This window comes from Pseudomonas moraviensis (assembly GCF_900105805.1).
Taxonomy (GTDB): Bacteria; Pseudomonadota; Gammaproteobacteria; order Pseudomonadales; family Pseudomonadaceae; genus Aquipseudomonas; species Aquipseudomonas moraviensis_A.
Genome location: NZ_LT629788.1, coordinates 6,039,350 through 6,092,441, shown reverse-complemented (window position 1 = coordinate 6,092,441; position 53,092 = coordinate 6,039,350). Strand labels below are relative to the sequence as shown.

42 protein-coding genes and 2 pseudogenes (1 of these 44 only partly in view) are annotated in these 53,092 nt (G+C 60.7%); 13 read left to right on the top strand and 31 right to left on the bottom strand.

Annotated features, from left to right (window positions below; genetic code table 11):
• Positions 1-187 precede the first annotated feature (187 nt).
• The 3 genes and pseudogenes from BLU71_RS27175 to BLU71_RS27165 form a co-directional block, all read right to left on the bottom strand.
• Entirely contained in the window at positions 188-1,270 is a 1,083-nt protein-coding gene (locus BLU71_RS27175; protein WP_083354284.1) for an NADH:flavin oxidoreductase/NADH oxidase, read from the bottom strand.
• Positions 1,271-1,536: 266 nt separating this feature from the next.
• Positions 1,537-3,242 (bottom strand): annotated as a pseudogene (gene recJ / locus BLU71_RS27170) (single-stranded-DNA-specific exonuclease RecJ).
• A 54-nt stretch (positions 3,243-3,296) separates the two neighbouring features.
• Positions 3,297-3,838, bottom strand: a pseudogene (locus BLU71_RS27165) (YaeQ family protein).
• A gap of 146 nt (positions 3,839-3,984) precedes the next feature.
• Here BLU71_RS27165 and BLU71_RS27160 point away from each other — a divergent pair.
• Positions 3,985-5,184, top strand: coding sequence for a CaiB/BaiF CoA transferase family protein (locus tag BLU71_RS27160; RefSeq protein WP_065615861.1), 1,200 nt, complete (start codon positions 3,985-3,987; stop codon positions 5,182-5,184).
• Positions 5,185-5,406: 222 nt separating this feature from the next.
• On the opposite strand, the gene BLU71_RS27155 is transcribed toward BLU71_RS27160, so the two are convergent.
• The 12 genes from BLU71_RS27155 to ffh all read right to left on the bottom strand — a co-directional run bounded on the left by BLU71_RS27155 (position 5,407) and on the right by ffh (position 16,528).
• Positions 5,407-5,688: a DUF3509 domain-containing protein gene (locus BLU71_RS27155; RefSeq protein WP_016771530.1), complete on the bottom strand. Its 282-nt coding sequence runs from the start codon at positions 5,686-5,688 to the stop codon at positions 5,407-5,409.
• Positions 5,689-5,851: 163 nt separating this feature from the next.
• Positions 5,852-6,259, bottom strand: coding sequence for a response regulator (locus BLU71_RS27150; RefSeq protein WP_042606921.1), 408 nt, complete (start codon positions 6,257-6,259; stop codon positions 5,852-5,854).
• Positions 6,260-6,376: 117 nt separating this feature from the next.
• Positions 6,377-7,750, bottom strand: coding sequence for a transporter substrate-binding domain-containing protein (locus tag BLU71_RS27145; protein ID WP_064364380.1), 1,374 nt, complete (start codon positions 7,748-7,750; stop codon positions 6,377-6,379).
• 120 nt (positions 7,751-7,870) lie between these two features.
• Positions 7,871-9,280, bottom strand: coding sequence for a threonine synthase (gene thrC, locus BLU71_RS27140; RefSeq protein ID WP_083354283.1), 1,410 nt, complete (start codon positions 9,278-9,280; stop codon positions 7,871-7,873).
• Positions 9,281-9,386: 106 nt separating this feature from the next.
• Positions 9,387-10,691 (bottom strand): homoserine dehydrogenase, encoded by a 1,305-nt coding sequence (locus BLU71_RS27135; RefSeq protein ID WP_024011722.1) that lies wholly within the window; start codon positions 10,689-10,691, stop codon positions 9,387-9,389.
• A 131-nt stretch (positions 10,692-10,822) separates the two neighbouring features.
• Positions 10,823-11,554 carry a bifunctional protein-disulfide isomerase/oxidoreductase DsbC gene (gene dsbC, locus BLU71_RS27130; protein WP_042606918.1) on the bottom strand — a complete coding sequence of 244 codons (732 nt, stop codon included), beginning with the start codon at positions 11,552-11,554 and terminating at the stop codon, positions 10,823-10,825.
• 258 nt (positions 11,555-11,812) lie between these two features.
• Positions 11,813-12,709 (bottom strand): site-specific tyrosine recombinase XerD, encoded by an 897-nt coding sequence (gene xerD / locus BLU71_RS27125; protein WP_064364382.1) that lies wholly within the window; start codon positions 12,707-12,709, stop codon positions 11,813-11,815.
• Positions 12,710-12,896: 187 nt separating this feature from the next.
• Positions 12,897-13,247: a 50S ribosomal protein L19 gene (rplS, locus tag BLU71_RS27120; protein WP_003175895.1), complete on the bottom strand. Its 351-nt coding sequence runs from the start codon at positions 13,245-13,247 to the stop codon at positions 12,897-12,899.
• A gap of 45 nt (positions 13,248-13,292) precedes the next feature.
• Positions 13,293-14,045, bottom strand: coding sequence for a tRNA (guanosine(37)-N1)-methyltransferase TrmD (gene trmD / locus BLU71_RS27115; protein ID WP_038860625.1), 753 nt, complete (start codon positions 14,043-14,045; stop codon positions 13,293-13,295).
• Between the two features lie 2 nt (positions 14,046-14,047).
• Entirely contained in the window at positions 14,048-14,584 is a 537-nt protein-coding gene (gene rimM, locus BLU71_RS27110) for a ribosome maturation factor RimM (protein WP_016771538.1), read from the bottom strand.
• A gap of 5 nt (positions 14,585-14,589) precedes the next feature.
• Positions 14,590-14,841 (bottom strand): 30S ribosomal protein S16, encoded by a 252-nt coding sequence (gene rpsP, locus BLU71_RS27105; RefSeq protein WP_003185073.1) that lies wholly within the window; start codon positions 14,839-14,841, stop codon positions 14,590-14,592.
• 310 nt (positions 14,842-15,151) lie between these two features.
• On the bottom strand, positions 15,152-16,528 hold the full coding sequence (gene ffh / locus BLU71_RS27100) for a signal recognition particle protein (RefSeq protein ID WP_007967791.1): 1,377 nt from the start codon (positions 16,526-16,528) through the stop codon (positions 15,152-15,154).
• A 210-nt stretch (positions 16,529-16,738) separates the two neighbouring features.
• Here ffh and BLU71_RS27095 point away from each other — a divergent pair, with 210 nt between their 5' ends.
• The 3 genes from BLU71_RS27095 to BLU71_RS27085 all read left to right on the top strand — a co-directional run bounded on the left by BLU71_RS27095 (position 16,739) and on the right by BLU71_RS27085 (position 20,396).
• Entirely contained in the window at positions 16,739-17,551 is an 813-nt protein-coding gene (locus BLU71_RS27095) for a cytochrome C assembly family protein (RefSeq protein ID WP_016771539.1), read from the top strand.
• A gap of 12 nt (positions 17,552-17,563) precedes the next feature.
• Complete coding sequence (locus BLU71_RS27090; RefSeq protein WP_064364383.1) at positions 17,564-18,805, top strand: transporter associated domain-containing protein; 1,242 nt, start codon at positions 17,564-17,566, stop codon at positions 18,803-18,805.
• Positions 18,806-19,079: 274 nt separating this feature from the next.
• Positions 19,080-20,396: an MFS transporter gene (locus tag BLU71_RS27085; RefSeq protein WP_083354282.1), complete on the top strand. Its 1,317-nt coding sequence runs from the start codon at positions 19,080-19,082 to the stop codon at positions 20,394-20,396.
• 88 nt (positions 20,397-20,484) lie between these two features.
• Here BLU71_RS27085 and purT read toward each other — a convergent pair whose 3' ends face one another.
• From purT to BLU71_RS27060, 5 genes are all read right to left on the bottom strand, one after another.
• Entirely contained in the window at positions 20,485-21,666 is a 1,182-nt protein-coding gene (gene purT / locus BLU71_RS27080) for a formate-dependent phosphoribosylglycinamide formyltransferase (protein ID WP_083354281.1), read from the bottom strand.
• 100 nt (positions 21,667-21,766) lie between these two features.
• Positions 21,767-22,234 (bottom strand): VUT family protein, encoded by a 468-nt coding sequence (locus BLU71_RS27075; RefSeq protein ID WP_016771544.1) that lies wholly within the window; start codon positions 22,232-22,234, stop codon positions 21,767-21,769.
• Between the two features lie 133 nt (positions 22,235-22,367).
• Complete coding sequence (locus BLU71_RS27070) at positions 22,368-22,583, bottom strand: DUF1289 domain-containing protein (RefSeq protein WP_083354280.1); 216 nt, start codon at positions 22,581-22,583, stop codon at positions 22,368-22,370.
• The gene (locus BLU71_RS27065) at positions 22,580-23,104 is read right to left on the bottom strand and encodes a gamma carbonic anhydrase family protein (protein WP_042606912.1); all 525 of its coding nucleotides are present in this window, start codon (positions 23,102-23,104) and stop codon (positions 22,580-22,582) included. The genes BLU71_RS27070 and BLU71_RS27065 overlap by 4 nt, the downstream gene beginning before the upstream one ends.
• A 39-nt stretch (positions 23,105-23,143) precedes the next feature.
• Positions 23,144-23,743: a CoA pyrophosphatase gene (locus BLU71_RS27060; protein ID WP_064364386.1), complete on the bottom strand. Its 600-nt coding sequence runs from the start codon at positions 23,741-23,743 to the stop codon at positions 23,144-23,146.
• Between the two features lie 147 nt (positions 23,744-23,890).
• On the opposite strand from BLU71_RS27060, the gene BLU71_RS27055 reads away from it, so the two are divergent.
• The 8 genes from BLU71_RS27055 (at position 23,891) to BLU71_RS27020 (ending at position 38,350) form a co-directional block, all read left to right on the top strand.
• Positions 23,891-24,445 (top strand): NUDIX hydrolase, encoded by a 555-nt coding sequence (locus BLU71_RS27055; RefSeq protein WP_042606910.1) that lies wholly within the window; start codon positions 23,891-23,893, stop codon positions 24,443-24,445.
• Between the two features lie 74 nt (positions 24,446-24,519).
• Entirely contained in the window at positions 24,520-25,035 is a 516-nt protein-coding gene (locus tag BLU71_RS27050) for a L,D-transpeptidase family protein (protein ID WP_083354279.1), read from the top strand.
• A gap of 282 nt (positions 25,036-25,317) precedes the next feature.
• Complete coding sequence (locus BLU71_RS27045; RefSeq protein WP_042606908.1) at positions 25,318-26,049, top strand: GntR family transcriptional regulator; 732 nt, start codon at positions 25,318-25,320, stop codon at positions 26,047-26,049.
• A 24-nt stretch (positions 26,050-26,073) separates the two neighbouring features.
• The gene (gene nagA / locus BLU71_RS27040; protein ID WP_083354278.1) at positions 26,074-27,180 is read left to right on the top strand and encodes an N-acetylglucosamine-6-phosphate deacetylase; all 1,107 of its coding nucleotides are present in this window, start codon (positions 26,074-26,076) and stop codon (positions 27,178-27,180) included.
• Positions 27,161-28,183: an SIS domain-containing protein gene (locus tag BLU71_RS27035; RefSeq protein ID WP_116657767.1), complete on the top strand. Its 1,023-nt coding sequence runs from the start codon at positions 27,161-27,163 to the stop codon at positions 28,181-28,183. The genes nagA and BLU71_RS27035 overlap by 20 nt, the downstream gene beginning before the upstream one ends.
• 34 nt (positions 28,184-28,217) lie before the next feature.
• Entirely contained in the window at positions 28,218-30,731 is a 2,514-nt protein-coding gene (gene ptsP, locus BLU71_RS27030; RefSeq protein WP_083354276.1) for a phosphoenolpyruvate--protein phosphotransferase, read from the top strand.
• Positions 30,732-30,754: 23 nt separating this feature from the next.
• Positions 30,755-32,470 carry an N-acetylglucosamine-specific PTS transporter subunit IIBC gene (nagE, locus tag BLU71_RS27025; protein WP_083354275.1) on the top strand — a complete coding sequence of 572 codons (1,716 nt, stop codon included), beginning with the start codon at positions 30,755-30,757 and terminating at the stop codon, positions 32,468-32,470.
• A 156-nt stretch (positions 32,471-32,626) separates the two neighbouring features.
• Positions 32,627-38,350, top strand: coding sequence for a membrane-targeted effector domain-containing toxin (locus BLU71_RS27020; protein WP_083354274.1), 5,724 nt, complete (start codon positions 32,627-32,629; stop codon positions 38,348-38,350).
• Positions 38,351-38,446: 96 nt separating this feature from the next.
• Here BLU71_RS27020 and BLU71_RS27015 read toward each other — a convergent pair whose 3' ends face one another.
• From BLU71_RS27015 to purL, 3 genes are all read right to left on the bottom strand, one after another.
• Entirely contained in the window at positions 38,447-38,809 is a 363-nt protein-coding gene (locus BLU71_RS27015; protein WP_042607741.1) for a DUF6124 family protein, read from the bottom strand.
• A 942-nt stretch (positions 38,810-39,751) separates the two neighbouring features.
• On the bottom strand, positions 39,752-40,063 hold the full coding sequence (locus BLU71_RS27005) for a YqfO family protein (protein ID WP_042607740.1): 312 nt from the start codon (positions 40,061-40,063) through the stop codon (positions 39,752-39,754).
• A gap of 5 nt (positions 40,064-40,068) precedes the next feature.
• The gene (gene purL, locus BLU71_RS27000) at positions 40,069-43,965 is read right to left on the bottom strand and encodes a phosphoribosylformylglycinamidine synthase (protein WP_083354273.1); all 3,897 of its coding nucleotides are present in this window, start codon (positions 43,963-43,965) and stop codon (positions 40,069-40,071) included.
• A gap of 285 nt (positions 43,966-44,250) precedes the next feature.
• On the opposite strand from purL, the gene mltF reads away from it, so the two are divergent.
• Positions 44,251-45,711 (top strand): membrane-bound lytic murein transglycosylase MltF, encoded by a 1,461-nt coding sequence (gene mltF, locus BLU71_RS26995; RefSeq protein WP_080902468.1) that lies wholly within the window; start codon positions 44,251-44,253, stop codon positions 45,709-45,711.
• A 125-nt stretch (positions 45,712-45,836) separates the two neighbouring features.
• On the opposite strand, the gene pdxJ is transcribed toward mltF, so the two are convergent.
• The 8 genes from pdxJ to lptF all read right to left on the bottom strand — a co-directional run.
• Positions 45,837-46,580, bottom strand: coding sequence for a pyridoxine 5'-phosphate synthase (gene pdxJ / locus BLU71_RS26990; protein ID WP_042607738.1), 744 nt, complete (start codon positions 46,578-46,580; stop codon positions 45,837-45,839).
• A 39-nt stretch (positions 46,581-46,619) separates the two neighbouring features.
• Positions 46,620-47,309 (bottom strand): DNA repair protein RecO, encoded by a 690-nt coding sequence (gene recO, locus BLU71_RS26985; protein ID WP_064364395.1) that lies wholly within the window; start codon positions 47,307-47,309, stop codon positions 46,620-46,622.
• A 118-nt stretch (positions 47,310-47,427) separates the two neighbouring features.
• Entirely contained in the window at positions 47,428-48,330 is a 903-nt protein-coding gene (gene era, locus BLU71_RS26980; RefSeq protein WP_007909024.1) for a GTPase Era, read from the bottom strand.
• On the bottom strand, positions 48,323-49,012 hold the full coding sequence (rnc, locus tag BLU71_RS26975; RefSeq protein ID WP_042607736.1) for a ribonuclease III: 690 nt from the start codon (positions 49,010-49,012) through the stop codon (positions 48,323-48,325). The genes era and rnc overlap by 8 nt, the downstream gene beginning before the upstream one ends.
• Positions 49,013-49,181: 169 nt before the next feature.
• Positions 49,182-50,036 (bottom strand): signal peptidase I, encoded by an 855-nt coding sequence (gene lepB / locus BLU71_RS26970; protein ID WP_042607735.1) that lies wholly within the window; start codon positions 50,034-50,036, stop codon positions 49,182-49,184.
• 9 nt (positions 50,037-50,045) lie between these two features.
• Positions 50,046-51,842, bottom strand: a complete 1,797-nt coding sequence (lepA, locus tag BLU71_RS26965; protein ID WP_016771564.1) for a translation elongation factor 4 — start codon at positions 51,840-51,842, stop codon at positions 50,046-50,048.
• A 173-nt stretch (positions 51,843-52,015) separates the two neighbouring features.
• Positions 52,016-53,077 (bottom strand): LPS export ABC transporter permease LptG, encoded by a 1,062-nt coding sequence (gene lptG, locus BLU71_RS26960; RefSeq protein ID WP_042607734.1) that lies wholly within the window; start codon positions 53,075-53,077, stop codon positions 52,016-52,018.
• Positions 53,070-53,092, bottom strand: partial view of an LPS export ABC transporter permease LptF gene (gene lptF / locus BLU71_RS26955; protein WP_042607733.1) — the end only. It continues 1,099 nt past the right edge of the window; only the last 23 of its 1,122 coding nucleotides appear in the window; the start codon falls outside the window, past its right edge; its stop codon occupies positions 53,070-53,072. The genes lptG and lptF overlap by 8 nt, the downstream gene beginning before the upstream one ends.

Genomic DNA, 53,092 nt, shown 5'->3' with positions numbered 1-53,092 from the left:
GCGGCTGTTCTGGCGTCATTCGCGAGCAGGCTCGCTCCCACAGGGGTCCGCATTCCTATTGTGGGAGCGAGCCTGCTCGCGAAGAGGTCCGCCTGACAACGCAAACTTGTGCCGAATAGAAAAGCCCCGACCACCACCGGCTCGGGGCTTTTGCTTTCCAGCCTTCAATCAATCACGCAAATCAGACTCATGAATCGGCTGATCGCGATGGGTCGCGCGTTGGTATTGCGCCGGCCACACCGCCTTGCGCCGCCCAGATCATCATCGGCGTGTAGCGGCCAGTACGGATCACGCAGCAGCTCGCGGCGAGGAAAATGATATCGGCCTGGCAGGTGCGCAGAATGTGCTCAGCCTGCGCAGGCTCGGTAATCATTCCGACAGTGCAGTGGCAATGCCTGACTCCTTGCGTACACGCTCGGCGAAGCGTGTCTGATAACCCGGCCCGACCGGAATCTCCGCGTTGGCCGCAGTCCCGCCCGACGACACGTCGATCAGATCCGCCAAGGGTGTGCAGACGCCGCGCCAGCTCCACGGTCTCATCCGGATTCCAGCCATCTTCAACCCAATCGGTCGCCGAAACGCGGACGAATACCGGCAGTTCTTCAGGCCACACCGCCCTCACCGCTTCTGTGACCTGCAGCACCAGACGGATGCGATTCTCGAACGAACCACCGTACTGATCGCGGCGTTGATTGCTCAGCGGCGACAGAAACTGATGCAGCAGATAGCCATGCGCGGCATGTACCTCAACCACGCTGAAACCGGCCGTCAGCGCGCGTTTGGCCGCGTCGACGAAGGCCTGGATCACTTCAGCGATCTGCCCTTCATCCAGCTGTTTCGGCTGCGTATGCTGCGGATCGAAAGCAATCGGCGATGGCCCGACCGGGGTCCAGCCGCCATCTTCGGGTTTGACGCTGCCATGCTTGCCGATCCACGGCCGGTGAGTGCTGGCCTTGCGCCCGGCATGGGCCAGTTGAATACCGGCGACCGCGCCCTGGGCGGTGATGAAGCGGGTGATGCGTTGCAGCGGAGCGATCTGTTCGTCATTCCACAGGCCGAGGTCTTCGGCGGTAATGCGCCCGTCGGCAGTGACCGCCGTGGCTTCGGTGAAAACCAGCCCGGCACCGCCCACCGCGCGGCTGCCCAAGTGCACCAGATGCCAGTCGTTGGCCAGGCCGTCGACGCTGGAGTACTGGCACATCGGCGACACGGCAATGCGGTTGGGCAGGGTCAGTTGGCGAAGGGTAAAGGGTTCAAGCAGCAGACTCATGGGGCACCTCTCGAATCAGTGGGCAGGCTCCAGGGTTCTGTTTGAAAAGTCGACGAGTGACAGAAAAAGGGTGCAGCACCCGCCCCGCGGGCAAAAAATTCGACAAGACGTCACAAGGCCAATCAAGCAGTGCTTAGAGCCTAGTCGACAACCGGGAATGACGGAGGGTTCAGAGTAATTCAGTGTGTGAAAGGACACTTTCGCGAGCAGGCTCGCTCCCACAAAACTGCACCGTACCTGTGGGAGCGAGCCTGCTCGCGAATGGCTTAACGCGGTTCGATGTGAGCAATCATCAACTGCACAGTCTCGTTGCCACGAAACTCGTTAACGTCAGTTTGTAGGCCAACTCGACCCATTGAATCGTCGGGTTCGGCCAGATATCCCGATCGATCCCAAACGCGATGCCATCGAGTTTCACCGAGCCGCATTCGCTTTTCAGCACCACTTTCAAATGCCGTTCGCCAACCACGCGCTGCTCGACCAGCTGAAACACGCCGTGAACAGCGGTCGGGAAAATGCTGACCCCACGGCCCGGCGTGGCGCAAGGCGCGGGCCAGTTCGAGGTGGAACTCTTCGACGGCCAGCGTGCCGTCCGACAACATGCGCCCGGTGAGGTCTTCCTCGCGAAGTTGCCTACGCACTTCGGCGTCGAATGCCTCGGCGAACAGCGGAAAATTCTCCTGCGGCAAGGTCAGACCAGCGGCCATCGCGTGACCACCATATTTGGCGATCAGGTTTGGATGCTGCGCCGCGACCACGCTCAGCGCATCACGTATATGGAAGCCTGCACCGAACGCCCGGAGCCCTTGAGCAACCCATCACCAGCATCGGCGAAGGCAATGGTCGGGCGGAAATAGCGCTCTTTCATGCGCGAAGCGAGAATGCCGATCACACCCTGGTGCCACTCCGGATCGAACAGGCACAGACCAAACGGCATCGATTCGACCGGCAGATCCTTGAGCTGCGCCAGGGCTTCACGCTGCATGCCCTGCTCGATGGATTTGCGATCCTGGTTCATGCCGTCCAGTTGTGCAGCCATTTCCCGGGCCAGATTGGCGTCGCCGGTGAGCAGGCATTCGATGCCCAGGCTCATGTCGTCCAGACGTCCTGCGGCGTTGAGGCGCGGGCCGACGATAAAGCCAAGATCGGTGGAAGTGATCCGCGCCGCCTCGCGCTTGGCGACTTCGAGGATCGCCTTGATCCCCGGCCGCGCCCGCCCGGCGCGAATCCGCTCCAGACCTTGATGCACGAGGATACGGTTGTTGGCATCCAGCGGCACCACGTCCGCGACGCTGCCCAGCGCCACCAGATCCAGCAGCTCGCCAATGTTCGGTTGCGGTTTGCTCTCGTACCAGCCGAGGCTGCGCAGGCGCGCGCGCAAGGCCATCAATACATAGAAAATCACCCCGACGCCGGCCAGTGCCTTGCTCGGAAACTCGCAGCCTGGCTGGTTCGGATTGACCAACGCGTCGGCCTGCGGCAGTTCATCGCCGGGCAAGTGGTGGTCGGTGATCAGCACTTTCAGCCCGGCGCGCCTGGCCGCCGCGACGCCTTCGACACTGGAAATGCCGTTGTCGACGGTGATCAACAATTGCGGTTCGCGGGTCAACGCAACTTCGACGATTTCCGGAGTCAGGCCATAGCCGTATTCGAAACGGTTCGGCACCAGATAATCGACATGCGCCGCGCCCAACAGGCGCAAACCGAGCACACCGACGGTGCTGGCGGTGGCGCCGTCCGCGTCGAAGTCGCCGACGATCAGAATGCGCTGGCGTTGCTCCAGTGCCGTCACCAGCAGGTCTACCGCCGCATCAATGCCTTTGAGCTGCTGAAACGGGATCAAGCGCGCCAGACTTTTGTCCAGCTCCGCCTCCGACTGCACGCCCCGCGCCGCGTAAAGCCGGGTCAGCAGTGGCGGCAGATCACCGAGAAAAGGCAGTGTGGCAGGCAGTTGGCGAGGTTCGATACGCATGGGGTGACGGAGGCTTCTCTTTGATTCGTGGGAAATATCGGCGGTGTCGCGACTTTAGCCGCGCTCACCTTGCAGCCATTGCAACTGGACTTCGTGCTGACCGGATCGTCGGTGACGAAGATCGTGCCTTCGCTGATCATCACGTCCCACTTGATGACGCGCGGCATGTCCTTGGCCAGGGTTTCCAGCACTTCCTGCGGGACGGCAGCGATGTTGACGTTTTTCAGATTCTTGATCGCCGGGATCACCTTGGTCTCCCACACGCGCAGGCTGCCGTAGGCCAACAGGCTGGTGCGTTCGGTACGGCGCGAGCACCAGGTCAGGCGGTCGGCATCCGGCTGGCCGACTTCGATCCAGTGCAGGACGCGGTCGTCCAGGCTTTTTTCCCACAAGGCCGGTTCATCCACGTCTGACAGACCACGGCCGAACGACAGCTGCTCGTTATACCAGAGCGCGTAGGCCAGCAGCCGCACAGTCATGCGTTCTTCGGTCTCCGAAGGATGACGGGCGATGGTCTGCTTGACGCTCTCGTAGACGCTGCGGTCGAGGTCGGTGAGGTTCAGTTCGAATTTGTAGGTTGTGGACGGCTGGGCCATGAACGGGCTTCTTGATACGAGGAAAGTCGGCAAGTCTAACCGATGCCACAGGCAATCATCGAATTGATGGCACTCAAGCTGCGGCGTCGGACAGCCGGCTATGTTAAAACCCTCTATCCGCTCAGCCTTGTCCTACAGGATTTCGCATGCCGTTCACCAGCAAACCGCTCTCGGGTCTGAAAGTCATTGAATTGGGTACGCTGATCGCCGGGCCTTTTGCCTCGCGCATCTGCGGCGAGTTCGGCGCCGAAGTGATCAAGATCGAATCGCCGGACGGCGGTGATCCCCTGCGCAAATGGCGCAAGTTGTACGAAGGCACCTCCCTGTGGTGGTTCGTCCAGGCGCGCAACAAGAAGTCGCTGACCCTCAATCTGAAACACCCCGACGGCTTGGCGATCCTGAAACAGCTGCTTGGCGAAGCCGACATCCTCATCGAAAACTTCCGCCCCGGCGTGCTGGAAAAACTCGGCCTGAGCTGGGAAACCTTGCATGCGCTGAACCCGAAACTGGTGATGGTGCGCCTGTCCGGTTTTGGCCAGACCGGGCCGATGAAGGATCAGCCAGGCTTCGGCGCGGTTGGCGAATCCATGGGCGGCCTGCGGTACATCACCGGTTTCGAGGATCGGCCGCCGGTGCGCACCGGGATTTCCATCGGCGATTCGATTGCCGCGCTGTGGGGCGTGATTGGTGCGTTGATGGCTTTGCGTCATCGTGAGGTCAAGGGCGGACTTGGCCAAGTGGTCGACGTCGCCCTGTATGAGGCGATTTTCGCGATGATGGAAAGCATGGTGCCGGAGTTCGACGTCTTCGGTTTCATCCGCGAACGCAGTGGCAACATCATGCCGGGCATCACGCCCTCTTCGATCCACACCAGCGCCGACGGCAAGCATGTGCAGATCGGCGCCAATGGCGATGCAATCTTCAAACGGTTCATGCAGGTCATCGGGCGCGACGACCTGGCGAACGACCCGGCACTGGCCAGCAATGACGGCCGCGACAGTCGTCGCGACGAGTTGTATGGCGTGATTGATCGCTGGGTCAATTCGTTGCCCCTGCAAAGCGTACTTGACCTGCTCAACCAGGCCGACGTCCCGGCCAGCCGGATCTTCAGCGCCGAAGACATGTTCAACGACCCGCAATATCTGGCACGGGAAATGTTCCTGCATGCCAAGCTGCCGGACGGCAAGGATTTCAAGATGCCCGGCATCGTGCCGAAACTCTCCGAAACGCCGGGTTCGTCGGAGTGGGTCGGACCACAGCTTGGCGAACACACCGCGCAGGTGCTTGGCGAACTGGGCTACGACGCGGCGCAGATCGCCAGGTTGCGTGAAGACGGAGCCATTTAAGCACCGCTGAGCATTCTGGTTTTCGAGCAACCCAATGCGCAGTGAGCAAACGCCAGGCAAAAAGAAACCCCGAGAAGTGGGGAGACGACTCGGGGTTAAACGTGGTCTGCTTCGAGACCCGTAGCAGCAAGCGACAAGCACCGGAGCACAATGCTTGATCCTGCTGTTATGGGGTCTGACTGACAGGGATGCAGGAAGGTTCCCACAAAAAATATTTCATCTTTACAGGGCCGGACGCTTGTCCAGTGCCGCATTGCGCAACGCCGCGATGACGCAGGGTTCCAGCCGTCCTTCGGCGATCATCACGTCGCGGTGCAGGCCGTCCACCACATCTGTCAGCAAGCGCTTGTCGCTCAACTGGGCCTGATTGAATTCGCGTTCCACCACAATGGCGCCGCTGCTGTTCTTCAGCGTCACCAGACATTCACCATGGCTGCCGCGAGGGGTCAGCGTCACCTGATACGGGCTCAGAGCCTCACCGAGCAATAGACTGATACTTTCCATCTCGATCTCCACTCAATAGTCCGAAAACACAGTGCTTGGGGCGTGTTCACATTAAATGACCACCGGCCCGAGAAGAAAGTTCTGCCTCTCACGCCCCAATCTCGTGGGGGCTGCGTCTGACAGAGCATGCACGGCGAAGATGACAGAAAAATAACCGTCCCCTTCAGGCCTCGATGAGTTCCGGCGGCGAGATCAGATAACTGTCCAGCAGGCCCCTCATCAACACTGCCGAGACCGGCGTTTGCAGACGCCCCAGCAGGCGCAGGCGTTGCTGGCGAAGCACCGGTTCCAGGTCAGTCAACAGGCTCTGCGCGACCGAGCCCAGCAGAATCAGCGCCCGTGCCTCATGGTGCGCGGCCAGATGGTGGATCAGGGCCAGGCCATCCCCACCCTTGAGTTGCGGATCGCAAATGGCGATATCGACCGCACCGCGGTGCCCTAGGGAACACAAGGCTGACGCTAACGAGGGCGCGGTCAGGACGTCGTAGATGCCGATGGCATTGAGCATTTGATGCAATGCCATCAGCTGGAACGGATTGGGTTCAAGAATCAGGACTTTAAGCGAGCGCATGGGCGACCTCTGGAGCGATCATCGCGGACTCTCACCGCAGTTGTCGTCCACTCTAGGCTAGGCGTCTTAAGCCTCCCATCAGAAAAGTAGTCGCGTCTTGCAGGACATTTCCCTTCTTCAATGCAGACATCGGCAGCCGCTCTCAGTCCGGCGTTGAGTGATGTCGGTCCAGCCACCCAACAAGCCGCGCAATTTGCCGTCACCGCTGTAAAACGGCACCGTCCACTGATAGACCTCACGTGGGCCGCCATTGAATAGCAGCTCGCGCTTGCTGAAGCGCGACTTGCGAGTCTGCAACTGCGCGATGAACTCATCGTGCAGCATCCGCGCGGTCGTTTCGGGAAACGCATCGACCTCGATCAACAACCGCCCCTGCATCTGGTCCAGGCGCACCGACAGCGCCTCTTCATAACTGCGGTTGCAGATGATCAGACGCCCCTGGAGATCGCGCACGAACACCGGATCCGGCATGGAATCGATCAGGGCATGTTGAAACGCCAACTGATCACCCAACTCCTTCTCCGCCTCACAGCGCAACTTGATCACCGCCGCCAGACGCCTGTTCCACACCAGCGACAGTATCCCGAAAACACCGATCACCCCCATCGCCCAGCATCCCCATTCAACCAACTGCTGCCAGATCGATGGCACGGGCGCCGGTGAAATGCCTTCGAGCCACTTAAGCCGGATCGCTCGCAACTCAGCGGCCGGGAAAGCTTCCAGTGCCTTGTTGAGAATACTCAGCAGCTCGGGCATGCCTTTTCGTACAGCCAGGTGATCGGCTTCCCACTTGCCCTCCACCAAGCCACCGACTTTGAGCATGCCCAGCGGATAGAGCTGCGCGCCGATTTCGTTTTCGATCGTGGCGTAGGCTTCACCACTTTCAACCAGCGCCCGGGCTTCGGCGTAGGTTTTCACTGAGCGTATTTCAATCGAAGGGAAATCACGCCGAATCACATCTTCCAGTGCGTGCCGGGCAGGTAGCACCAACACGCGCTTCGCCAGTTGCTCGAAAGAGTCCACCACTGGCGCATCCGCATGGCCGACAAAAACCCAGCCCGCACCACCGAAAGCGTGGCTGAAATCAAGGAACAGCTTGCGATCATCGCTCATGGCCAGGGTCGTACTGATGTCCGCAACCCCGCTTTGCAGGCGTTCGAGCATGTGGTCGGTGGAAAAGGATTCCTGGTGCTCGAATTGCAGCCCGGTCATCGCGGTGACACGCTTGAGCACATCGTTGTTCAGACCGTTCCACTGCCCGTGCTCGTCCTGAAACAGATACAGCGGGTATTGCACTGATGCCACTGTCACCTTCGGGTTTTCGCGAATCCATTGACGTTCGCGTGCGTCCAGTTCGACAGGCTGCACATTGACGGGCGCATTCGCCTGATCAAGTACCATTTGCGCTGCCATGGCGCTGTGCATCCACCCCAGCACCGCCGACAAAAACAACCAGCCCAGTGCCGGTTTCAAACCTCTGTAAAACAGCATTGCCATTTCCTTCGTGATCGACTCACCCGTCCTTCGTGGGTGAAAACCCGAGCAGTGTGGCAGCAGAAACAAAAAAGCCCGTCAGGAGACGGGCTTCAAAATGTGACAGCTTTTTCAGGCTTAGAGTGGCTTGCCGCGGTTGCCATGCTGGCTGACAAAGGCTTGCACGGCTTTCAGGTCGTTCGGCAGAACCGTGCAGCGCTCGTTTCGCTCAAACAAATCAGAAAGATGTGCAGGTAGTTCGAGCGCTTTTCCTACACCCGCTTTCTCCACTGCCTCGGGAAACTTGACCGGATGGGCAGTGCCCAGAATCACCATCGGGATGTCCAGACTGCGACGGCACTCGCGCGCGGCTTTGACGCCGATGGCGGTGTGCGGATCGAGGACTTCACCGGTCTGCTCGTAGACTTCGGCGATGGTTTCACAGGTCTGGGCGTCATCCACCGCCAGCGAATCGAACAGTTTGCGCGCTTCGGTCCAGCGCTCTTGTTCGACGCTGAAACTGCCGTCCTTTTTGAACGAGCCCATCAGGCCGGCGATTGCCGCACCGTTGCGACCATGCAGGTCGAACAGCAGGCGTTCAAAGTTGGACGAAACCATGATGTCCATCGACGGCGACAAGGTCGCGTGCAGCGTTTCCTTGACGTACTGGTTGCCGCTCATGAAGCGGTGCAGGATGTCGTTGCGGTTGGTTGCGACGATCAACTGGTTGATCGGCAGGCCCATGTTGCGTGCCAGGTAACCGGCGAAGATGTCGCCGAAGTTGCCGGTGGGTACCGAGAACGACACCGAACGCGCCGGACCGCCCAACTGCAGGGCCGCATGGAAGTAGTAAACGATCTGGGCCATGATCCGCGCCCAGTTGATCGAGTTCACCGCCACCAGACGCGTGCCTTTGAGGAAGCTCTGGTCGGCGAAGCTGTTCTTGACCATTTCCTGGCAGTCATCGAAGTTGCCTTCGATGGCGATGTTGTGGATGTTCTCGCCGAAGATCGTCGTCATCTGCCGACGCTGCACCTCAGATACGCGCTGGTGCGGGTGCAGGATGAAGATGTCGACGTTCTCGCAGTGCTTACAGCCTTCGATGGCCGCCGAACCGGTGTCACCGGAAGTGGCACCGACGATCACCACGCGCTCGCCGCGCTTTTCCAGCACGTAATCGAGCAGACGCCCCAGCAGTTGCAGGGCGAAGTCCTTGAACGCCAGGGTCGGACCGTGGAACAGCTCCAGCACCCACTCGTTGCCGTTCAACTGACGCAGTGGCGCAACGGCACTGTGGGCGAACACACCGTAGGTTTCTTCGAGGATCTTCTTGAAATCGGCATCCGGGATACTGCCGGTAACGAACGGGCGCATCACCCGGAAGGCCAGTTCGTGATAGGGCAGGCCGGCCCAGGAGGCGATCTCTTCCTGAGTGAAACGTGGCAGGTTTTCCGGGACGTACAGACCGCCATCGGTCGCCAGACCGGCCAGCAGGACCTCTTCGAAATTCAGGGCCGGGGCCTGGCCGCGAGTACTGATATATCGCATTTTTTTCAAACCTTCGGTTTGAGCTGCAAGCTGCAAGCTGCAAGCTGCAAGTAAAAGCCAGACTGCTTCTCTCTTGCCGCTTGCCGCCCGAAGCCTGCCGCTGCTTTTAGTTCAAGTGTTCGACGCGGATCCGTACAACCGGGCCGTCGACGCCAGCCAGTGCTTCCAGCGCAGTAATCGCATCGTTGATACGTTGCTCGACCACGCGGTGGGTCAGCAGGATCATCGGCACCAGGCCGTCATGCTCTTCGACTTCCTTCTGCATGATCGATTCGATATTGATGCCGCGCTCCGACAGGATGCTCGCCACCTGAGCCAGTACGCCCGGGTGGTCCTTGGCGTGAATGCGCAGGTAGTAAGCGCTTTCGCAGGCTTCGATCGGCAGGATCGGATGTGCCGACAGCGAGTCCGGCTGGAAGGCCAGGTGCGGCACGCGGTTTTCCGGGTCGGAAGTCATCGCGCGAACCACGTCGACCAGATCGGCGATCACCGACGAAGCGGTTGGCTCCATGCCAGCGCCGGCACCATAGAACAGCGTCGAACCGGCGGCGTCACCGTTGACCATCACTGCGTTCATCACCCCGTTGACGTTGGCGATCAGGCGATCGGCCGGGATCAGCGTCGGGTGTACGCGCAACTCGATGCCGGCGTCAGTGCTGCGCGCCACACCGAGGTGCTTGATGCGATAGCCCAGCGCTTCGGCATAGTTGACGTCGGCGGTGGTCAGTTTGGTGATGCCTTCGGTGTATGCCTTGTCGAATTGCAGCGGAATACCGAACGCAATCGACGCCAGAATGGTCAGCTTGTGCGCGGCATCGATGCCTTCGACATCGAAGGTCGGGTCGGCTTCGGCATAACCCAGCGCCTGCGCTTCGGCCAGCACGTCTTCGAACGTACGGCCCTTCTCGCGCATTTCGGTGAGGATGAAGTTGCCGGTGCCATTGATGATCCCGGCGACCCAGTTGATACGGTTGGCGGACAGGCCTTCGCGGATCGCCTTGATCACCGGAATGCCACCGGCCACCGCGGCCTCGAACGCCACGATCACGCCTTTCTCGCGGGCCTTGGCGAAAATTTCATTACCGTGAACGGCAATCAGTGCCTTGTTCGCGGTGACCACATGCTTGCCATTCTCGATGGCCTTGAGTACCAGCTCGCGGGCAACGGTGTAGCCGCCCATCAGCTCTATGACGATGTCGATCTCAGGGTTCGTGGCCACTTCGAAGACATCGTTGGTAATCGCAATACCGGTCGTCTGGAACTGAGGCTTTGGCGTGCGCGTGGCAATTTGTGCCACTTCGATTCCACGCCCGGCACGACGAGCAATTTCCTCGGCGTTGCGCTGAAGTACGTTGAAGGTACCGCCACCGACGGTCCCTAACCCACAGATGCCTACTTTGACCGGATTCACTGTGAACTCCCCATGAAACGGCCGACGCAGGGTCGGCCGGAAAACAACCGCGTGCTCGCGGTTCTCTGTTGATGGCCCGGCGTTGTTGCTGCCGGACCACGATCGTCAACGGCTGCCCGTGACGATGCGAATTACTTCGCGCCCAGCGCCAGTTTGGCGACTTGTGGCGCAGGCTGGTAGCCCGGAATGACCTGGCCGTCAGCCAAAACGATGGCCGGTGTGCCGTTCACGCCGATCGACTGACCGAGGGCGAACTGCCTGGAAACCGGGTTATCGCACTTGGCGGCCTTGATTTCCTTGCCATCGACCATTTTGTCCATGGCAGCTTTCTTGTCTTTCGAACACCACACCGCTTGCAGCTGTTCGTCGCCCGGCGAATTCAGGCCCTGGCGCGGGAACGCCACGTAGCGCACTTCGATGCCGCGCTTGTTCAGCTCGGGCACTTCGGCGTGCAGTTTGTGGCAATACGGGCAGGTGGTGTCGGTGAACACGGTGATGTGCGATTTGGTCTCGCCCACCGCCGGGTACACCACGGTTTCGGCGACCGGAATGGCATTGATCAGTTTGGAAATGCCCAGGCGTTCGGTCTTCTCGGTCAGGTTGACCGGTTTGCCGTTCTCCAACTGGTACAGGTTGCCCTGCACGATGTACTGGCCATCGGCGCTCGCGTAGAGCACGCGGCTGCCTTTGAGTTTGACTTCGTACATGCCGGGCAACGGGCTGGCATTGATGCTTTCGACCGGAACCTCGAGTTCGAGTTTTTCCAGGCTTTGACGAATGGCTTTGTCGGCCGCGTCGTCGGCGACGGCAAAGGTGCTCACCAGCGCAATAGCGGCGGCGGCGAAAATCTGGGTCAGACGCATGAGTACTCCTGAGGGCGGGCCAATGAAACGATCAGAACGCCCGTGCGAAACACCGGGTCATAACCGTCCATCGTGCAAACCGGGAAAGCCTAACACATAAGGCCGCGAGGGCCGAATGCGCCTGTCGCCACACATTTGAACGTCACCGCAGAATCCTTGTAGGAGTGAGCCTGCTCGCGATAGCGGTAGTCCTGCCGACACGGCTTTGACTAACAGACCGCTATCGCGAGCAGGCTCACTCCTACAAGGGTTTGGTGTTCAGCCGCGGGGGTGGTGCTTGGCGTGCAGGTCCTGCAGGCGGGCGCGGGCGACGTGGGTATAAATCTGCGTGGTGGAAAGATCGCTGTGGCCAAGCAGCATCTGCACCACGCGCAAGTCCGCGCCATGGTTGAGCAGGTGCGTGGCAAACGCGTGGCGCAAGGTATGCGGAGACAGCGACTTGTTGATCCCGGCGACCTTGGCCTGGTGCTTGATCCGGTGCCAGAACGTCTGCCGGGTCATCTGCTCGCCGCGCTGGCTGGGGAACAGCACATCGCTGGGGCGGCCACCGAGCAATTCCTGACGGCCATCACGCATATAACGCTCGACCCAGACAATCGCCTCCTCGCCCATCGGCACCAGCCGTTCCTTGCTGCCCTTGCCCATCACCCGCAATACGCCCTGGCGCAGATTGACCTGCTCCAGCGTCAGGCTGATCAGTTCGGTCACGCGCAAACCACAGGCATACAACACTTCCAGCATCGCGCGGTCACGCTGGCCGATGGCGTCACTCAAATCCGGCGCCTTGAGCAGCGCGTCGACATCGGCTTCCGAAAGCGACTTGGGTAACGGCCTGCCCAGTTGTGGCATGTCGACGCGTAACGTCGGATCGACACTGATCAGCTTTTCCCGCAGCAGATAGCGATAAAAGCCACGCACCCCGGAGAGAAATCTGGCGGTCGAGCGCGGCTTGTAGTTCTGCTCCAGACGCCACGCCAGGTGATCGAGGATCAACTCTCGGCCGGCATTGATCAGTTCGAGATTCTTCTCCTGCAACCAGCCGTTGAACAGCGCGAGGTCGCTTCGATAGGCGTCGCGGGTATTGTCCGAAAGGCCTTTTTCCAGCCATAAAGCGTCGAGGAATTGATCAATCAGCGGATGGTCGATGGCAGGCATGGGGGCTCGGGCAGGCTGCTTTTCGCGCGGCGTGCAAATAGTCATTAAAGGGGCGCCAGTCTTTCATAGCCGGCCAGTTCAAGAAACAGGCAGCTTCATTAAGCGAGGGGCGTGCAAGGCGTCCGGTAAATCGCAGGCAACAAAAAAGCAGCCCGTAGGCTGCTTTTTTCTGCATCGGAAGCTGGGCTTAAGCCAGTTTTTCCTTGATGCGGGCTGCTTTACCCGACAGGTCACGCAGGTAGTACAGCTTGGCTTTACGTACGTCACCGCGACGTTTAACAGCCATGCTGTCGATCTGCGGGGAGTAGGTCTGGAAAGTACGTTCTACGCCAACACCGTTGGAGATTTTACGAACGGTGAACGCACTGTTCACGCCGCGGTTACGCTTGGCGATTACAACGCCTTCGAACGCTTGCAGACGGGAACGATCGCCTTCCTTCACTTTCACCTGAACGACAATAGTGTCGCCTGGGGCGAAGGTAGGGATTTCTTTGGTCATCTGCTCTGCTTCGAGTGCAAGGATGATTTTGTTGGTCATGCTGTGCTCCTAAGGTAAATCGTTCGATCTACCATCGATACGTTGTTAACTATCGTCCCGCTCGCGGATGTATTCCTCGAGCAGCTTCTTCTCTTCTCCAGAAAGCGAGCGGCTTTCCAGAAGATCGGCGCGTCGTTCATAGGTCCGACCAAGGGACTGCTGTAAACGCCAACGCCGGATATGCGCGTGATTGCCGCTCAGCAACACGTCGGGAACACGCTGATCCGCATACACCTCCGGTCGGGTGTAGTGCGGGCAATCCAGCAGACCATCCGTAAAGGAATCTTCCTCAGCGGAATCCGCATGCCCTAAAGCTCCAGGCAGCAGTCGTGTAACCGCATCGATCAGGACCATGGCCGGCAGCTCGCCGCCAGACAGTACATAGTCGCCAATCGACCACTCTTCATCGACATGAGCCTCAATAAAGCGCTCGTCAATGCCTTCGTAGCGGCCGGCAATCAGGATCAATGCATCCGATTGTGCCAGCTCGCGTACCGCCGACTGAGTCAGTTGACGGCCTTGGGGGGACAGGTAAATCACCTTCGCCGCCTCCCCGGCTGCTGCCTTGGCCTGGGCCAGAGCATCTTCCAGGGGCTTGATCTTCATCACCATGCCCGGACCACCGCCAAACGGGCGATCGTCCACAGTGTGATGCCGATCCGTCGTGTAATCTCGCGGATTCCAACAGGTCAGCTGCAAGAGCCCCTGTTTGACCGCACGACTGGTGATGCCGTAATCGCCAATGGCGGAAAACATCTCGGGAAACAGACTGATCACTTCTACGCGCAAGTTAGCCACGTTCAGAAATCCGCGTCCCAATCCACCTTCATCTCGCCCGCTTCCAGGTCGACGGCCAACACGCATTGCTCCGTATAGGGCAACAGGCGTTCGCGATCATCCAGGCTGCCAGCGCAAGGCTTGACGACCATTACATCATTGGCGCCGGTTTCCAGAAGATGATCGATTTTCCCGAGCAATTGCCCAAGAGTGTCGATGACCTTCAGACCTTCCAGCTGGTACCAGTAGTACTCGCCTTCGGTCAATTCAGCGAACAGGTTGCGCGGCACGCAGATCTCATAACCGGCCAGAAGACGAGCTTCTTCACGATCATCGAGACCCTTGAGCTTGGCGACCAGGAACTTGTCGCTCCCGCGTCCACTGACCAGCTCGACCTGTTTGACATTGCCTTCGCGCTTGAGCGTCCAGGTTTTGTACTGCAACAGGTTTTCAGTCGGATCAGTAAAGGAATAAACCTTCACTTCGCCGCGAACGCCATGAACAGAATAAATTTTGCCAATAACGATCAAATCATCGGCAGGAGCTGGCGTCGCGTTCATATTGCTCAGGCCGCAGCCTTGGCAGATTCCTTCAACAACTGAGCAACGCGCTCAGAAGGTTGTGCACCAACGCTCAGCCAGTAGGCAACGCGCTCTTGGTTCACGGACAGACGGATTTCCTGACCACGGGCAACAGGGTTGAAGAAACCAACCTGTTCTTTGTGGGAGCCGTCACGCGGGTTACGCGAGTCGGTTACGGTCAGGTGGTAAAACGGGCGCTTTTTGGAGCCGCCAAGGGCAAGACGGATTGTTAGCATGTGAACATCGTTCCTGTAGTCGGTGCTGCAAATCTAAATGCACAGCGGGCATGGGTGCCCGAAAGGCCGCATATTCTAAGGAATATCCGGACTTTTGCAAATGCCTTTTTCCGGCGCCCATGGCATGCCGTGCAGATTTGCATGGAGAGCCGTCGATGAAAACGGCCAGTCAGCTCCCGCCGAGTGCGGGTTTGCTGTGGATCCTGCTTCCTTGCAGGGTCTGCGCCGGTGCGACGACCGGCGCGGATCTTGTGCCCGCCTTACCCATTTCTCTCGCCATATATAAGAAGAATGGATCAGACAGAACGTCTTACATCTTCGGCATGCCGCCGCCGGGCAACATACCGCCCATGCCGCGCATCATTTTTGCCATACCGCCCTTGGCGGTGAATTTCTTCATCATCTTCTGCATTTGCTTGTGCTGCTTGATCAAGCGGCCGATGTCCTGCACCTGAGTGCCGGAACCCATGGCGATCCGACGCTTGCGCGAACCGCTGATCAGCTCAGGGTCGCGGCGCTCGGCCGGGGTCATGGAATTGATGATGGCTTCCATCTGCTTGAACTGCTTCTCTGCGGCGTTCTGGGCATTGCCCATCTGCGACAGGTTGACGCCGCCGATGCTCGGCAGCTTGTCCATGAGCCCGCCGAGGCCGCCCATGTTCTTCATCTGTTGCAGCTGATCGCGGAAGTCTTCGAGGTCGAAGCCCTTGCCCTTCTTCAGCTTCTTGGCCAGTTTGTCGGCCTTGTCCTTGTCGAGGGTCGCTTCGGCTTGTTCGATCAGGCTGAGCACGTCGCCCATGCCGAGGATCCGCGAGGCGATCCGCTCAGGATGGAACGGGTCGAGCGCCTCGCTCTTCTCGCCCATACCGATGAACTTGATCGGCTTGCCGGTGATGGCGCGCACCGACAGCGCGGCACCGCCACGGGCGTCGCCGTCGACCTTGGTCAGGATCACACCGGTCAGCGGCAGCGCATCGCCAAAGGCCTTGGCCGTGTTGGCGGCGTCCTGACCAGTCATGGCGTCGACCACGAACAGGGTTTCCACCGGGTTGATCGCGGCGTGCAACGCCTTGATCTCGCCCATCATCTCTTCATCGATGTGCAGACGACCGGCGGTGTCGACGATGACCACGTCGATGAATTTCAGTTTTGCTTCTTTGATAGCCGCGTTGGCGATGTCGACCGGCTTCTGGCTCAGGTCGGACGGGAAGAACGTCACGCCGATGTCGTTGGCCAGGGTTTCCAGCTGCTTGATCGCGGCCGGACGGTAGATGTCCGCAGACACGACCATGACCGACTTCTTCTTGCGCTCTTTAAGGAAGCGCGCCAGCTTGCCGGCAGTGGTGGTTTTACCCGCACCCTGCAGACCGGCCATCAGAATCACGGCAGGAGGAACAGCGCTCAGGTTCAGATCTTCGTTGGCCGCGCCCATCAGGCTTTCGAGTTCGGCCTGGACGATCTTCACGAACGCCTGGCCCGGCGTCAGGCTGCGCGACACCTCGGTGCCGACAGCGCGCTCCTTGACCGAATTGACGAAGTCCTTGACCACCGGCAATGCGACGTCAGCTTCGAGCAACGCCATGCGCACTTCACGCAGGGTGTCTTTGATATTGTCCTCGGTCAGCTTCGCCTTGCCGGTAACATGGCGCAGCGTCTGCGAGAGACGGTCGGTTAAGTTTTCAAACATTGCGCGATCCTTTCAGGCCCTGTACAGACCGGGATAATGGCGGCCCAGACCGGAATCAACATGTGCTCGGCGAGCCTGCGGCGTGGGCAGGTCGCGGATTATAGCGAAGACTGCGGCCGGCGGACACCTCGCCATCAGCTTGCGGAGTCTTTCGTGCCATGGCGGTTCTATGCCAAACTCAGCGCCTTTCGGGCTCGCCTAACAGGATTTATGCTCCCCTTGTCACCCAGTTTGCTGACCACCCTCGCCGCCGCCCTGCTCTATGCCGCTGCGACCGTCTATCAAAGTACCCGCCTGGCCACCGGCGCCAAGGCGAACAAGCGCCTGCTGGTCAGCCTCGGCGTGTTCGCCGTGCTCGCCCACGGCGCCAGCCTGCTCACTCATCTGTTGACCCCGATCGGCCTGGGCCTGGACTTCTTCAGCGCCTCGAGCCTGATTGCCGCCGCGGTGATTGCCCTGACCCTGCTCGCCTGTTCGCGGATCCCGGTGGAAAACCTGCTGGTGCTGCTGTTCCCGCTGGGCGCGATCACAGTATTGCTGGCGCAGTTCGCGCCGACCGGCACGGTGCAGATCATCGATGAAGAGCCGGGCATCCTCGCCCACATTCTATTGTCCATTCTCGCCTACGGCATGTTCACCATCGCGGTGTTCCAGGCTTTGCTGCTGCTGGTTCAGGATCATCAGCTCAAGCACAAGCACCCGTCCGGGCTGATCAAGAACTTCCCGCCGCTGCAAACCATGGAGAGCCTGCTGTTCGGTTTTCTCTGGGCCGGCTGGACGCTGCTGTCGCTGTCGCTGATCTCCGGCTGGCTGTTCGTCGAGAACCTGTTTGCCCAGCATCTGGTGCACAAGACCCTGCTGGCCTGCCTGGCGTGGATCGTCTTCAGCGTGCTGCTGTGGGGCCGCAACCGTCTGGGCTGGCGTGGCCACAAGGCGATTCGCTGGACCCTCGCCGGTTTCTGCCTGCTGATGCTGGCGTACTTCGGCAGCAAACTGGTTCGTGAATACATTCTGCACATCTGACGGGCGGCATAAATGGACGGTTTGCCCATAGGGCCGATGCTCGCGGTATTTGTCCTGCTGATTTTATGGTCGGGGCTGTTTACCGCCGTCGAAATCGCGCAGCAGTACCTGCTTGCGCAACGTGTCGCCTCGCGCGCCAGCGATAAACCGCTGGCCAGGCTGAGCTTCCCGCTCGACAGCCTGATCCTCTGCAACACCCTGTGCCGCGCCCTTGCGGTGATCATCGCGACGCTGCTGGCGATCTTCCTCTGCGAAGAAAACGGCCCGTGGGCGGCCTGCCTTGGCGCCGGCGCCATCCTGCTGGTGTTCGCCGATTATTTCCCGCGCGCCGTAGCCCGGCGCTATCCCGACGCCGTTTTGGCGTTCGGCAACGCCCTGCTGGCCGTGCCGATGAAAATCGTCTACCCGTTCGCCTGGCTGCTCAGCCGTCTCAGCGTTTTGCTGACGACTCCGTTCACGCGAACGGCTCAGGTGGTGCAGCAGAGCGAAGATGATTTGCCGGCCGATCCTGACGACGCCCCAGAGCACCCGGTTCGCGCCCACCCGGTCGCGGGCATTCACGCGCTGGACAACATTACGGTCAACGACATCCTGGTGCCGCGCAGTGATGTCGACGGCATCAATCTCGACGATTCGATCGAAGAGATCATCGAGCAACTGCGCAACAACACACGCACGCGCCTGCCGGTGTTTCACAGCGACATCAATCAGGTCGAAGCGGTGCTCAACACCCGGCAGATCGGCCATTTGCTGAGCAATGGCGAACTCACCCGCGAAGCGCTGCTGGCCGCCAGTTACGAACCCTACTTCGTCCCGGAAAGCACGCCATTGCAACTGCAATTGCTCAATTTTCACAAGCAGCAGCGCCGCCTGGGCATGGTCGTCGACGAGTATGGCGAAGTCCTCGGCATCGTCACCCTCGAGGACATTCTCGAAGAGATCGTCGGCGAATTCGAAAGCGAACACAGCCTCGACAACCCACATATCCATCCACAAGCCGACGGACGCATGCTGATCGATGGCGCCGCGTCGATCCGCGATGTGAACAAGTGCCTGGGCTGGCATCTGCCAAGCGACGGGCCGAAGACGCTCAATGGCCTGGTCACCGAAGCGCTGGAAACCATTCCGGAAAGCGCGGTGTGCCTGAAGATCGGGCGTTATCGACTGGAAATCCTCGAGACCGAGGAGAACCGGGTGAGCAAGGTGCTGATCTGGCACACCTCTTCTGCTCCTGCTTTGGTGCCCGCCAGATAAAAATCAAAAGATCAAAAGATCGCAGCCTTCGGCAGCTCCTACCCTGCGATCTTTTGCGCTTGTTTGATCGTTAGCCCCCTTCCTATAATCGAGGCGCTTACCCAAGCGCCGTCGATCCCTGTGCCTACCCGGCACTACCCGGATCCTGACTGTTTCCGCTGCAAACCGACGACTGTTCCTACTCGAAACAGCGCTCGCGCCCTACCCCACATCCCTGGGTGTTCGACCATAATAATTCGCTCCACTGGAGCTCATGACTGTCAGGGATCACCGCATGACGACCCATACCGCTTACCGCGAAACCGCGCCTGCCCAGCCGACCAATTCCGCCACCCGCGTGGCCACGGCAAGCTTTATCGGCACCGCTATCGAGTTCTACGACTTCTACGTCTACGCCACTGCTGCGGCGCTGGTAATCGGGCCGGTGTTCTTTCCGCAGACCTCCGGCACGGCGCAGATGCTTTCAGCGTTTCTCACTTTTGGTATCGCCTTTCTCGCCCGACCACTGGGTTCGGCACTGTTTGGCCACTTCGGCGACCGCATCGGTCGTAAATCCACGCTGGTTGCCTCGCTGCTGTTGATGGGGGTTTGCACAACCTTGATTGGCGTCTTGCCGGGCTACGACAGCATCGGTGCCTGGGCGCCGATTCTGTTGTGTGTGCTGCGCTTCGGTCAGGGTCTGGGCCTTGGCGGGGAATGGGGCGGTGCGGCGCTGCTGGCCACGGAAAACGCGCCGAAGGGCAAACGGGCCTGGTTCGGCATGTTCCCGCAGCTTGGGCCATCGATTGGTTTTCTGGCGGCCAACGGCCTGTTCCTGACCTTGGCCATGACCCTGGATGACGAGCAATTCCGCAGTTGGGGCTGGCGCATTCCGTTTCTGCTCAGCGCGGCGCTGGTGATGGTCGGCCTGTACGTGCGCCTCAAGCTGCATGAAACGCCAGTGTTTGCCAATGCCATCGCCCGTCAGGAGCGGGTGAAGGTGCCGCTGGTCGAGTTGTTCAGCCAGTATTGGGCGCCGACACTGCTCGGTGCAGCAGCGATGGTGGTCTGCTATGCGCTGTTTTATATCTCGACGGTGTTTTCGCTCAGCTACGGCGTATCCACGCTGGGTTATAGCCGCGAGACGTTTCTTGGCTTGTTGTGCTTCGCCGTGTTGTTCATGGCGGCGGCTACGCCATTGTCAGCCTGGGCCAGCGACCGTTACGGGCGCAAACCGGTGCTGATCATCGGTGGTGTACTGGCGATTTTGTCCGGATTTCTGATGGAGCCGTTGCTGACTCAGGGCTCGACCTGGGGCGTGGCGCTGTTTTTGTGCATCGAGTTGTTTTTGATGGGCGTGACGTTCGCACCGATGGGCGCACTGCTGCCTGAACTGTTTCCGACCCATGTGCGTTATACCGGCGCGTCGGCGGCGTACAACCTGGGCGGCATCGTCGGGGCCTCGGCGGCGCCGTTCTTTGCGCAGAAACTGGTGGCGATGGGTGGGTTGAGCTATGTCGGCGGGTATGTATCGGCGGCGGCGGTGTTGAGTCTGATTGCGGTGCTGTGTTTGAAGGAGACGCGCGGCAACGACCTGAATCGTGTCGCTTGATAGATAGCTATCGCGAGCAGGCTCACTCCTACAGGGGAACGCATTTCAAATTGTAGGAGTGAGCCTGCTCGCGATCGGCGCGACTCGCTTACAGCTCTACAACAACAGCCTTGGAAGCACGGGTCGCCTTGGCACGCGCCGCCTCGATCGATTCATCCCGCGCGAGCGCCACGCCCATGCGGCGCTGGCCGTTCACTTCCGGCTTGCCGAACAAGCGCAGCGCCGTGTCCGGCTCGCTCAGTGCAGCGCCGAGGTTGGCGAATGCAGTCTGGGTCGACTGGCCTTCCACCAGAATCACCGCCGACGCAGACGGGCCGAACTGACGGATCAGCGGCACCGGCAGGCCGAGAATGGCGCGGGCGTGCAGAGCGAATTGCGACAGGTCCTGGGAAATCAGCGTCACCAGACCGGTGTCATGCGGACGTGGCGAGACTTCGCTGAACCACACCTGGTCGCCCTTGATGAACAGCTCGACGCCGAACAGACCACGGCCACCCAGCGCTTCAGTCACTGCTTTGGCAACGCGCTCGGATTCAGCCAGGGCAATCGGGCTCATCGCTTGTGGCTGCCAGGATTCCTGATAGTCACCTTTCTCCTGACGGTGACCGACCGGCGCGCAGAACGTAGTGCCGCCGATGTGGCGCACGGTCAGCAGGGTGATTTCGTAATCGAAATCGATGAAGCCTTCGATGATCACCCGACCTTTACCGGCGCGACCGCCCTCTTGCGCGTAATCCCAGGCTTTCTGCACGTCTTCGGCGCTGCGCAGCAGGCTCTGGCCCTTGCCCGACGAACTCATGACCGGCTTGACCACGCAAGGGAAACCCAGATCCTGAACGGCTCTGCTGTAGTCCTCGAATGTGTCGGCAAAGTGGTACGGCGAGGTCGGCAGGTCCAGCTCTTCGGCGGCCAGACGACGGATGCCTTCACGATTCATGGTCAGTTGCGCGGCGCGCGCAGTCGGGATCACGGTGAAGCCTTCGGCTTCCAGCTCGACCAGCGTGGCGGTGGCAATGGCCTCGATTTCCGGCACGATGAAATGCGGCTTCTCCGCTTCGATCACTGCACGCAGGGCGGCGCCATCGAGCATGTTGATCACGTGGCTGCGATGGGCGACTTGCATGGCCGGCGCGTTGGCGTAGCGGTCGACGGCAATCACTTCAACGCCCAGGCGCTGCAGTTCGATTACCACTTCCTTGCCCAACTCACCACAGCCACACAGCAATACGCGGGTCGCGGTTGGCGACAATGGAGTTCCGATACGGGTCATCTCAGGTCCTCAAAGGAAGCGGATCATCGAGGAAAGCCACGCAGGTGCGCTTTCCATGGGGAGAAAGCGCGGCATTTTACATGAACCCGAGGGTTTGGCTTCAGCTGGCGACAGCCTGTTTGCGATCACGCCAGGCCATGATCAGCCAGACCGCCGTGACGCCGGCGAACTTGGAGGCCAGCGCAGTGATGATCACCGGTGGCGTCAAGGCGTCGATCATGCCGAAAAAGATGAAGGTATCCAGCGGAATGCTCAGCGCCGAGCTGATCCACAAGCGGTCGCGCAACGGCCGCTTGGTGATGCTGAACACCAGCCAGTCGATGCACTCGGAGACCGCAAACGCCGTGGCGCTGGCCAGTGCGATGGAAGGGTCGGAGGTAATGTAGGAAAGCACCAGCGCCGCCAGCATCGCCACGATCGCACCATGACCGAAGCGCGTTTGCACCATGTCGCGCAGTACGAACACCAGCCCGCCCCAGGCCGACCAGATGATGTCCAGGTGCGGCGCGGTGGAAAAGGCGAAGTTGATCAGCACGACGCTGCTGATGTAAGCGATGAGGAAAATCATGGAGGCGACCTGGCAGATTGGCGCACAGATTACTTCAGCCAAAGTAGAATCAAAAGATCGCAGCCTTCGGCAGCTCCTACAGGGAAAACGCATTTCAAATGTAGGAGCTGCCGAAGGCTGCGATCTTTTGATCTTAATGCCCGGTTGTCTTACCAATCATCCAAACCAACCCACTCGCCTTCGCCCGCTCATGACACAACCCCAGCACCGCCCGACGCTCGTCGTTGCTCATGCGGCCCCAGCGGGTGATCTCCTCGACCGTACGCTGGCAGCCGGTGCAGATATCGTCTTCATCCAACGCGCAGATATTCACGCATGGCGAGGCAACAGGTCGTTCGACGCTGGTCATTCTTCCTGCTCAACCAGATCGCGGGCGTAACGCTGCGAGTTATGCACATAGTGCGCGGCGCTGGCTTCGAGCATCTTTTTCTGCGGCTCGGTGAGTTCGCGCACAACCTTGCCCGGTGAGCCCATCACCAGCGAACCGTCAGGAATTTCCTTGCCTTCGCCGATCAGCGAATTGGCGCCGATGATGCAGTTCTTGCCAATCTTCGCGCCATTGAGAATCACCGCGTTGATACCGATCAGGCTGTAATCGCCGACCGTGCAGCCGTGGAGCATGGCGTTGTGGCCGATGGTCACGCCAGTGCCGATGGTCAGCGGATAACCCATATCGGTGTGCATCACCGTGCCGTCCTGCACATTACTGTTCTTGCCGATGAGGATCAGTTCGTTGTCGCCGCGCAACACGGCGTTGAACCAGACGTTGGCGCCCTCTTCCAGGCGGACCTTGCCGACGAGCACGGCATTGGGCGCGACCCAGCTCTGCGGATGGGTTTCGACACGGGCGTCGCCCAGGCGGTATTTCATCTTGTTTTCCTCGGGGCTCACGGCCGTTCGAACGACGGCTCAGGTATCGATAAAACTTTTCGGCGGTTGGTGCAGGCTGATTTTGGCGTCATAGAGCAGGTTGATCAACTCGACGATCATGATCGCCGTCAGCCCCCAGATCTTGTACCCGCCGAAGCGATAGCTCGGCACATACCAACTGCGGCCCTGATAGTCGATGCGATGGGTGTGCTCACGGGGATCTTTGCGGAAGAATTCCAACGGCACGCTGAAGACGGCGGCGATTTCGGCATCGTTGGGTTGGTATTCGACAAAGTCGGGAATCACCCCGACATACGGCGTTACCTTGATACCGTGCAGGGAAATCAGCGGACTCAGCGGGCCGATGACTTCGACCAGCCCCGGCGGCAGTCCGATTTCTTCTTCGGCTTCACGCAGCGCAGTGAAGATCAGGTCCGGGTCTTCCGGGTCGCGGCGTCCACCAGGGAAGGCGACTTCGCCGCCGTGGGTCGAAAGCCCGCTGGCGCGCAGGGTCAGGACCAGTTCCGGTTCGTCACTGCGGGTGATCGGCACCAGCACGGCGGCCTCGGGGAAACGTGCGTCGGTCTCCAGCGTGCGCGGTGTGTGGTTGCTTACCCTATGCAGTAGCTCGTCCAGCATGAGTGTTCTCGATCGGTGCCTTGCTCCGCATCATGCACCAATCAAAGCGAGCGCCCAAGCCCCCGAAACCCGTCGTGTCGCGAAACGACAACTTGCCGACCGGCCCCGCTGCACGCCAAGATAGGCGCAGCATTCAGGAACCCAAGCATGAAATTTTGCAGCCACTGCGGTAACCCGGTCACCCAGCGCATTCCCGAAGGCGACTCGCGGCTGCGATTTGTCTGCGACAGCTGTCAGACCATTCACTACCAGAATCCCAATATCGTCGCCGGTTGCGTGCCGACCTGGGGCACGCAAGTGTTGCTCTGCCGCCGCGCCATCGAGCCGCGTCTCGGTTACTGGACGCTGCCGGCCGGCTTCATGGAAAACGGAGAGACCATCGAACAGGCGGCCATCCGCGAGACCGCCGAGGAAGCCTGCGCCCGGGTGCGTAACCTGAGCATCTACACGTTGATCGACGTGCCGCACATCAGTCAGGTGCACGTGTTCTTCCGCGCCGAACTGGCCGACCTGGAGTTCGCCGCCGGCCCTGAAAGCCTTGAAGTGCAGTTGTTCGATGAAGCCGACATCCCGTGGGACGAGCTGGCTTTCCGCACGGTCGGGCGTACCTTAGAATGCTTCTTCGCTGATCGGCGCGTCGAGAACTACCCGGTGCGTTCGGAATCGATCCCGCCACTGGTGCAGCCGGTCATTGTTGGCTAGAAGATCAAAAGATCGCAGCCTTCGGCAGCTCCTACCTAAAACCTGATTGCGTCACTCCCTGGGGAATCGTTTCAATGCGCTGGTTGCTTGCCCTGTTCTGCCTGTCGTTCGTCAGCGTTTCGCAAGCGTCATTCGTGACCACCGTGACGCCATCGAATACCCCGCTGATCGAAAAAGTCCTGGTACTCAAATCGGCCCACCAACTGCAGTTGATCGCCGACGGCAAGTCGCTGAAGACCTATCGCATTTCCCTGGGCAAGGGGGCGAAGAAAGGGCCGAAACTGATCGAGGGCGACAAACGCACACCCGAAGGTTTCTATTGGATCGACTGGCGCAAGACCAGCGAGAAATTCAACCTGTCGATGCACATTTCCTACCCGAACATCAGCGACGCCGCCCGCGCACGCCGTGAAGGTGTCGAGCCCGGCGGGATGATCATGATCCACGGCACCCCGGACTCGGAAGACAACCCGGAGCAGCTGTTCCACACTCTCGACTGGACCGATGGCTGCATCGCCATGCGCAACGTCGACATGCGTGAAGTGTGGAACCTGGTGCCGGACGGCACCATGATCGAGATTCGCCCGTAACCTCGACCGCTGGTCACCCGTAAAAAAATAAATCAAAAGATCGCAGCCTTCGGCAGCTCCTACAGGGGTGATACCACTCCGAATTGCAGGAGCTGCCGCAGGCTGCGATCTTTTGCTTTTTATCGCCTATCGTTAATACCACTTGATACCACCGCCCCTGAACACCGCCATTTCACTGGGTTAGAGGCCATTTACCTGCGTTGACATGGTATTCAAGTGGTATTAGTTTCCGCCCCACAAGCGAGCCACAACAATCCTATACTCGCGACGGAAACGACCTACATGAACGACCTCCAATCCCTACGTCCCGACGACGCCCAGCCGACGCCGCTGTACTTGCAGCTGGCGCGCAATCTGGAAGCGGCGATTCATGCCGGACAGTGGAAGGCCGAACAGGCAATGCCGTCCGAACGCAACCTCAGCGACCAGCTCGGCATCTCCCGGGTCACCGCGCGCAAGGCATTGGAAGTCTTGCTCGAGCAAGGTCTGATCCGCCGCCTGCAAGGCTCTGGCACATTCATCACCCCACGTCTGGAACAACCGCTGTCGCGGCTTTCCGGCTTCAGCGAAATGCTGCGTTTGAAAGGCTTCGTACCCAGCTCGAAGTGGCTGGAGCGGGAAATCACTCTGCCGACCCACGAAGAACTGATCCGCCTCGGCCTGTCACCCAACGACAAAGTCGCGCGGATGAAGCGCTTGCGCAAAGCCGATGACACGGTCATGGCGATTGAAATGAGTACCCTGCCCGCGTCGATCATGCCCAAACCGCAAGCGGTGGGTGATTCGCTCTACGAATACCTCGACGGCATCGGCAAACCGATCGTCCGCGCCCTCCAGCACATCCAGGCGATCAACGCCTCTGACGAGTTTGCCGCCCTGGTCGGCATCGCCCCCGGCACCGCCATGCTGCTGATGACTCGGGTCGGCTATCTGGAAGACAACACGCCGATCGAAGTCACCGACACCTATTGCCGCAACGATTACTACGACTTTGTTGCAGAGCTGCGCCGCTGAGCGCGGCCCCAAGCGAGAACGAAAATGTCCGAAGACAACATCCTCACCGCCAGCGGCTGGGTTCGCGGCCGGCTGATTCACGAACACGGCAAGGTCGTGTCGATCAACGGCGTGCCCTGCGATCCGGCCGATAACGATCTGCCTTATCTGCTGCCGGGGTTCATCGACCTGCACGTTCACGGCGGCGGAGGCAAAGACATCATGGAAGGCGCGGATGCCTTCGAAACCATCAGCAAAACCCACGTGCGCTTTGGCACGACCTCGTTGCTGGCCACCACCATGACTGCGCCCAGCGCCGAGATCTCCAGCGTCCTCAAAGCGGTAGGAGAATTCTGCGAACAGCGTCCGAAAGGCGCCGCGCGAGTGCTTGGCGTGCACCTTGAAGGCCCGTACATCAACCCGGGAAAACTCGGCGCCCAACCCAATTTCGCCCACACCGCGTTGATCGCCGAAGTCGAAGAATATCTGGCGCAGGCGCCGATCCGCGTGATTACGATCGCCCCGGAAATCGCCGGCCACGATGCATTGATTCGCGAACTGAGCAGCCGTGGCATCCGCATGCAGATCGGCCACACCCTCGGCAGTTACGAGGAAGGCGTCGCCGCGCTGGCTGCCGGTGCGACCAGCTTCACTCACCTGTACAACGCCATGAGCCCGCTGCATCACCGCGAGCCGGGCATCGTCGGCGCGGCACTCGCCCATGCGCAGTACGCCGAGCTGATCCCCGATCTGCTGCACGTGCACCCCGGCGCCATTCGCGTGGCCCTGCGCTCGATCCCGTGCCTGTATTGCGTGACCGATTCCACCGCCGCCGCCGGTATGCCCGACGGTGAATACAAGCTCGGCAGCCACACCGTGACCAAATGCCTGGGTGGCGTGCGCCTGCCCGACGGCACGCTGGCCGGCAGCACCCTGACCATGGATCAGGCTCTGCGCAATCTGGTGAAGATCGGCTTGCCGATCGCCGAGGCCTCGCAACGTCTGTCGCAATTTCCCGCCGACTACCTCGGCATCACCGAACGCGGGCGCCTGGCCCCGGGTGCCTGGGCCGACTGCGTGCGGCTCGATCGCTCACTCACACTGACCGCCGTCATGGTCGAAGGAGAAGACATTGACTTCAAAAATGCTTGAAGAGGCGCTGTCCTCGTTCGAGGCCGTGCAAGCCCAACTGCAACAGCTCGACGCGCCGATGATCGAAATCGCCGGGCGCCTGCGCCGGCAGCCGCCGCAAGTGGCGATGACCGTCGCTCGTGGCAGCTCCGACCACGCGGCGAGCTACTTCGCCTACCTGACCATGCAGCAACTGGGCGTGCCCGTGGCCTCATTGCCGATGTCCGTAGTGACCATGCAGCAAGCGCCATTGAAAGTCAGCGGTCAGGTCGCCTTCGCGTTTTCGCAGTCGGGGCAGAGCCCGGATCTGGTCAACAGCCTGCGCCTGTTGCGCAAGCGCGGCGCGCTAAGTGTGTCGATGGTCAATGCCGCCGATTCGCCACTGGAAGCAGCCTGTGAATTCAGCCTGCCGCTGCTTGCCGGGACTGAAAGCAGCGTCGCCGCGACCAAGAGTTTTATCGCCACCCTTAGCGCCAGCGCCCGCTTGATCGCGCACTGGAAAGAAGACAGCGAATTGCTCGAGGCCGGCAACGCCCTGCCTGAAGGTTTGCGCGAAGCCGCAAAACAGGACTGGAGCGTCGCCATCGAAACGCTGCGCGATTGTCAGCGCCTGATGGTGATCGGCCGTGGCGCCGGTTTCGCCATCGCCCAGGAAGCGGCGCTGAAATTCAAGGAAACCTCGGCGATTCAGGCCGAAGCGTTCAGCAGCGCCGAAGTCCGTCACGGGCCGATGGCGCTGATCGACGAACACTATCCACTGCTGGTCTTTGCCCCACGCGGCGCCGAGCAGGCTGGCCTGCTGAGCCTCGCGGCAGAAATGCGCCAACGCGGCGCCCGGGTACTGCTCGCCGCCCCGGATGACGTCAGCGAACGCGACCTGACCCTGACTCGCGCCGACCACCCGGCCCTCGACCCGATTCTGGCGATCCAGAGTTTCTACGTGATGGCCGCAGGCCTGGCCGTGGCGCGGGGCATGGACCCGGATCAGCCGCGCCATTTGAGCAAAGTGACCCGCACGCATTAAGTCCGACTGACTGCACACCTGATGAGACCCAGCCATGCCCGACAACAATAAAGAGCTGACCCTCAGCGCCCCGCTCAGCGGCCCCGTGCTGACGCTCGCCAACGTCCCGGACGCGGTGTTCGCCAGTGGCGCGATGGGCGACGGCATCGCCATCGACCCGCTCAACGACACGCTGTATTCGCCCTGCGCCGGCGTGATCATCCACGTCGCGCGCAGCAGCCACGCGGTGACCGTGCGCGCCGACAACGGCGCCGAAATCCTTCTGCATCTGGGCCTCGACACTGTTGAGCTGAACGGTGAAGGTTTCGCCATGCTGGTCAAGGAAAGCGACCGCGTCAGCCTCGGTCAGCCGCTGTTGCGTTATGACCTGGACAAGGTCGGACAGCAGTGCAAAAGCCTGGTCAGCCTGCTGATTCTGACCAACAGCGCGGATTTTCAGGTGCGACCGATCACCGTCAAAACGGTGAAGGTCGGCGAGCCACTGCTGCACATCATCGCGCGCCAGGTGGTGGCAGCGAATGCCGATACAAGCGGCGGCCCCGAGGCTCGGGGCCAGGTGCGGGTCGCTCATCGCGGCGGCCTGCATGCGCGCCCCGCTGCACTGATCCGGCAAACCGCCCAGGGTTTCAACAGCCAGGCACAGCTGCACTTCAACGGCAAATCAGCGCCGTGCAACAGCCTGATCGGCTTGATGGGGCTGGCGATCGCTGAACAGGATGAAGTGCAGGTCAGTTGTCAGGGGCCGGACGCCGATGCCGCATTGCAAGCGCTGCTCAGCGCATTGGCCACGGCGCTGCCGGACGATCATCACGGGCAAGCGCCGGTCAGCACTGCGGCGCTGAAACGTCCGGCCGAGGCTGGCGTGTTGCACGGTGTTTGCGCGGCGCCGGGGCTGGTCGCCGGGCCGTTGTTTCGCTTGAACGCAATCACGTTGCCGGCGGATATGGGCAACCACGATCCGGTGCAACAGCAACAGACTCTCGAAACGGCGTTGAACGCGGTGCGCAGCGAAATCGCCGCTACTCTCGCCCAAGCGAAAAAGCACAGCAACGCCGACGAAGAAGCGATCTTCGCCGCGCACATGGCGCTGCTCGAAGATCCGGCCCTGCTCGACGCCGCGCAGCAATTCATCGCGCAAGGCACCGCAGCGACGCACGCCTGGAGTCAGTCGATCGACGCCCAGTGCGCCATGCTCCAAGGCACCGGCAGTCCGCTGCTGGCCGAGCGTGCCAACGATTTGCGCGACCTCAGGCAGCGCGTCCTGCGCGCCCTGCTTGGCGAGGCCTGGCAATACCAGGTGCCGGCCGGCGCCATCGTCGCGGCGCAGGAACTGACGCCGTCGGATCTGTTGCAACTCAGCGCGCAAGGTGTCGCCGGGTTGTGCATGGCCGAGGGCGGCGCCACCTCGCACGTCGCGATCCTGGCGCGCGGCAAAGGCCTGCCGTGCATCGTCGCTTTGGGTGCGCAATTGCTCGATCAACCGCAAGATCAGGCCGTGGTACTCGACGCCGACGGCGGTCGTCTCGAATTGACGCCGAATGCCCAGCGCCTGGCCGACGTACAGCAAGCGCAAGTCGAGCGCCAGCAGCGTCGCGAAAGCCAGCAAGCCAAGGCGCATTTGCCCGCCGAAACCCGCAATGGCGTGCACATCGAAGTAGTTGCCAATGTCGCCTCCCGCAGCGAAGCGGCAGACGCCTTTGCCAACGGTGCCGATGGCGTCGGCCTGTTGCGCACCGAGTTTCTCTTCGTCGATCGCCAGACGGCACCGGACGTCGCAGAACAGCGCGGCGCCTATCAAGCGGTCATCGATGCCATGGGCAACAAGTCGGTGATCATTCGCACCATCGACGTCGGTGGCGACAAGCAACTCGACTACCTGCCGCTGCCCGCCGAGGCCAACCCGGTGCTCGGTCTGCGCGGCATTCGCCTGGCTCAGGCGCGTCCGGAAATACTCGATCAACAATTGCGCGCACTGTTGCAGGTCAAGCCGCTGCAGCGCTGCCGGATTCTGTTGCCGATGGTCACCGAAGTTGACGAACTGCTGCAGATTCGCCAGCGCGTCGACGCCTTGTGTCTTGAGCTGGGCATTGCCGAGCGCCCGGAGATCGGCGTGATGATCGAAGTCCCCGCCGCCGCGCTGCAGGCCGAACAACTGGCCGAACACGCCGACTTCCTCTCGATCGGCACCAACGATCTGTCGCAATACACCCTGGCCATGGACCGCGATCACGCCGGCCTGGCGGCGCGGGTCGACGCCCTGCATCCGGCGCTGCTGCGCCTGATCGCCATGACCTGCGAAGGCGCGGCGGTGCACAAACGCTGGGTCGGGGTCTGCGGCGCCCTCGCCTCCGACCCGCTGGCGACGCCGGTGCTGATCGGCCTGGGCGTCACCGAATTGTCGGTGAGCCCGGTGCAGATCGGTGAGATCAAGGACCGCGTGCGCCAGGTGCACGAAGCCGAATGTCAGCGCCTGAGCCGCGACCTGCTCAAGCTTTCCAGCGCCGCCGCCGTTCGCCACGCCTGTCATCAACATTGGCCACTGCGCTAACAAAAACAACAAGGACATACGCCATGTACCAACTCTTCATCGAAGGCCTGCAACGCCTCGGCCGCGCGCTGATGCTGCCGATCGCGATCCTGCCGATCGCCGGCCTGCTGCTGCGCCTGGGCGACACCGACCTGTTGAACATCGCGATCATTCACGATGCCGGGCAAGTGATCTTCGCCAACCTGGCGATGATCTTCGCCATCGGCATCGCCGTCGGTTTCGCCAAAGACAACAACGGCACCGCCGGCCTGGCCGGGGTGATCGGTTATCTGGTGATGATCTCTACCCTCAAGGTGCTCGATTCGACCATCAACATGGGCATGCTCGCCGGGATCGTCAGCGGCCTGTTGGCCGGCGCGCTGTACAACCGCTTCAAGGACATCAAGCTGCCGGAGTATCTGGCGTTCTTCGGTGGCCGGCGTTTCGTGCCGATTGTCACCGGGTTCGCGGCGGTCGGGCTGGGCGTGCTGTTCGGCTACATCTGGCCGCCGATCCAGCAGGGCATCAACGCGTTCGGCGCGCTGATGATGGAAAGCGGCAGCATCGGCGCGTTCGTCTTCGGCGTGTTCAACCGCCTGCTGATCGTCACCGGCCTGCATCACATCCTCAACAACATGGCGTGGTTCGTCTTCGGCAACTTCACCGATCCGACCACTGGGGCATTGGTGACTGGCGATCTGTCGCGCTATTTCGCCGGCGACCCGAAGGGCGGCCAGTTCATGACCGGCATGTTCCCGATGATGATCTTCGGCCTGCCCGCCGCCTGTCTGGCGATGTACCGCAATGCCCTGCCGGAGCGGCGCAAGGTGATGGGCGGGATCTTTTTATCCATGGCGCTGACCTCGTTTCTGACCGGCGTGACCGAGCCGATCGAGTTCGCCTTCATGTTTCTCGCACCGCTGCTGTTCCTCCTGCATGCGCTGCTGACCGGGCTGTCGATGGCGATCACCAACGGCCTGAACATTCATCTGGGCTTTACCTTTTCCGGTGGCTTCATCGACATGATTCTCGGCTGGGGCAAGTCCACCAACGGCTGGCTGGTGGTGCCTGTCGGCCTGGCTTACGCGGTCATTTATTATCTGGTGTTCGATTTCTGTATCCGCCGTTTCAACCTCAAGACGCCGGGGCGTGAAGACGTGGCCACGGCAGAAAAAGCCGTCCTTTCGCAAACCGAACGCGCCAGCGCTTACATCAAGGCCTTGGGCGGCGCAGAGAATCTGCTGACCGTCGGCGCGTGCACGACCCGACTGCGCCTGGAAATGCTCGACCGCAACAAGGCGTCGGACGCCGGGCTGAAAGCGCTGGGCGCGATGGCCGTGGTGCGCCCGGGCAAGGGTGGCAGTTTGCAGGTCGTGGTCGGACCGCTGGCCGATAGCATCGCTGATGAAATCCGCTTGGCGATGCCGGCGCTCGGCCGTGGGGCGCCGGTTGACACTGCCGTGACAGTCGAGGAGCCGAAGACCGTTGCACTTGCCAGCAACGAGGCGCAGCAGTGGCTGAATGCTCTGGGCGGCCGCGACAATGTACTGCAGCTTGATTGCATCGCCATGACCCGGATTCGCCTGCAACTGGCCGATGACAAGGCGTTGTCCGAGACGCAGCTCAAGGTGCTGGGCTGCCTGGGTGTCAGCCGCCTGGACGGTGGGGTCTGGCATTTGCTGGTGGGCGACAAGGCAGCGAGTTTGAGTGAGGCGCTGGAGGGGTTGGTCAGTCGCCGGGAGGTCAGCGCGCAGGTTTGAATCTGCGCTGGTCTGGCGGGCCTCTTCGCGAGCAGGCTCGCCGCCACCCAGACAGGACATTCCACAAAGAAGCTCCCGACACATACATATATACCACCCCGCAAAACACCTCCCTCGCCATGCTGAGCCTTCATCCTCAGCCTGGAGAAAGTGCCCGTGAGCACCCCCAAAGCACCCACCCCCGAAGAGATCAGAAGCGACCTCAACCAGATCGGCGATTATCTGTTCAACACACCCACGCCGCTGCTTCCCGAACTCAAACCGACCACCGGACAGACCTACCTTAAACGCCTCAACGAACAGCTGAAAACCTACCGGACAAGCTATCAGCAACGCAGCCGTCTGCTTTTTCAGGAGCTGGACACCAGCGACCTGCAAAGCGAAAACGGCAAGAAGCTGATCGCAACCCTGAAGATCAGGCTCAACACCCAGCTGATCAACATGGACCTGCGGGACCAGATCGACGGCAAGCCGGCAAAAACCTTCCTCAAATATGACGCGGGCTTCACCGCCATCGAACACGAGGCACAACAGGCCGTCAGTGATCGCCTGCTGCACCCGCAAGCCGGCGAGTTGCTGAAAAAAACCGGCCTGGGCCCGATGCTGCGTCCCGCCATGTATGCACTGCAGTTCAGCTATCAGGCCACCACCGTCGAATTGGCCGGCGCCTTTGTCGTCACGCAAAATGACAGCCCGCGAGTCACCGACCTGCTGAACGGCTCAAACGTCGGCTACGCCGTGCTGTTCACGCCCGCACGAGGCATCGAGTTCTTCAATTCTCTGACCGATCTCGATAGTCACCTGCGCGAGTCGCTGAATTCGCGCAGTGGCCGTCTCGATTTCATGCAAATGCTGCCGACGCGCTATCACGACGTCGGTGCCGCCGGGATCTGGCCGCTATCGCTCGCGCCAATCGACAGTAAACCCCTGTTCGAACACACCTACGACGCGCTGATCGAAAAACGCACGCAGGATATCGAGCGCGCCTTGAGCTTCGCCGACAACCCGCAACAAAACCCTGCGCAATTGCTCACAGCGCTGGAAAAAGCGGTCACCGCCGCCCTGCCGGATCTCACGCCGCGCCTGGAGTTACGCGCACTGACCCTGTTCGAACGCCACTTGCGCTACAGCGCACCGGACTGGTACCGCAGCGCCAGCAGCACAAAACAGATCGAACTGGCGCAGCACTTGAGCAACTACCAGCAGGCGCGGGAACGTTTGCTCGATCTGATGGAGCCCGTCGGCAGTCTGATCGCACTGGCGCGCCAGCAATGGCTGGAACGCCTGAGCGATGATCTGGAGATCGACGATCTCGAGCCGGAAAAACTGCAGATCAGCACCGATCGCCGAGTGCCGGGCTATGGCGTTTATACGCATCAATGCAATCTGCTCGATCTGTCCTTGCGCGGCCCGCACACGGGCGATGAATTGCCGGGCTCGGAATTCCTGAGCTACACCACGCTCACCTACGACGGCGCGCCCTTGCCGGAGCGTTATGTCGACTTGACACCGCAATGGCTGGTCAAGGAAGCGATAAGCCTGGAGCCCCGGGTTGACTTCAATCGCCTGCAAAAAGACATGCACGCCCGAGCCGCAATCAAGCCCGCCATTGAGCGAATGCTTGATCAACGCATCGTCGCCCTCGCCCATACGGCAGTCCTGCAGGGGCACCTGCTCGACAGTGATTTGTCGTTGATCCAGCGCTTGCGCAGCGGCGGCGATCCGCTCCTGAGCGCCGCCACTCTGTCGGTGCACGGCGCACAACTGCAGGATGTATGGGTCTTGCGCCAGAGCGACGCCAGCGGCGCGGTCAAGCGTGTCTTGCTGTGCACCCCGCAGGCCCCTCGCGAGCGACAGTTCCAGGCCTTCGACAGTGAGCTTGAATGCCAGACCCATCTGCTGGGCTGGGCCACACACAGCGATACCGCCGACAGCATGACGGGCTACCTGATCAGCCGCGCACCGATGCGCTTTCGCCCGGCGCTGCGCAAAGTACTGGCGGGCCTGAGCTTCAGACCTGAAGCGATGGAACACCAGAAGGTCACTTTCGAACACTGTGGCGACCATCTCGTCTGCCTGAAGGCGATGGCCGTTCACATGCTCGCTACGCGCGTCGATGACTACGACTTCAGCACCCCCCTGTGGTATCGCTCGACCACCGCTGCCGATCGCAGACAACTCTCGACCCTGAGCGAAGAGGCCGAAGGCGCGTTGCGCGGGTTCAACCAGCACGCCTTGTCCGGCAGCCAATTTCCGGCTTTTGATGACTACGTGCACCAACAGGCGAAGATCAGTCTGAACCGCCTGCTCAAGCGCTCGGCCAATGATGTCGACCCGGATACCGTCTGGGCCTACGCGCCGATGTCCATCGTGCCCTCATTGACGCCGAAACCGCTGACGTATACCCAGTTGTATCGCGACGGCTATGCCGATGGCGTCGGCTTTCTCGATGAGAAATTCTCCCGCTCGGCACGCTTCAAGGGGCCGCCGGGCATCGATGTCAGCAACCTGACCGCACAGAACGTCGCACGCTCGGTCACCGGGGTGTGGATCGGCGAACGCTACACCAACAAGGTCAGGGATGACCTGCAGAGCTCGACCAGCGAGGGCTACGATTTCAGACGCAACGCGACCCTGGCGATTACTCAGCGCCAGATGAAGGTCGCCGCGCTGGAATGCCAGCTGCAAGGACATATCAGCCGCAGCGATCGGCAATGGCTGGAGCAAAGCATCACCAGCATGGAGGAAACCTCGGGGCCAACGCGCACCAAATACCCGATCCATCGATTGATGATCGATGGCGAGTGGGTGATGGATGTGTGGCTGTTCAGCCATTCCGATAACCCGGTGTTGCTCTATACCCCGGACGCACCCGACGGTGTCAGGTTTCGCGAAGCGCGGCTGTTCAACTACCTGCTCCAACAGCAGGCCGGCATGATCGAATACCTCACCTCTCGGGTAGGCGTGAGTGCTCAGACGCGAGTGCGGACGTTCCTCGAAAACGCAAAAAAACAGCTCCCCAAAGGCCTCGACAAGACTACGCCCAGCCCGGCGCGCTACGATTCAACGCCCGCCACCGCTGCCGTCAGCGATTTGCGCTCGGCGCTGTACAACATGAAGCTGCAGCGCCGGATCGACAACGTCCACGCCACGACCACCAGTCGAGCGCAGATGATCGCCGGGCTGATCTGGACCAGTGTCGAATGGCTCGCGGCCATTGCCACCGCCCCTTTCCCGCTGCTCAGTCTGAGCACCGGACTGCTGCTGGCTTTCAAGGACGCGATGCTCGCCCTGCACGCTTATCGGCAGGGTGACCACGGTGAAGCTTTCCAGCATTTGCTCGGTTACCTGTTCAACAGTGTCGGCGCGGTGCTGACCGATCTGCGCCCCGCCCTGCGCTCACTCAAGCTCGCGCGCCGACCGCTGCGCCAAGCGATCGCCAGTGCTGGCAACGAACAGCAGAATGTCGTGACCTTGGTCGATCAGGTAGCGCCTCGACCTGACTGGGATGACATGCGTCCGGTGGTTTTCAGAGGCCGGATTTACCTTGCCGGGAAAAATCCCGACGCACTCGGTCGTTATCTGCTCTATCGCAGCAAGCCGAACTCCCCTGACATCGTCTCGACCGGCATCCTCGTTGTTCGCAATTCAGACGGGGTGATGGTGCGCAGTGGCATGGTCGGCGGCGCGCCGAAATACGATGCCGTGCCAGACACACCGAGCCCACGCAAAGACTACGGCGTGGTGCCCAAATACCGGGAGCGCGTCGCGATGGTGATGAATCCGCAATTCCGCGACGACGTAATCAAGAGAGGTCAGGACTACATGGGCGTCTCGCCCCTCTCAACCATGAGCGGCGTAGTTGAGGGTCTGGCCTCGACACGCGCCGCCTATATGGATCAGGTAGAAAAACTCACCACAGATGCCACAGGTCATTTCGCCGAACTCGCCGCCCTGCCCGCTCGCGCCGAAGTCCCGGCAGTTGCTGCCGATACTTCATTTGCGCAGTTGATCAACAGCGACGCATTCAAAGGGAAAAACCTGGTGATCGGCGCCCAACCCGGTTCCATCGCCAGCAAACAGGTGCTGATCGACTCTCTGGACGAACTCATTGCCAGCGGTTTCAAGCGCTTGCATGTCGAGTATCTGGCGGACGACATCTTTCATGCCAAGCTGGAAAATTTCAACAAGAAGCTCAGCTGGGAAAACATCAAAACCCACCTCAGAGGTGTTGACCACGCGCTGGGGCACACGGAGAAGGCGCCGTTCTCCTATCTGGCACTTATGCGCGCCGCCCGGAAAAAGAACTTGCGCGTCCACGCTCTGGACGCCTCGACCAGTTATCAACTGGAGCGCGCCATGACGCTGGCCGACGCCTCGCCGTTGACCCCACGAAGCAACAGCATCAGAAATTTTTATTCGCACAGGAAACTGTCTGCCGATATCGCCGACGCCCCCGACGAACGCTGGATCGTCCTCACCGAACAGTCACGCATGTGCACCTTCGACGAGACACCAGGCCTGGCCGACCTGCACGATGCCATCGCCGTGCGGATTGAAGACATCGACCTGGGTCAATCCGCACGCATCAGCCTCGATTCACCCGGTGCGATCAGCGGTGATGCAGCCGCGAAGGGAGATTATCTTGTGCAAATGCCGACTGCGTACAAGGCACCACGGGCCGTCCCGAAGCCAGTGGCACCGGCCGCGGCTTCCGCTCAATTGGGCGACTACGACATGGCGTCGTCGTTTCACGAGGGTGTGGTCAGGCTGATGCGCGACCGAAACGGCCTCGACACTTTCTTCAATCCCGCGAAAGAAGACCGTGAATTGTTCACGGCCTTTATCGCTACCCGACAGCGCCTGGGCAAAGCGGCCAGAGCCGCCTCCAGCGAATTCAAACATGCGAAGCCAGACGCGCTGCCGGTGATTGCCAGCGACGAAACCTTTGACACGTTTCTGCAAAAACTGGCCGACGGCCGCTTGAATCTGCTGATCGGAGAAAATCCAACCGAGGTGTCAGGCAAGGCGCTGCTCAGGAAACACATGAAGGCATTCAAGGATGCGGGTTATGACACGCTGTACCTTGCGAATATGTTCACCGATCTGCATCAGGCCGAACTGGATATTTTTCATCTGACGCAGCGCATGCCCGAGCGCCTCAGAGCCCATCTGCAAAAGCTGAGCGCGGACCGCCCGAGTGGTTATGTGGGTAACGACAATTTCAACGAGGTCTGTGAGGCGGCGGCTAAATACAACATCCGTATCCGCGCCATCGATTGCGTCGCCAGCTACCACGTCAAAGGGCTGCCGGATCCCGAGCTGTCGAGGAAAGAGATATTCAGCTATTTCGCCACGCAAGTGATCAAGAATGACCAATTGGTCCACGGGCCGCATAAATGGATGGCCCTCGTTGATGCCACACAGACCAACTACAGTCTGGGGGTTCCGGGGCTGGGCGAGACGCTGGGCGCGGTCAGTCTTCACGTCCGCGACAGTACGCCTGGTCTGGCCAGCTCGATCCAACAGGGCGCGTGGTCGACAATGATTCCGGAAAAAGCGGTCAACACACGGGCCGTGCGCAGTGATTTCACCCTGAACATCGCGGTGCCTGGCAAAAAGAACATTGCGCCGACGCCGCCTGTCAGACGCAGCAAACTGACCCAGCCCGGTATGTTCCTGATCGAAAACGAAGGCACGAGCGGAACACGTCTGGTGCATAAATCCAAAGCGGGTGAAATTGTCGTCACGCCGATTCAGGCCAACGACCAAGGCTTGTTGTTCATAGATCGCTGGGATAAGAAAGACCAGGGGTTCAAATACCTGCGAACGCTGATCGAGATGCTTGTGACCGACGTGAAACTGACCCAGGTGAAATAACACCGGTTCGCTTGCGCGTTGTGTAAGAACCACTGGGTCTGGAAGCCCAGTGGTTTTTTTATGACCGAAAGCAAGCGAACGGCCAGGACCCGGGTTTCAGGTTCGCGGATCAACCCGATCCAGCGCCCGATTCACCGCCAGCTCCGCGAGCATGATGATCTGCTGAATGGCCAGCGCCGTATTGCGCTGCGGCCGCCCCAGCTGATCGGCGAAATCGCTGGCCAGAGTGTTGGCTGAAGCGAGGGATTCACAGGCGTGGGCCAGGAGGGTTTCGGTGTCGATTTCCGGCTGGATCACAAACATGGTGCTGGGCGGGTGCGGTTTGCCTGGCTGCGGGCACAGGTAAAAATCCAGAGCACGCTTGATCGCTTCGCGGTTTTTGGCGAGGTCGTCGGCGCGGATGGCTTGTTCGAGGGGGGTTGTGGGTTCGAGGGGTGGGTCGGGGACAGGCTTTGACATTGATACGTTCCTGATCAATAGCCAATCACTTGCCGTTTCTCACGCGGCGGAGTGGTGGCAGCAGTGTGCGGGGTGAGAAACCGGTAGGAACAAGCCCGGCCGGACCGAAGTCCGCCCGCACACAGCCGCCATAACAATGCAGACAGCAGAAATGCCGGCGGCGATTATGGTGGTACTGACTGTGGATTAACAGTTCCTAAGGGTTCTCACACCCGATCGCCGAGTTTTCGACGACCCCCACAGACTAGAGCCCACACGTCCGACGGACAACCTGAAAACCTTGTGGGAAGGTTCTGGTCATCGGGTACCGGACTTAAACAATCTCAAATTCTCGGGCGCCTGGATGGGCCTCATCGCGAGCAGGCTCACTCCTACAATTGGATCGAGTACAACCTCAAGAAACAGGTCGGCTGCCAGGCCGCCTTCGCGAGCAAGCTCGCTCCCACAGAAAAGCAAAGGCAAGATCAAAAGATCGCAGCCTTCGGCAGCTCCTACACGATGAGCGTTAGCTCGAGTAAAGCTTTTGATCTTGATCCACCGGCGACGTCGGAAGGCTGAGTGGAGGGATTGATCCGGGCGTGGGAGCGCAGCGACCGTCTGGCGCAGCCAGACACAGCGAGTGTAGGTGCAGCGGAGCAAACCGGAGCCGCTGCGCCCGGATCAGTCCCGCAGCGAAGGAACCCGAGCCTGCGAGGGCCGAACGCAGGAGCAAGCCTTTTGGGTTACCTTTTTGGCGTTTGAAAAAGGTGACTCGCCGTAAGGGCGAAACCACCAGCCGCAGCCCCCGAAGAAACGGATATTCACTCAGTCAGCCAGAGCATGGTCGCCTATAAGGGCGCCATCGCGAGCAGGCTCACTCCCACAGAAAAGCAAATCGCAGGCAACAAAAAACCCGCAGACAATCCCTCATCTGCGGGTTTCCCGTTCAAGCAGCCAAGAAGATCAGAAATCTTCCAGCCGCCACACCTCATAAGCCGGCGTCTCGTACGGATGGCTAAGCTTCAAAGCCGCCACAACAGCAACAATCAACTCATCCGCAACAACAAGCTCAACCTTCCATTCCTCAACCCGCTCAACCTGCCCCGCCTCACCAATAAACGGCTGACTCCCGTCCAAAGGTCGAAACTGGCCCAGACCGAGCACCTGCCACGCACAGTGGTCATAGTCACCGATCCGCCCACCACCGGCAGCGAACACAGCCCCTTTGACCACCTCGACATGACTGTCAGGAACAAAAAACGCCAGCTTGTACACAGGCCTTAGTTCACCCAGACGCGAGCATTACGGAACATACGCATCCAAGGTGCGTCCTCGTTCCAGTCTTCCGAACGCCACGAGTTCTGCACCGCGCGGAACACTCGCTCCGGGTGCGGCATCATGATCGTCACGCGACCGTCACGGCTGGTAAGACCGGTGATCCCGCGCGGCGAGCCGTTCGGGTTGGCCGGGTAGGCTTCGGTGACCTTGCCGTGGTTGTCGACAAAACGCATCGCCACGCAACCGGACAGATCGGCTTCCAGCAGCGCTTCTTCGCTGGCGAACTCGGCATGTCCTTCACCGTGGGCGATGGCGATCGGCATGCGAGAACCGGCCATGCCCTGCAGGAAGATCGAGTTCGACTCCTGGATCTGCACCATCGCCACCCGCGCTTCGAACTGCTCGGAGCGGTTGCGCACGAAGTGCGGCCAGAACTCGCTGCCCGGGATCAGCTCGTGCAGGTTGGACATCATCTGGCAACCGTTGCACACGCCCAGCGTGAAGCTGTCGTTACGTTCGAAGAAGCCCTGGAACGCGTCGCGGGCGCGGCTGTTGAACAGCGCCGATTTGGCCCAGCCTTCACCGGCGCCGAGCACGTCGCCGTAGGAGAAACCGCCGCAGGCCACCAGGCCTTTGAACTCGTTGAGGTCGACACGACCGGCGAGGATGTCGCTCATGTGCACGTCGATGGCGCTGAAACCGGCGCGGTCGAATGCGGCGGCCATTTCCACCTGACCGTTGACGCCCTGCTCACGCAGCACGGCAACCTGTGGGCGAATGCCTTTCTTGATGTAAGGCGCAGCGATGTCCTGATTGACGTCGTAGCTGAGCTTGACGCTCAGGCCCGGGTTGTCTTCTTCCAGCAGCGCGTCGAATTCCTGCTCGGCGCAGTCGGCGTTGTCACGCAGACGCTGGATCTGGTAGCTGGTCTCGGCCCACTGACGCTGCAGCAGACGACGCTGGCCTTCGAACACGGTGTCACCGTTGAAGGTGATGTTGATCTGGCCATTGTTGATCGGCTGACCGATCACCGACACGCAGTCGCCCAGACCGGCGGCGCTGAACTGCGCGAGGATGTCCGGGGTGGCGTCCTGGCGAACCTGGATCACCGCGCCGAGTTCTTCGTTGAACAGGATCGCGGCGATTTCCGACGCGGATTCGGCGACGCTGTCCAGGTTCAGGCTCAGACCGCAGTGGCCGGCGAAGGCCATTTCCACCACGGAGGCCAGCAGACCACCGTCGGAACGGTCATGGTAAGCCAGCAGGTGACCGTCGGCGTTGAGGCCCTGGATCACGGCGAAGAAGGCCTTCAGGTCTTCGGCGTCATCGACGTCCGGCGCGTGTTTGCCGAGCTTGCCGTGTGTCTGAGCAAGGATCGAAGCACCCATACGGTTCTGACCGCGACCGAGGTCGATCAGGATCAGGTCGGTGGTGCCCTTGTCCATGCGCAGTTCCGGGGTCAGGGTCTGACGGATGTCAGCCACTGGCGCGAAACCGGTAACGATCAGCGACATCGGCGAGGTGACAGTCTTGTCTTCGCCGTTGTCGTTCCAGCGCGTGGCCATGGACATCGAGTCCTTGCCCACCGGAATGGTGATGCCCAGCTCCGGGCACAGCTCCATGCCGACCGCTTTGACGGTGTCATACAGACGCGCGTCTTCACCCGGGTGGCCGGCCGCCGACATCCAGTTCGCCGACAGTTTGATGTCGGAGAGCTTGTTGATGCGCGACGCGGCAATGTTGGTGATGGTTTCGCCGATGGCCATGCGGCCCGATGCCGGGGCGTCCAGCAGAGCCAGCGGAGTACGCTCGCCCATTGCCATCGCTTCACCGGTGTAGACGTCGAAACTGGTGGCGGTGACGGCAACGTCGGCCACCGGTACCTGCCACGGGCCGACCATCTGGTCACGAGCGACGAGGCCGGTGATGGTGCGATCGCCGATGGTGATCAGGAAGCTCTTGCTCGCCACGGCCGGGTGATGCAGAACGCGCTCGATGGACTCGCTGATGTCGAGGTTCGACGGATCGAAGTCATCGCCCAGTTCGGCTTCGCGAACCACCGACCGGTGCATGCGCGGCGCCTTGCCGAGCAACACTTCCAGTGGCATGTCCACCGGGTTGTTGCCGAAGTGGCTGTCGGTCACGGTCAGTTGCGGTTCAGCGGTGGCTTCACCGACGACGGCAAACGGGCAGCGCTCGCGTTCGCAGATCGCCTGGAAGCGCTCGAAGTCTTCCGGGCCGACCGCCAGAACGTAACGCTCCTGGGATTCGTTTGACCAGATCTCGTGCGGGGCCATGCCCGGCTCGTCATTGGGGATGTTGCGCAGTTCGAAACGGCCACCGCGGTCGCCGTCATTGACCAGTTCCGGGAAAGCGTTGGACAGACCGCCCGCGCCGACGTCGTGGATGAAGCTGATGGGGTTCTTGTCACCCAGTTGCCAGCAGCGGTCGATGACTTCCTGGCAGCGGCGCTCCATTTCAGGGTTTTCACGCTGCACGGAAGCAAAATCCAGATCCGCCGAGCTGGTGCCGGTGGCCATCGACGAAGCCGCGCCGCCGCCCAGACCGATCAACATCGCCGGGCCGCCGAGCACGATCAGCTTGGAGCCGACGACGATCTCGCCTTTCTTGACGTGCTCTTCGCGGATGTTGCCCATGCCGCCGGCGAGCATGATCGGCTTGTGGTAACCACGAACTTCGTCACCGTGCGGGGTGGTGATCGACTGTTCGAAGGTACGGAAGTACCCCGTCAGCGCCGGACGGCCGAATTCGTTGTTGAACGCGGCGCCGCCGAGCGGGCCTTCGATCATGATGTCCAGCGCAGTGACGATGCGCTCAGGCTTGCCGTACGGCACTTCCCACGGCTGTTCGAAGCCCGGGATCTGCAGGTTCGATACGGTGAAACCGGTCAGGCCGGCCTTCGGCTTGGCGCCGCGACCGGTTGCACCTTCGTCACGGATCTCACCGCCCGAACCGGTGGATGCGCCCGGGAACGGGGCGATCGCGGTGGGGTGGTTGTGGGTTTCGACCTTCATCAGGATATGCACCGGCTCCTGCACCGCGCCGTACTGGCGGGTTTCAGGGTTCGGGAAGAAGCGGCCGGCAACATTGCCGACGATCACCGAAGCGTTGTCCTTGTAAGCCGACAACACGCCTTCGCTGTGCATCTGATAGGTGTTCTTGATCATGCCGAACAGGCTTTTTTCCTGGCTCTGCCCGTCAATGTCCCAACTGGCGTTGAAGATCTTGTGGCGGCAGTGCTCGGAGTTGGCCTGGGCGAACATCATCAGTTCGATGTCGTGCGGGTTGCGCTTCAGACCATTGAAGGCATTGACCAGGTAGTCGATCTCGTCTTCGGCCAGGGCCAGGCCCAGCTCGGTGTTGGCCTTTTCCAGCGCGGCGCGGCCGCCACCAAGAATGTCGATTGCGGTCAGCGGCTTCGGCTCGGCGTGGCTGAACAGACCGGCGGCCTGCTCGAGGTTGGCCAGCACGATCTGGGTCATGCGGTCATGCAGCACGTCGGCAATCTGCTGAGCTTCGGCTTCGCTGAACTGACCGGCCACGTAGAAGGCAATACCGCGCTCCAGACGCTGGATCTTGCTCAGGCCGCAGTTGCGGGCGATGTCGCTGGCCTTGCTCGACCACGGCGAGATGGTGCCGAAACGCGGCAACACCAAAAACAGACGACCGGTCGGCTCTTGAACCGGAACACTTGGGCCGTACTTCAGAAGGCGCGCTAGCACCTGCTGTTCGTCGCCGGTCAGGACGCCGGTGACTTCGGCGAAGTGAGCGAATTCAGCATACAGGCCACTGACAGCTGGAACCTTCTGGCTCAGTTGCTCAAGGAGTTTGCTGTGGCGAAAGGCAGAAAGGGCAGGAGCGCCGCGCAGGATCAACATCTTCGGGACAGCCTCGGGAAGGGGTGTGCTTTGAGGCCGTGCATTCTAGCCTAAACCGACCTCAACATCACCCGAAACGCTACGCACGGTTGCACTCGGGTAGCGATCTGTGTTTCTGCCTCCGGGGTCAGGTAAATCGGGCGTTCAGGGACGGCTTATTTTTACTGTAACAAAATGCCGGCAAGGCCCGTATTCAAGGGATTTCGCTCGGATTTGTGATCGCTAGCAGACTACTCCTACGCTGTCGAGATATGGCGCCCGTGGCCGTTTGCGTATACTGCGCAGATGTTTTTCCCAACGGCTTTGCGTCCGCGATACGCCAAATGGCTGATCGCAACCGGACTCTTCCTGATGCTCGGTGGTTGTGTTGATAAACCCAACACACTCGAGCGCGTAAAGGAGGACGGTGTGCTGCGCGTGGTTACCCGCAACAGCCCCGCCACCTACTTTCAGGATCGCAGCGGTGAAACCGGCTTCGAATATGAGCTGGTGAAGCGCTTTGCCGACGATTTGGGCGTCGAGCTGAAGATCGAAACCGCCGACAACCTCGACGACCTGTTCAATCAGGTCGGCAAGCCCAACGGCCCGGTGCTCGCGGCGGCCGGTCTGGTCAGCAGCGACGAGCGCAAGAAACAGGTGCGGTTCTCCCACTCCTACCTTGAAGTTACCCCGCAGATCATCTACCGCAACGGCCAGTCGCGGCCCACCGATCCGGCGGATCTGGTCGGCAAGAAGATCACCGTGCTCAAGGGCAGCACCCACGCCGAGCAACTGGCCGAGCTGAAACAGAAATATCCCGGTATCGAATACGAAGAATCCGACGCGGTTGAGGTGGTCGATCTGCTGCGCATGGTCGATGAGGGCCAGATTGACCTGACCCTGGTCGACTCCAACGAAGTGGCGATGAATCAGGTGTACTTCACCAACATCCGCGTGGCCTTCGATCTTGGCGACGCGCGCAGTCAAAGCTGGGCGGTTGGTCCGGGCGAAGACAACAGCCTGCTCAACGAAATCAACGCCTACCTGGACAAGGTGCAGAAGAACGGCACCCTGCAGCGCCTGAAAGACCGCTACTACGGCCACGTCGATGTCCTCGGTTACATGGGCGCTACCACCTTCGCCCAGCACCTGCAGCAGCGCCTGCCGAAATACGAACAGCACTTCAAGAATTACGCAAAGAAAGAGAAAGTCGACTGGCGCCTGCTCGCCGCCATCGGTTATCAGGAATCGCTGTGGCAGCCGACGGTGACGTCAAAAACTGGCGTACGCGGCCTGATGATGTTGACCCAGAACACCGCGCAGGCGATGGGCGTGTCCAACCGCCTCGACCCCAAGCAAAGCATCATGGGCGGCGCCAAGTACCTGGCTTACATGAAGGATCAGCTCGACGATTCGATCCAGGAGCCGGACCGCACCTGGTTCGCCCTGGCGGCGTACAACGTCGGCAGCGGCCATCTGGATGACGCGCGCAAACTGGCGGCGAAGGAAGGGCTGAATCCGGACAAGTGGCTGGACGTGAAAAAGATCCTGCCGCGCCTGTCGCAGAAGCAGTGGTACAGCAAGACCCGTTACGGCTACGCCCGCGGCGGCGAACCGGTGCATTTCGTGGCGAACATCCGGCGCTACTACGACATCCTGACCTGGGTGACCCAGCCGCAGCTGGAGGGCGACCAGGTCGCCGAGGGCAACCTGCATGTGCCGGCGATCGACAAATCGAAACCGGCGCAAGAGCCCGCCCCGCTCTAACCCACACCACAAATCGAATTGTAGGAGTGAGCCTGCTCGCGATAGCGGTGTCACAGTCAATTTGATATTGGCTGACACACCGCTATCGCGAGCAGGCTCACTCCTACAGGGGGTTGCGGTGTGGCTTATTGCTTGGCGGCCGCGAGGATCAGCGCTTTCATTTCCGACACAGCCGACTTGAAGCCGACGAACAACGCATGCGCCACCAGCGCGTGGCCGATGTTCAGTTCGTTGATGCCCTTGATCGCCGCCACGGCCTCGACGTTGTGGTAATGCAGGCCATGCCCGGCATTGACGATCAGGCCCTGCGCAAGACCGAATGCCACGCCATCAGCGACACGCTTGAGCTCTTCAGCCACTTCGGTCGGGGTTTCGGCATCGGCGTAACGCCCGGTATGCAGCTCGATGGCCGGTGCACCGATGCGCCTGGACGCGGCGATCTGACGCTCGTCAGCATCGATGAACAGCGACACTTCGCTGCCGATTTTCGATAAACGTTCGACCGCAGCCCTGATGCGCTCTTCCTGCCCCGCTACATCCAGGCCACCTTCGGTGGTCAATTCCTGACGGGTTTCCGGGACCAGACAGATGTGCGCCGGGCGAATGCGCTCGGCGAACGCCATCATTTCTTCGGTGACGCCCATTTCGAAATTCATGCGCGTTTGCAGCACATCCTTGAGCAGCAGCACGTCGCGCTCCTGGATGTGCCGGCGATCTTCGCGCAGGTGCACGGTGATGCCATCGGCGCCCGCCTCTTCTGCGTCCAGCGCCGCCTTGACCGGGTCCGGGTAGCGCGTGCCACGGGCCTGACGCAGGGTGGCGACGTGGTCGATGTTCACGCCGAGAAGAATGCGATTGCTGCTGGTCACGGATGCGCTCCTGAATTGAGAGATTCGGCGCACAGCATATCAGGGCTTGCGAAACAGCTCGCGACTGACAAGCGGACGCCCGCCCAAATGTACTGCGAGTGCCTGGCGCATCAGACGCTTGGCCGCTGACAGCGCACCGGGCGCCGACCAGTCGGCTTCGGCCATGGCCAGCAGTTCAGTGCCGTTGAACAGTCCCGGCTGCAGCAGATAAACCCGCTCGAGTCCGGCGTCCACTTGCAACCGGTAGAGACCGTCCGCGGCCACAGGCTCACCGTGAATGTCGGTGTTCATGGAGAAGCCGTAGCCGAGATCATCAAGCAATCGCCATTCGAAGGAGCGCAGCAACGGTTCCAGTGGTCGACCTTCGGCCAAGGCCAGCAGGGTCGCGGCATAGTGGTCGAACACTCCTGGGTGCGGATCTTCCGCGGGCAACAGGCGAATCAGCAATTCATTGAGGTAGAGACCGCTGAACAGCGCCTCGCCGTTGAGCCATGCGGAGGTGCCGGAGCTCTCCATACGCCCGACATTCTTCAGCTCACCCTTGCCACGGAATTCAACCTCCAGCGCCACGAACGGCCGCGCCAGTGTGCCGGCCTTGCCCCGCGCACTGCGCAACACCGCCCGCAGCCGCCCTTGCGGCGTGAGGAAATCCACCAGTGCACTGGTTTCGCGGTAGGCGCGCGAGTGCAGGACGTAAGCGGGTTGGGCGGGAGGCGGGGTTTGCGACATGAATGTTGTTTCCCGGGTGGGATTGCAAAAAAGATCGCAGCCTTCGGCAGCTCCTACAATGTCTTGTGTACACCTGTAGGAGCTGCCGAAGGCTGCGATCTTTTGATGTTCGAGTCGCTTACAGGTCGCCGTAACCCAGCGAACGCAGCGCGCGCTCGTCATCGGACCAGCCGCCCTTCACCTTGACCCACAGGTTGAGCATGATCTTGGAGTCGAACAGCAGCTCCATGTCCTTGCGCGCTTCGGTGCCGATGCGCTTGATGCGCTCGCCCTTGTCGCCAATGATGATTTTCTTCTGGCCGTCACGCTCGACGAGAATCAGCGCGTGGATGTGCAGGGTCTTGCCCTGCTGCTTGAACTCTTCGATTTCGACGGTGATCTGGTACGGCAGCTCGGCGCCCATCTGGCGCATGATTTTCTCGCGCACCAGTTCGGCAGCGAGGAAACGGCTGCTACGGTCGGTGATCTGGTCTTCCGGGAAGAAGTGATCGTTCTCCGGCAGGTGATCGGCGATGACCTTTTCCAGCGCATCGAGATTGTGCCCGTGCTGCGCGGAAATCGGGATGATCTGGGCGTTAGGCAATTGTTCCTGCAACCAGCTCAGGTGCGGCATCAGCTCGGCTTTGTCTTCGATCCGATCGGTCTTGTTCAGCGCGACGATCAGCGGGCCGGTCACATACTGCACACGTTCGAGCACCATCTGGTCTTCGTCGGTCCACTTGGTGCGGTCAACGACGAAGATCACCACGTCGACGTCTTTCAACGCCGCCGAAGCGGTTTTGTTCATGTAGCGGTTCAGGGCCTTTTCGCCGCCCTTGTGCATGCCCGGGGTGTCGACGTAGATCGCTTGCACATCGCCCTCGGTCTTGATGCCGAGCATGTTGTGCCGCGTGGTCTGCGGCTTGCGCGAGGTGATCGCGAGCTTCTGCCCGAGGATGTGGTTGAGCAGCGTCGACTTGCCGACGTTGGGACGGCCGACGATGGCAACATAGCCACAGCGAGTTGCGTTTGTATCAGTCATTGCCATTCTCCACGCCCAGGGCAATCAGTGCTGCAGCGGCCGCTACCTGTTCGGCAATGCGACGGCTGACACCCTGACCTCGGCTTTTCTCATTCAGTAAGACCACTTCGCACTCGACGAAGAAGGTTCGGCAGTGCGGTTCGCCCTGGATATCCACCACTTCGTAGCGGGGCAGTTCGCAACTGCGCGATTGCAGGTGTTCCTGCAAGCGGGTTTTCGGATCCTTGTTGGTGTCGACCAGCGTCAAGCCTTCGAACTCACCGGCCAGCCAGGCCAGTACGCGCTCACGGGCGACGTCCATGCCGGCGTCGAGGTAGATCGCACCGATCAGGGCTTCGAGGGCATCGGCGAGAATCGATTCACGACGGAACCCACCGCTCTTCAGTTCACCCGAACCCAGGCGCAGATAATCACCGAGGTCGAAACCGCGAGCCAGTACGGCCAGCGTCTCACCTTTCACCAGGCGTGCGCGCAAACGCGACAACTGGCCTTCGCGGGCCAGCGGAAAGCGATCGAAAAGCGCCTCGCCAGCGACGAAGTTGAGGATGGCATCGCCGAGGAATTCCAGACGCTCGTTGTTGCGCCCGGCAAAACTGCGGTGCGTGAGGGCCAGAAGCATCAGCTCCTGGTCCTTGAAGGTGTAACCGAGCTGGCGCTCGAGACGGCTTAGAGAAACGCTCACGGTTTACCCACGCTGAGTTCGTGGCTGGTTTCCACGGCCATCGCCGGGGTACGGCGCAGGCCTGGGACAATTAACGCTGTGTTCAAAAAATAGATCCTGGCGATTGCGAAGCCGATTGTACCGGCTCCAGAAATGCATTCGGCGCTGTGGTCAACAGCGCCGTGTGTAGTTACTTGATCAGACCGACCCGCGAGAAATTCGGCAGGTGGCTGAGTTTCGGCTCCGGCCAGCTCATCCAGACCGCGAAGGCCTTGCCGACGATATTGCGGTCGGGGACCATGCCCAGCAGATCCTTGGGAATGTTCGGATCATCCCAATAGCGACTGTCGTTCGAATTGTCGCGGTTGTCACCCATCATGAAGTAGTGCCCGGCAGGCACCGTCCACGACCGATCCGGAGTGGCGCGGTAGCGGCTCATTTCCTTGCGGATCAGGTGCTCGGCTGCACCGAGTTTTTCCTGGTAGAGCTCCGCGCTGCCCAGCGATCCCGCTTCGGCGCCGACCATCTTCTCGGCAATCGATTCGCCGTTGACGAACAGACGCTTGTCGGCGGTGTAACGCACCGTGTCACCCGGAAGGCCGACCACACGCTTGATGTAGTTGACGTTCGGGTCGCTCGGGTAGCGGAACACCATGACATCGCCGCGCTGCGGATCACCGACTTCGATGATCTTCTTGTCGATCACCGGCAAACGGATCCCGTAGGAAAACTTGTTCACCAGAATGAAGTCGCCGACGTCCAGGGTCGGTTTCATCGAGCCGGACGGAATCTGGAACGGCTCCACCAGGAACGAACGCAGCACCAGCACAATGAACAGCACCGGAAAGAACGACTTGCCGTATTCGACCAGCAGCGGCTCTTTGTTCAGCTTCTCGACCACCACAGGCTCGGGCTGGCTGACACTGCCTTGATAAGAGGCAATGGCAGCCCGCCGACGCGGTGCCAGGAACAGCAGATCAATCAACGCCAACAGGCCGCAGACGAACACGGCGATGACCAGCAACAGCGGGAAATTTAGCGACATAGGACCTGATTATTCCAACCTGAGCACGGCGAGGAAGGCTTCCTGTGGAATTTCCACGTTGCCGACCTGTTTCATGCGTTTCTTACCGGCCTTCTGCTTCTCGAGCAGTTTCTTCTTACGACTGACGTCACCGCCGTAGCATTTGGCCAATACGTTCTTTCTGAGCGCCTTGACGGTTGTCCGGGCTACGATCTGACCACCGATGGCGGCCTGGATCGCCACGTCGAACATCTGACGAGGAATCAGTTCTTTCATCTTCTCGGTCAACTGGCGACCTTTGAAGTGCGAATTGTCACGGTGCACGATCAATGCCAGGGCATCGACCTTGTCGCCGTTGATCAGCACGTCCAGTTTCACCAGATTAGCCGATTGGTAACGATCGAAATGGTAGTCCAGCGAAGCATAGCCGCGGCTGGTGGATTTGAGACGGTCGAAGAAGTCCAGGACCACTTCGTTCATCGGCAGGTCGTAGGTGACTTGCACCTGATTGCCGAGGAACAGCATGTCGACCTGAACGCCGCGTTTCTCGATGCACAGGGTGATGACGTTGCCCAGGTGCTCCTGCGGTACGAGGATATTGGCGCGCACGATTGGCTCGCGCATGTCCTCAATCGCCGACACGTCCGGAAGCTTCGACGGGTTGTCGACGTAAATCGTTTCACCGGTTTTCAGCACCAGCTCGAAAATTACCGTCGGCGCGGTGGTGATCAGGTCCAGGTCGTACTCGCGCTCGAGGCGCTCCTGGATGATTTCCATGTGCAGCATGCCGAGGAAGCCGCAACGGAAGCCGAAGCCCAGGGCGTCGGAGCTTTCCGGGGTGTACTGCAGCGACGAGTCGTTCAGGGTCAGCTTCTGCAGTGCTTCGCGGAAATCCTCGAAGTCGTCGGAGCTGACCGGGAACAGACCGGCGTAAACCTGCGGCTGGATGCGTTTGAAGCCCGGCAGCACTGGCACATCAGGCGTGGAGCTGAGGGTCAGGGTATCGCCGACCGGCGCACCGTGAATGTCCTTGATGCTGGCGATGATGAAGCCCACTTCGCCGGCCTTGAGGTCAACGGTAGCGGTGTGTTTCGGGTTGAACACGCCAACGCTGTCGACCAGGTGCACCTTGCCGGTGGACTTGACCAGAATCTTGTCGCCCTTCTTCACCCGGCCATGGCGCACCCGTACCAGGGAGACAACGCCCAGGTAGTTGTCGAACCAGGAGTCGATGATCAACGCTTGCAGCGGATCTTCGATGTTGCCGGTCGGCGCAGGAATGGTGTGGACCAGACGCTCGAGCACTTCGTCGACACCCAGGCCGGTCTTGGCGCTGCAGGTGACGGCGTCGGTGGCGTCGATGCCGATGATCTTCTCGATCTCGTCCTTCACGCGATCCGGCTCGGCCTGGGGCAGGTCGATCTTGTTCAGCACCGGCATGACCTCGAGGCCCTGCTCGATGGCGGTGTAGCAGTTGGCCACGGACTGGGCTTCCACGCCCTGCCCCGCATCGACCACCAGCAAGGCGCCTTCGCACGCGGCCAGGGAACGGCTGACTTCGTAGGTGAAGTCGACGTGGCCCGGGGTGTCGATGAAGTTCAGCTGGTAGGTGATGCCATCTTTGGCTTTGTAATAGAGGGTAACGCTGTGGGCCTTGATGGTGATCCCGCGTTCACGCTCAAGGTCCATGGAATCCAGTACCTGGGCTTCCATTTCACGCTCGGCCAGGCCGCCGCACATCTGGATGAAACGGTCAGCCAGCGTCGACTTGCCATGGTCAATGTGGGCGATGATGGAGAAATTGCGGATATGACTCAAATCACTCACGGATCAACACTCAAAAAGGCTGCAGGCTTGGCCCGCCGAAAAATAGCCGGGAATTGTACCTGATACACGGCGCAAGCGTCACGTTCGCCTGTCACCCGGATCGCATGCAAAAACGCCCCGGTCTGGCGACCGAGGCGTTTTCAGGGTTCAGGCGCTGAATGAAAGCTTGTTCATCAGCCCGCTCGCCTGAGCAGCCAGACACCCGCCAGCGCACACACGCCGGCCGGCACCAGCACCGCAAACAGCGGCGAGAAACCGAATACCAGACTGGATGGGCCCAGCAGATCCTGGACGATACGGAAGGTGAATCCCACCAGCACGCCGGTGAAGACCCGCTGACCGAGGGTCACCGAACGCAGCGGGCCGAAGATGAACGAGATCGCCATCAGCACCAGTGCCGCAGTCACCAGCGGCTGCAACACCTTGACCCAAAATGCCAGCCAGTAACGGCCATTGCTCAGGCCCTGCTCGGCCAGATAGTGGATGTAGCCCCACAGACCGCTGATCGACAGCGATTCAGGGGCCATGACCACGGTACTGAGCAGTTGCGGGCTCAACGCGACGTCCCATTGCTCGCTCGGGGTATTGACGACTTCAGTACTGCGCTCATGGAACAGCGTGGTGGCAACGTCGGTGAGCTGCCACTTGTTGCCGTCGAACTCGGCCTTTTTGGCGAAGCTGGAGCTGAGCAGATGGCGCTCCTTGTCGAAGTGATAGCGCGTCACGCCGTACAACAGACCGTTCGGTTGCACCGCGTTGATGTGGATGAATTCTTCACCCTGACGGTGCCACATACCGTGTTTGGCGCTTTGCGCATCGCCGCTGCCCTGGGCCAGCGAGCGATTGGCCTGGGCCATGCTCTCGGTGGCCGGGGCGACATATTCGCCGATCAGCACGCCGGCGAGCATCAGCACCAGCATCGGCTTCATGACGGCCCAGACGATACGGCCGATCGACACGCCGGCGGCACGCATGACGGTCAGCTCACTGCTGCTGGCCAGACTGCCGAGACCGATCAGGCAGCCGATCAGTGCAGCCATCGGCAGCATTTCGTAGAGCCGGCGCGGCGCGGTCAACACCACGAAACCGAGCACATCGACCAAGGTGTAGGTGTCGCTGACGTCGCCCATTTCATCGATGAAGGCAAACAGCGTCGCCAGGCCGAGGATGATCGCCAGCACGGCGATGATCGCCATGAATACGCTGCTGCCGATGTAGCGGTCGAGTTTAACCACGGGCCACCTCCAGCG

What these genes read in the sequence shown, in the direction of transcription:
- purT (WP_083354281.1), bottom strand. Translation starts at nt 21,666, where the DNA reads ATGACCCGTATCGGAACTCCATTGTCGCCAACCGCGACCCGCGTATTG.
- rimM (WP_016771538.1), bottom strand. Translation starts at nt 14,584, where the DNA reads ATGAACGCGACGCCAGCTCCTGCCGATGATTTGATCGTTATTGGCAAA.
- BLU71_RS27015 (WP_042607741.1), bottom strand. Translation starts at nt 38,809, where the DNA reads ATGTCAAAGCCTGTCCCCGACCCACCCCTCGAACCCACAACCCCCCTC.
- BLU71_RS27070 (WP_083354280.1), bottom strand. Translation starts at nt 22,583, where the DNA reads ATGACCAGCGTCGAACGACCTGTTGCCTCGCCATGCGTGAATATCTGC.
- dsbC (WP_042606918.1), bottom strand. Translation starts at nt 11,554, where the DNA reads ATGCGTCTGACCCAGATTTTCGCCGCCGCCGCTATTGCGCTGGTGAGC.
- BLU71_RS27155 (WP_016771530.1), bottom strand. Translation starts at nt 5,688, where the DNA reads ATGGAAAGTATCAGTCTATTGCTCGGTGAGGCTCTGAGCCCGTATCAG.
- ffh (WP_007967791.1), bottom strand. Translation starts at nt 16,528, where the DNA reads ATGTTTGAAAACTTAACCGACCGTCTCTCGCAGACGCTGCGCCATGTT.
- BLU71_RS27090 (WP_064364383.1), top strand. Translation starts at nt 17,564, where the DNA reads ATGGACGGTTTGCCCATAGGGCCGATGCTCGCGGTATTTGTCCTGCTG.
- BLU71_RS27175 (WP_083354284.1), bottom strand. Translation starts at nt 1,270, where the DNA reads ATGAGTCTGCTGCTTGAACCCTTTACCCTTCGCCAACTGACCCTGCCC.
- BLU71_RS27160 (WP_065615861.1), top strand. Translation starts at nt 3,985, where the DNA reads ATGCCGTTCACCAGCAAACCGCTCTCGGGTCTGAAAGTCATTGAATTG.
- BLU71_RS27045 (WP_042606908.1), top strand. Translation starts at nt 25,318, where the DNA reads ATGAACGACCTCCAATCCCTACGTCCCGACGACGCCCAGCCGACGCCG.
- nagA (WP_083354278.1), top strand. Translation starts at nt 26,074, where the DNA reads ATGTCCGAAGACAACATCCTCACCGCCAGCGGCTGGGTTCGCGGCCGG.
- recO (WP_064364395.1), bottom strand. Translation starts at nt 47,309, where the DNA reads ATGTCGCAAACCCCGCCTCCCGCCCAACCCGCTTACGTCCTGCACTCG.
- BLU71_RS27060 (WP_064364386.1), bottom strand. Translation starts at nt 23,743, where the DNA reads ATGCTGGACGAGCTACTGCATAGGGTAAGCAACCACACACCGCGCACG.
- era (WP_007909024.1), bottom strand. Translation starts at nt 48,330, where the DNA reads ATGACTGATACAAACGCAACTCGCTGTGGCTATGTTGCCATCGTCGGC.
- BLU71_RS27085 (WP_083354282.1), top strand. Translation starts at nt 19,080, where the DNA reads ATGACGACCCATACCGCTTACCGCGAAACCGCGCCTGCCCAGCCGACC.
- BLU71_RS27055 (WP_042606910.1), top strand. Translation starts at nt 23,891, where the DNA reads ATGAAATTTTGCAGCCACTGCGGTAACCCGGTCACCCAGCGCATTCCC.
- nagE (WP_083354275.1), top strand. Translation starts at nt 30,755, where the DNA reads ATGTACCAACTCTTCATCGAAGGCCTGCAACGCCTCGGCCGCGCGCTG.
- xerD (WP_064364382.1), bottom strand. Translation starts at nt 12,709, where the DNA reads ATGCCTGCCATCGACCATCCGCTGATTGATCAATTCCTCGACGCTTTA.
- thrC (WP_083354283.1), bottom strand. Translation starts at nt 9,280, where the DNA reads ATGCGATATATCAGTACTCGCGGCCAGGCCCCGGCCCTGAATTTCGAA.
- BLU71_RS27050 (WP_083354279.1), top strand. Translation starts at nt 24,520, where the DNA reads ATGCGCTGGTTGCTTGCCCTGTTCTGCCTGTCGTTCGTCAGCGTTTCG.
- BLU71_RS27150 (WP_042606921.1), bottom strand. Translation starts at nt 6,259, where the DNA reads ATGCGCTCGCTTAAAGTCCTGATTCTTGAACCCAATCCGTTCCAGCTG.
- lepB (WP_042607735.1), bottom strand. Translation starts at nt 50,036, where the DNA reads ATGTCGCTAAATTTCCCGCTGTTGCTGGTCATCGCCGTGTTCGTCTGC.
- rpsP (WP_003185073.1), bottom strand. Translation starts at nt 14,841, where the DNA reads ATGCTAACAATCCGTCTTGCCCTTGGCGGCTCCAAAAAGCGCCCGTTT.
- BLU71_RS27065 (WP_042606912.1), bottom strand. Translation starts at nt 23,104, where the DNA reads ATGAAATACCGCCTGGGCGACGCCCGTGTCGAAACCCATCCGCAGAGC.
- rplS (WP_003175895.1), bottom strand. Translation starts at nt 13,247, where the DNA reads ATGACCAACAAAATCATCCTTGCACTCGAAGCAGAGCAGATGACCAAA.
- BLU71_RS27145 (WP_064364380.1), bottom strand. Translation starts at nt 7,750, where the DNA reads ATGCTGTTTTACAGAGGTTTGAAACCGGCACTGGGCTGGTTGTTTTTG.
- purL (WP_083354273.1), bottom strand. Translation starts at nt 43,965, where the DNA reads ATGTTGATCCTGCGCGGCGCTCCTGCCCTTTCTGCCTTTCGCCACAGC.
- ptsP (WP_083354276.1), top strand. Translation starts at nt 28,218, where the DNA reads ATGCCCGACAACAATAAAGAGCTGACCCTCAGCGCCCCGCTCAGCGGC.
- mltF (WP_080902468.1), top strand. Translation starts at nt 44,251, where the DNA reads ATGTTTTTCCCAACGGCTTTGCGTCCGCGATACGCCAAATGGCTGATC.
- BLU71_RS27095 (WP_016771539.1), top strand. Translation starts at nt 16,739, where the DNA reads ATGCTCCCCTTGTCACCCAGTTTGCTGACCACCCTCGCCGCCGCCCTG.
- BLU71_RS27075 (WP_016771544.1), bottom strand. Translation starts at nt 22,234, where the DNA reads ATGATTTTCCTCATCGCTTACATCAGCAGCGTCGTGCTGATCAACTTC.